Annotated in this window: 51 protein-coding genes and 2 pseudogenes (1 of these 53 only partly in view); 24 read left to right on the forward strand and 29 right to left on the reverse strand. The window is 73.0% G+C overall.

Annotation, left to right across the window (positions count from 1 at the left end; translation table 11 throughout):
- Window positions 1–105: 105 nt before the first annotated feature.
- The 4 genes from ACWD4P_RS21415 to ACWD4P_RS21430 all read right to left on the reverse strand — a co-directional run bounded on the left by ACWD4P_RS21415 (window position 106) and on the right by ACWD4P_RS21430 (window position 6150).
- Entirely contained in the window at window positions 106–1767 is a 1662-nt protein-coding gene (locus ACWD4P_RS21415) for a phospholipase D-like domain-containing protein (protein ID WP_359828775.1), read from the reverse strand.
- A 208-nt stretch (window positions 1768–1975) separates the two neighbouring features.
- Window positions 1976–4423 (reverse strand): DUF4132 domain-containing protein, encoded by a 2448-nt coding sequence (locus ACWD4P_RS21420; RefSeq protein ID WP_449780628.1) that lies wholly within the window; start codon window positions 4421–4423, stop codon window positions 1976–1978.
- A 23-nt stretch (window positions 4424–4446) separates the two neighbouring features.
- The gene (locus ACWD4P_RS21425) at window positions 4447–4839 is read right to left on the reverse strand and encodes a hypothetical protein (protein ID WP_359828779.1); all 393 of its coding nucleotides are present in this window, start codon (window positions 4837–4839) and stop codon (window positions 4447–4449) included.
- Between the two features lie 135 nt (window positions 4840–4974).
- Complete coding sequence (locus tag ACWD4P_RS21430; protein ID WP_449780629.1) at window positions 4975–6150, reverse strand: hypothetical protein; 1176 nt, start codon at window positions 6148–6150, stop codon at window positions 4975–4977.
- A gap of 254 nt (window positions 6151–6404) precedes the next feature.
- Between ACWD4P_RS21430 and ACWD4P_RS21435 the strand changes: the two genes are divergently transcribed.
- From ACWD4P_RS21435 to ACWD4P_RS21455, 5 genes are all read left to right on the forward strand, one after another.
- Window positions 6405–7610: a nucleotide disphospho-sugar-binding domain-containing protein gene (locus ACWD4P_RS21435; RefSeq protein WP_449780630.1), complete on the forward strand. Its 1206-nt coding sequence runs from the start codon at window positions 6405–6407 to the stop codon at window positions 7608–7610.
- The gene (locus tag ACWD4P_RS21440) at window positions 7607–8863 is read left to right on the forward strand and encodes a hypothetical protein (protein WP_449780631.1); all 1257 of its coding nucleotides are present in this window, start codon (window positions 7607–7609) and stop codon (window positions 8861–8863) included. Before ACWD4P_RS21435 ends, ACWD4P_RS21440 begins: the two co-directional genes overlap by 4 nt.
- Window positions 8864–8946: 83 nt before the next feature.
- Window positions 8947–9696, forward strand: a complete 750-nt coding sequence (locus ACWD4P_RS21445; protein WP_359828787.1) for a TylF/MycF family methyltransferase — start codon at window positions 8947–8949, stop codon at window positions 9694–9696.
- 26 nt (window positions 9697–9722) lie between these two features.
- On the forward strand, window positions 9723–10424 hold the full coding sequence (locus ACWD4P_RS21450; RefSeq protein ID WP_449780632.1) for a tRNA-dependent cyclodipeptide synthase: 702 nt from the start codon (window positions 9723–9725) through the stop codon (window positions 10422–10424).
- Window positions 10421–11620, forward strand: coding sequence for a cytochrome P450 (locus ACWD4P_RS21455; protein WP_449780633.1), 1200 nt, complete (start codon window positions 10421–10423; stop codon window positions 11618–11620). Before ACWD4P_RS21450 ends, ACWD4P_RS21455 begins: the two co-directional genes overlap by 4 nt.
- A 32-nt stretch (window positions 11621–11652) precedes the next feature.
- Here the strand turns inward: ACWD4P_RS21455 and ACWD4P_RS21460 are convergent, their stop codons facing one another.
- Window positions 11653–12414, reverse strand: a complete 762-nt coding sequence (locus ACWD4P_RS21460; protein ID WP_449780634.1) for a bestrophin-like domain — start codon at window positions 12412–12414, stop codon at window positions 11653–11655.
- A gap of 361 nt (window positions 12415–12775) precedes the next feature.
- Here ACWD4P_RS21460 and ACWD4P_RS21465 point away from each other — a divergent pair, with 361 nt between their 5' ends.
- A complete protein-coding gene (locus ACWD4P_RS21465; RefSeq protein WP_449780668.1) occupies window positions 12776–13144 on the forward strand; it encodes a hypothetical protein in 369 nt (122 codons plus the stop codon).
- Between the two features lie 337 nt (window positions 13145–13481).
- Here ACWD4P_RS21465 and ACWD4P_RS21470 read toward each other — a convergent pair.
- From ACWD4P_RS21470 to ACWD4P_RS21485, 4 genes and pseudogenes are all read right to left on the reverse strand, one after another.
- Window positions 13482–13820 (reverse strand): annotated as a pseudogene (locus ACWD4P_RS21470) (DUF7507 domain-containing protein); the annotation flags it as partial.
- Between the two features lie 248 nt (window positions 13821–14068).
- Entirely contained in the window at window positions 14069–15634 is a 1566-nt protein-coding gene (locus ACWD4P_RS21475; protein WP_449780635.1) for an alpha/beta fold hydrolase, read from the reverse strand.
- Window positions 15635–16406: 772 nt separating this feature from the next.
- The gene (locus tag ACWD4P_RS21480; protein WP_359821869.1) at window positions 16407–16613 is read right to left on the reverse strand and encodes a cold-shock protein; all 207 of its coding nucleotides are present in this window, start codon (window positions 16611–16613) and stop codon (window positions 16407–16409) included.
- A 250-nt stretch (window positions 16614–16863) separates the two neighbouring features.
- Window positions 16864–17811: a hypothetical protein gene (locus tag ACWD4P_RS21485; RefSeq protein ID WP_449780636.1), complete on the reverse strand. Its 948-nt coding sequence runs from the start codon at window positions 17809–17811 to the stop codon at window positions 16864–16866.
- 534 nt (window positions 17812–18345) lie between these two features.
- On the opposite strand from ACWD4P_RS21485, the gene ACWD4P_RS21490 reads away from it, so the two are divergent.
- On the forward strand, window positions 18346–18852 hold the full coding sequence (locus tag ACWD4P_RS21490; RefSeq protein WP_449780637.1) for a hypothetical protein: 507 nt from the start codon (window positions 18346–18348) through the stop codon (window positions 18850–18852).
- A 232-nt stretch (window positions 18853–19084) separates the two neighbouring features.
- Here the strand turns inward: ACWD4P_RS21490 and ACWD4P_RS21495 are convergent, their stop codons facing one another.
- Window positions 19085–19273 (reverse strand): hypothetical protein, encoded by a 189-nt coding sequence (locus tag ACWD4P_RS21495; protein ID WP_449780638.1) that lies wholly within the window; start codon window positions 19271–19273, stop codon window positions 19085–19087.
- Between ACWD4P_RS21495 and ACWD4P_RS21500 the strand changes: the two genes are divergently transcribed.
- Window positions 19263–19613, forward strand: a complete 351-nt coding sequence (locus ACWD4P_RS21500) for a hypothetical protein (protein WP_449780639.1) — start codon at window positions 19263–19265, stop codon at window positions 19611–19613. The genes ACWD4P_RS21495 and ACWD4P_RS21500 overlap by 11 nt on opposite strands.
- Window positions 19614–19733: 120 nt before the next feature.
- Here ACWD4P_RS21500 and ACWD4P_RS21505 read toward each other — a convergent pair whose 3' ends face one another.
- The 4 genes from ACWD4P_RS21505 to ACWD4P_RS21520 all read right to left on the reverse strand — a co-directional run bounded on the left by ACWD4P_RS21505 (window position 19734) and on the right by ACWD4P_RS21520 (window position 23511).
- Window positions 19734–20144 carry a hypothetical protein gene (locus tag ACWD4P_RS21505; RefSeq protein ID WP_449780640.1) on the reverse strand — a complete coding sequence of 137 codons (411 nt, stop codon included), beginning with the start codon at window positions 20142–20144 and terminating at the stop codon, window positions 19734–19736.
- A 59-nt stretch (window positions 20145–20203) separates the two neighbouring features.
- A complete protein-coding gene (locus tag ACWD4P_RS21510; RefSeq protein ID WP_449780641.1) occupies window positions 20204–21265 on the reverse strand; it encodes a hypothetical protein in 1062 nt (353 codons plus the stop codon).
- A gap of 260 nt (window positions 21266–21525) precedes the next feature.
- Window positions 21526–22047 (reverse strand): hypothetical protein, encoded by a 522-nt coding sequence (locus ACWD4P_RS21515; protein ID WP_449780642.1) that lies wholly within the window; start codon window positions 22045–22047, stop codon window positions 21526–21528.
- Between the two features lie 840 nt (window positions 22048–22887).
- Complete coding sequence (locus tag ACWD4P_RS21520) at window positions 22888–23511, reverse strand: hypothetical protein (RefSeq protein WP_449780643.1); 624 nt, start codon at window positions 23509–23511, stop codon at window positions 22888–22890.
- A 543-nt stretch (window positions 23512–24054) separates the two neighbouring features.
- On the opposite strand from ACWD4P_RS21520, the gene ACWD4P_RS21525 reads away from it, so the two are divergent.
- Window positions 24055–24309, forward strand: a complete 255-nt coding sequence (locus ACWD4P_RS21525) for a hypothetical protein (RefSeq protein WP_449780644.1) — start codon at window positions 24055–24057, stop codon at window positions 24307–24309.
- Window positions 24310–24890: 581 nt separating this feature from the next.
- On the opposite strand, the gene ACWD4P_RS21530 is transcribed toward ACWD4P_RS21525, so the two are convergent.
- Window positions 24891–25589 carry an HAD family hydrolase gene (locus tag ACWD4P_RS21530; RefSeq protein WP_449780645.1) on the reverse strand — a complete coding sequence of 233 codons (699 nt, stop codon included), beginning with the start codon at window positions 25587–25589 and terminating at the stop codon, window positions 24891–24893.
- Between the two features lie 95 nt (window positions 25590–25684).
- Between ACWD4P_RS21530 and ACWD4P_RS21535 the strand changes: the two genes are divergently transcribed.
- A complete protein-coding gene (locus ACWD4P_RS21535; RefSeq protein WP_449780646.1) occupies window positions 25685–26458 on the forward strand; it encodes a helix-turn-helix domain-containing protein in 774 nt (257 codons plus the stop codon).
- On the forward strand, window positions 26442–26915 hold the full coding sequence (locus tag ACWD4P_RS21540) for an NUDIX hydrolase (RefSeq protein WP_449780647.1): 474 nt from the start codon (window positions 26442–26444) through the stop codon (window positions 26913–26915). The genes ACWD4P_RS21535 and ACWD4P_RS21540 overlap by 17 nt, the downstream gene beginning before the upstream one ends.
- On the opposite strand, the gene ACWD4P_RS21545 is transcribed toward ACWD4P_RS21540, so the two are convergent.
- The 5 genes and pseudogenes from ACWD4P_RS21545 to ACWD4P_RS21565 all read right to left on the reverse strand — a co-directional run bounded on the left by ACWD4P_RS21545 (window position 26903) and on the right by ACWD4P_RS21565 (window position 29322).
- The gene (locus ACWD4P_RS21545) at window positions 26903–27472 is read right to left on the reverse strand and encodes an HD domain-containing protein (RefSeq protein ID WP_449780648.1); all 570 of its coding nucleotides are present in this window, start codon (window positions 27470–27472) and stop codon (window positions 26903–26905) included. The two genes, ACWD4P_RS21540 and ACWD4P_RS21545, sit on opposite strands and share 13 nt — an antisense overlap.
- 126 nt (window positions 27473–27598) lie before the next feature.
- On the reverse strand, window positions 27599–27826 hold the full coding sequence (locus ACWD4P_RS21550) for a hypothetical protein (RefSeq protein ID WP_449780649.1): 228 nt from the start codon (window positions 27824–27826) through the stop codon (window positions 27599–27601).
- Window positions 27827–27862: 36 nt separating this feature from the next.
- On the reverse strand, window positions 27863–28234 hold the full coding sequence (locus ACWD4P_RS21555) for an aminoacyl--tRNA ligase-related protein (RefSeq protein ID WP_449780666.1): 372 nt from the start codon (window positions 28232–28234) through the stop codon (window positions 27863–27865).
- Window positions 28235–28391: 157 nt separating this feature from the next.
- Window positions 28392–28556: pseudogene (locus ACWD4P_RS21560) on the reverse strand (pirin family protein); the annotation flags it as partial.
- Window positions 28557–28608: 52 nt separating this feature from the next.
- Window positions 28609–29322 carry a flavodoxin family protein gene (locus ACWD4P_RS21565; protein ID WP_449780650.1) on the reverse strand — a complete coding sequence of 238 codons (714 nt, stop codon included), beginning with the start codon at window positions 29320–29322 and terminating at the stop codon, window positions 28609–28611.
- Between the two features lie 258 nt (window positions 29323–29580).
- Here ACWD4P_RS21565 and ACWD4P_RS21570 point away from each other — a divergent pair, with 258 nt between their 5' ends.
- The 3 genes from ACWD4P_RS21570 to ACWD4P_RS21580 are packed head-to-tail and all read left to right on the forward strand — an operon-like array spanning window position 29581 to window position 32619.
- Window positions 29581–30870 (forward strand): extracellular solute-binding protein, encoded by a 1290-nt coding sequence (locus tag ACWD4P_RS21570; protein WP_449780651.1) that lies wholly within the window; start codon window positions 29581–29583, stop codon window positions 30868–30870.
- Entirely contained in the window at window positions 30860–31798 is a 939-nt protein-coding gene (locus tag ACWD4P_RS21575) for a carbohydrate ABC transporter permease (protein WP_359821804.1), read from the forward strand. The genes ACWD4P_RS21570 and ACWD4P_RS21575 overlap by 11 nt, the downstream gene beginning before the upstream one ends.
- The gene (locus ACWD4P_RS21580; protein WP_359821802.1) at window positions 31795–32619 is read left to right on the forward strand and encodes a carbohydrate ABC transporter permease; all 825 of its coding nucleotides are present in this window, start codon (window positions 31795–31797) and stop codon (window positions 32617–32619) included. Before ACWD4P_RS21575 ends, ACWD4P_RS21580 begins: the two co-directional genes overlap by 4 nt.
- Before the next feature lie 108 nt (window positions 32620–32727).
- Here the strand turns inward: ACWD4P_RS21580 and ACWD4P_RS21585 are convergent, their stop codons facing one another.
- Window positions 32728–33513, reverse strand: coding sequence for a class I SAM-dependent methyltransferase (locus ACWD4P_RS21585; RefSeq protein WP_449780652.1), 786 nt, complete (start codon window positions 33511–33513; stop codon window positions 32728–32730).
- Between the two features lie 194 nt (window positions 33514–33707).
- Between ACWD4P_RS21585 and ACWD4P_RS21590 the strand changes: the two genes are divergently transcribed.
- From ACWD4P_RS21590 to ACWD4P_RS21605, 4 genes are all read left to right on the forward strand, one after another.
- Window positions 33708–35570: an RNA ligase family protein gene (locus ACWD4P_RS21590; protein ID WP_449780653.1), complete on the forward strand. Its 1863-nt coding sequence runs from the start codon at window positions 33708–33710 to the stop codon at window positions 35568–35570.
- Entirely contained in the window at window positions 35570–38632 is a 3063-nt protein-coding gene (locus ACWD4P_RS21595) for an RNA repair domain-containing protein (RefSeq protein ID WP_449780654.1), read from the forward strand. Before ACWD4P_RS21590 ends, ACWD4P_RS21595 begins: the two co-directional genes overlap by 1 nt.
- Before the next feature lie 148 nt (window positions 38633–38780).
- Window positions 38781–39701, forward strand: coding sequence for a transglutaminase-like domain-containing protein (locus tag ACWD4P_RS21600; protein ID WP_449780655.1), 921 nt, complete (start codon window positions 38781–38783; stop codon window positions 39699–39701).
- Window positions 39702–40012: 311 nt separating this feature from the next.
- Window positions 40013–40360, forward strand: coding sequence for a hypothetical protein (locus ACWD4P_RS21605; protein ID WP_359825669.1), 348 nt, complete (start codon window positions 40013–40015; stop codon window positions 40358–40360).
- A gap of 152 nt (window positions 40361–40512) precedes the next feature.
- Here the strand turns inward: ACWD4P_RS21605 and ACWD4P_RS21610 are convergent, their stop codons facing one another.
- On the reverse strand, window positions 40513–41619 hold the full coding sequence (locus ACWD4P_RS21610) for an FAD-dependent oxidoreductase (RefSeq protein WP_449780656.1): 1107 nt from the start codon (window positions 41617–41619) through the stop codon (window positions 40513–40515).
- Between the two features lie 136 nt (window positions 41620–41755).
- Here ACWD4P_RS21610 and ACWD4P_RS21615 point away from each other — a divergent pair, with 136 nt between their 5' ends.
- From ACWD4P_RS21615 to ACWD4P_RS21625, 3 genes are all read left to right on the forward strand, one after another.
- On the forward strand, window positions 41756–42337 hold the full coding sequence (locus tag ACWD4P_RS21615; RefSeq protein ID WP_449780667.1) for a TetR/AcrR family transcriptional regulator: 582 nt from the start codon (window positions 41756–41758) through the stop codon (window positions 42335–42337).
- A 143-nt stretch (window positions 42338–42480) separates the two neighbouring features.
- Window positions 42481–43074 carry an ArsR/SmtB family transcription factor gene (locus ACWD4P_RS21620; protein ID WP_359825673.1) on the forward strand — a complete coding sequence of 198 codons (594 nt, stop codon included), beginning with the start codon at window positions 42481–42483 and terminating at the stop codon, window positions 43072–43074.
- Between the two features lie 37 nt (window positions 43075–43111).
- On the forward strand, window positions 43112–44485 hold the full coding sequence (locus ACWD4P_RS21625; RefSeq protein WP_449780657.1) for an MFS transporter: 1374 nt from the start codon (window positions 43112–43114) through the stop codon (window positions 44483–44485).
- Between the two features lie 4 nt (window positions 44486–44489).
- Here the strand turns inward: ACWD4P_RS21625 and ACWD4P_RS21630 are convergent, their stop codons facing one another.
- The 3 genes from ACWD4P_RS21630 to ACWD4P_RS21640 form a co-directional block, all read right to left on the reverse strand.
- Window positions 44490–45689 (reverse strand): cytochrome P450, encoded by a 1200-nt coding sequence (locus ACWD4P_RS21630; RefSeq protein WP_449780658.1) that lies wholly within the window; start codon window positions 45687–45689, stop codon window positions 44490–44492.
- Window positions 45690–45790: 101 nt separating this feature from the next.
- On the reverse strand, window positions 45791–46780 hold the full coding sequence (locus tag ACWD4P_RS21635; protein ID WP_449780659.1) for a terpene synthase family protein: 990 nt from the start codon (window positions 46778–46780) through the stop codon (window positions 45791–45793).
- Window positions 46781–46910: 130 nt separating this feature from the next.
- Window positions 46911–48278 carry a cytochrome P450 gene (locus ACWD4P_RS21640; RefSeq protein ID WP_449780660.1) on the reverse strand — a complete coding sequence of 456 codons (1368 nt, stop codon included), beginning with the start codon at window positions 48276–48278 and terminating at the stop codon, window positions 46911–46913.
- Window positions 48279–48550: 272 nt separating this feature from the next.
- On the opposite strand from ACWD4P_RS21640, the gene ACWD4P_RS21645 reads away from it, so the two are divergent.
- Entirely contained in the window at window positions 48551–49966 is a 1416-nt protein-coding gene (locus ACWD4P_RS21645) for a pyridoxal phosphate-dependent decarboxylase family protein (RefSeq protein ID WP_449780661.1), read from the forward strand.
- Window positions 49967–50035: 69 nt separating this feature from the next.
- Here ACWD4P_RS21645 and ACWD4P_RS21650 read toward each other — a convergent pair whose 3' ends face one another.
- Window positions 50036–50539: a DinB family protein gene (locus tag ACWD4P_RS21650; RefSeq protein ID WP_359825685.1), complete on the reverse strand. Its 504-nt coding sequence runs from the start codon at window positions 50537–50539 to the stop codon at window positions 50036–50038.
- 119 nt (window positions 50540–50658) lie between these two features.
- Window positions 50659–51105: a hypothetical protein gene (locus ACWD4P_RS21655; RefSeq protein WP_359825688.1), complete on the reverse strand. Its 447-nt coding sequence runs from the start codon at window positions 51103–51105 to the stop codon at window positions 50659–50661.
- 213 nt (window positions 51106–51318) lie between these two features.
- Here ACWD4P_RS21655 and ACWD4P_RS21660 point away from each other — a divergent pair, with 213 nt between their 5' ends.
- Window positions 51319–51747, forward strand: coding sequence for a PPOX class F420-dependent oxidoreductase (locus tag ACWD4P_RS21660; RefSeq protein ID WP_359825690.1), 429 nt, complete (start codon window positions 51319–51321; stop codon window positions 51745–51747).
- 93 nt (window positions 51748–51840) lie between these two features.
- Here the strand turns inward: ACWD4P_RS21660 and ACWD4P_RS21665 are convergent, their stop codons facing one another.
- Window positions 51841–52632 carry a putative protein N(5)-glutamine methyltransferase gene (locus ACWD4P_RS21665; RefSeq protein WP_449780662.1) on the reverse strand — a complete coding sequence of 264 codons (792 nt, stop codon included), beginning with the start codon at window positions 52630–52632 and terminating at the stop codon, window positions 51841–51843.
- Between the two features lie 459 nt (window positions 52633–53091).
- Between ACWD4P_RS21665 and ACWD4P_RS21670 the strand changes: the two genes are divergently transcribed.
- Window positions 53092–56451 carry a DUF7507 domain-containing protein gene (locus ACWD4P_RS21670; RefSeq protein WP_449780663.1) on the forward strand — a complete coding sequence of 1120 codons (3360 nt, stop codon included), beginning with the start codon at window positions 53092–53094 and terminating at the stop codon, window positions 56449–56451.
- Between the two features lie 132 nt (window positions 56452–56583).
- Here the strand turns inward: ACWD4P_RS21670 and ACWD4P_RS21675 are convergent, their stop codons facing one another.
- A protein-coding gene (locus ACWD4P_RS21675) for a ScbR family autoregulator-binding transcription factor (RefSeq protein WP_449780664.1) crosses the window boundary here: on the reverse strand, window positions 56584–56691 show its 3' portion. Its footprint extends 612 nt past the window's final position; only the last 108 of its 720 coding nucleotides appear in the window; the start codon falls outside the window, past its right edge — the gene reads right to left on this strand; the stop codon is at window positions 56584–56586.

Below are 56691 nucleotides of genomic sequence, written 5' to 3' on the forward strand. Positions count from 1 at the left end.
GGGGGCCGGGGCGGGGGGGGCGCCCGCCGCCGGGCCCCCCGGGGCGCCCCCGCCCCCGCACCGGCCGACGGCGGCCCGCGGTGTCCTCACGGTGCCCTCACGCCGTCAGCCCTGGCACAGGCCCCGGCTGTAGTCGTAGGTCGCGGCGGCCTGCGAGTACTGCCACTGCGGGGCGAGCAGTCGGGTGTCCAGCTGGGCGGCGGCGGTGCGGTCCTCCACCACGTAGCCGAAGTCCTGCAGCCAGGCCGGGTAGAGGTTCTTCGAGCCGATGAAGAACGCGGAGCCGTCCACCGACACCAGCTTGTGGTGCAGCGCGTACGGGTGTCCGTCGGCCCAGGTGGGGGCGGATGCCGCGCGGAACGAGGCGAGTTGGAGGTTCCGGCACATCGCGGTCCGGGCCTGGGCCGGGTCGCCGAGGCGGGCGGTGAGCCGGGCCGCGAGGGTGTCGCTGATCTCGTTCAGGGACTTGATCTGCGAGTACCCGCCGCTGCCGACGGCGCCCCGGTTGCCGGGGTCGCTGACCACGATCCGGACCTTCACGCCGTCGGCGAGCTTGCCCGCGAGCGTGTCGAAGAGCCGCGCGTCGTAGCGGGGCATCGGCGGGCAGGTGCCCGTCACGTCCTGCTGGGAGATGTCGATCCGGCTGGTGGCGCCGGCGACCAGCGCGCGCAGCGCGTTCTCCTCCGGGTTGACGGTCTCGTAGGCGCGGTCGCCGTTGGTGCGGTCGCGCAGGTTGACGGGGCCGCACGCGGCCTCGTCGGCGCCGGCCGCCGGCTCGGGACGGTAGTCGGAGGAGGGATCGGTGTCGCGGATCCCGACGCCCAGGCCGCCGATCGCGATCACCGGCACGTTGCCGGTGGCGGGCACCTGCGCGGCCGGCGGGTTGAGCCGCTTCTCCAGGTCAGGGGTGCATCCGGCGCCCTTCGAGGAGGCGAACCAGGCGGCCGAGAAGACCCCGCTGTTGCGGCAGGTCCAGTCCCACAGGGTGTCCAGGTAGGCGCCCGCGGAGGCGGCGGCCGGACCGTTCAGCGCGAGGTCGACGTCCGTCACCGGGTGGGCGGTGTCCAGGTAGTCGCCCTTCCAGTTGTTGATGCCGCCGGTGATGACGCTCTGCCCGTCGACGACCAGCAGCTTGGAGTGGTTCCAGGAGAACGCGGTCTTCGCGGTGGTCATCGAGGCCACCTCGACGGTCACCCGGTCGGCGGCCGGGCCGAGCCGGGCCACCAGGTCGTCCCGGTACTTCGACGGCAGCGCGGTGATGTTGATCAGTGGGGCGGCCCCGGCGAGGACCCGCACGTGGGGCGCGTTCCCGGCGGCCACCGACGCCTTGAGGCCGTCCACGATGGCGTCCTGGAACCCGCCGTCCGGGAACGGGGCGAGGGTGGATATGTCGACGGTGCGGGTGGCCCGCGCGATGTTCTCCCGCATCCGGTCCAGCAGCCGCGCCGTGCCGGTCCGTTCGGCACAGGAGGCGTCCCCCCAGCACCCGGGCGTCTGCAGCAGCCAGCCGCCCGGGTCCCCGGCCGGCGCGTCCAGCCGGTTGCCCGCCGTCCGCTGCCACACCGCGCCCTCCAGACCGGGCGAGACCTGGCGCAAGGTCCGTTCCACCGCGTCCAGGTGGGGGGTTCCGTCGGTCCGGGGAGCCGTCGGCGCGGGCGCCGGGTCGGCGAACGCGGGGGCGACGGGCAGCGCGCCGATGGCGGCGGCGAGGGCCAGCGCGGAGCCGGCCAGACGGCGGCCGGAACGGCGGGGCTGGTGAGAGAGCACGTGCGAGTCCTTCATGCGGGGCCGGGGGCGTTCACCCGGACGACACCGGTAAATTACCTCAAGGTAACCTGATGTGTCGTCATGGTCCCGCCAAGGACGGCCCGCTCGCCCCGAGCGGACCGCCGCCTCCCCCGTTCACCCCCTCCCGTTCGCCCCCTCCCGTTCGCCGTCTCCCGTTCGCCGTCGGCCCCGAGCCGGATCCAGGGCCCTACAACTGGCTCAGGATCGTCGGGTCCGTGATCCTCGCGTCGTCGGCCAGCAGGACGGCCTTGCTGAGGATCACCGCCGTCATGCGGTCGCCCTCGAAGGGCAGGTAGCCGGCCTGCGGGGCGGCCTGGCCGGCCTTGGGGACGATGCAGAGGTACTGGTCGTTCGGCGCCATGAGGATGTTCCCCGAGCCCAGGTGGATCCTGTACGTCCGGCGCGATCCCACCACGCGCAGGAAACGCCCCTCGACGGTGCAGCGGTCGGCGATCGCCAGGCGGGGCACCAGCCGCTCCAGCAGCACCCGGCGGGTCTCCGCACTCTGGCTCAGCTCGCCGAAGCCGTACGAGGCCCAGTACTCGCGGTAGCGGCCCTCGGGCCCGCCGTCCTGCCAGGTCGGGTCGTTGCCGACACTGGCCACCCCCACGAACAGATCGACGTCGCGCAGGACTTCGGACAGGACGAGCGGCGGGACGTCGGCGATCGGCACGGGCTCCACCCGCGCGGCCCGGCGGGACGCGCTCATCCGGTAGTCCCCGCCGTAGCAGGCCGCGAAGTTCTGCGGGGCGTCGATCGGGTAGAAGCGCACCTGGTCGGTGCTCAGCCGCAGGAAGCTGCCGGAGTCGGTGGTGTCGGCACCGAGCGCGTGGGACTCCCCGTGGATCCAGTACTCGGCGCGCAGCCCCCACCGCGGCAGCTCCCGGGTGGCCGGCGGGGCCGAGTCGTCGACCATCAGCCGCAGTCTGTTGTGCCAGCCCCTGACGGCCGCCAGGGAGTGGAACTGGTGCTGGCGCAGGACGTGCCCGGCGAACCGGTTGGAGTAGGTGCCCGTCGCCCGCTCGGCGTCGGTCAGCAGGTACACCTCGCGGTGCGCCTGCTTGAACGGCTGGGTGATCGCGTGCCGCTCCAGCCAGTCGCGCCAGGCCACGACCTCGGCGGGCCCGCGCCCCACCGGGTGCCAGAGCCGGACCTCGCCGCCCTCCCGCACCGGGTCGTCGGTGAGCGTGCGCAGCTCGCCGTCGGCGAACCCGACGGCCGTGCCGTCCACCGTCCACAGCAGCCGCCGCGCCAGCGTCCCCATCAGGGGGTGGTCCAGGAACCGCTCCCGCCAGCCGGCGTACGGCCAGGCGCGGTCGGCGAGGAACTGCCGGTCCAGGCGCTCGCTCTGCGCGGAGAGCATCTTGTCGACGTCCTTGACCGCCGCCTTCAGCTCCTTGACCTCCTCGGCGTGGTCGCGCCTGACGGCGGCCGGCACGCTCTTCACGACCTTGCCGGCCGAACCGCGCCAGCTCAGAACGGCTTTGCCGCCCCGGACCTCCACCACCGCCGTGACGTCGCCCAGTTGCCGCTCCAGGCGCCCGACCTCCGTCAACCCGTAGGCGGGGACGGCGAGTTCCTCCATCTCCTCACGGGAGAGGCCTAGCTCCTCGGCCCGGTGCTCCAGCACGGACTCGATCAGCCTGAGCACGGGCTTGTACGTCACCCGCGTGGCCAGCCGGGCCAGCTCGGCGAGAACCGGCTCCCCGTCGAGCCGGGTGAGCGCGCCCACGGCGGCGTTGGCGGCCTTCGGATTGCGCGGGCCGATCCCGGCGGCCTTCCGGAGCGAACTCTCGACCAGCGCCCCGAGCGCCCGCACGGTGTCCGGGTGCGCGGGCAGCGTCCCGAGCACCCACGTCAGCCCGCGCAGGGCGTTGGCGTTGTACGGATCGAACGCGGCGTTGACGTCCGGCTCCCACTCCCGGCGCTCCAGCGCGAACGTCCGCCGCCCGACCAGCGCGAGCCACGGCACCACCGCGGCCCGCACCCGCTCCGCGCCCAACTGCTCGACCAGCGCACCCGCCCGCCGCTCCCACGCCCGGGTGGGCCTGGCCGCCGTCGCGGTGGTCGCGTGCCGCAGCAGGGCCTCCAGCCCCGGTACGTCCTCGGCCTCCCGCATCGCCCGCTCGGCCCACTCCTCACCGACGTTGAGGACGGGTTCGGTGAGCCGCTTCGCGAGCGCCCGGACCCGGTCGTCGCCGTAGGACTCCAACGCCGAACGCCGCAGGACGGCCACGACCTCGGGCGCGAAGGGCCGGCCGTCCTCCAACTCGGCCTCGGCGAGGGTGAGGTAGCGCCTGCCGAACCACAGGCCGTGCTGCCGTCCGATCTCGCCGAGCACCTTCGCCTGCTCCGCCGACCGGCGGCCGGACCGGTCGGGCAGGGTCCGCTCGATGACGACGACCAGGCCCAGCACGTTGCCGTGGGCCGCGCCCGCCCCCTCCGCGGGGAGCCGCGCCGCCAGGGCGTCGGCGAGCGCGCCCCTGGCCTCCGCCGGCATCCTGCGCACCTCGGCGAGCACGGCGTCCCACACGCCGGACCACATGTCGTCGTCACCGGCCGCCAGCCGCACCAGCCCGTCGGCGATCCCCTCCGTCTGCGCCGGCGTGAGAGCACGCCGCCGGAGCAGCTCCATGATCCCGTGGAACTCCACCGTCCTCAGCCCCCCACCAGCGGCACGAGCTTCAGGAACGTGACCTCGGTGCCGAGCACCAGCTCGACCTCCTCCGCCGGGTCGGTGACCTGCCGGTCCCCCACCAGCACGAGGAAGCCGTTGCCCGCGAACGCCGCGAGCGCCAGCTCCGTCTGCACCTCGGGATCGATCCGCCGGGGCGTGCGCAGCGCGTACCCGTTCAGCACCCGCTCCGCGTCCTGCGGCTGCACCAGGCCCCGGAACACCTCCGGCGTCCGCGCGTTGTACTCCGCGACCTCCTGGAAGACCCTGCGCCGGATCAGCTCACCCACGGTGAGCCGCTCCTCCGCGATCTCCAGACCCCACCCGTCGCTCCGGTGCCCAGCCGTCGTCTCGTCGACGAACCTCACGATTCCCATGCCGTGGACAGTACGGCCCCCCAGTGACACCGCCGCCGGTGCCCCGGGAGGGGCCCTGCCCGGGCCGGTCCGTCCCCCAGCGTCATGGCCGCCCGCCTGGAGGGCCAGCTGACGGCCCGGCTCTCGGGAGGGGCCTCAGGAGTCCGGGGCGTGGCGGATCCAGTCCGGGATCCCGCCATCGGCGTTGCGGCCCTTCTCCAGGAACGCGATGTTGCGGTAGAGGTGCAGGCCGGCCAGGGACGCTCCGACTCCGCCGGTGGGCTTCGCCGGCTGTTCCTCGTAGTGGAGGTCGTCCACGAGCTGCTTGACGAGGCCGAGCGCGGTGCCGCCGCAGGCCTCGGGATCCTCGTTCCCGCCGTAGCCCGGGGCGTAGGACGTCCACAGGTCCTCGATGACGTACAGGCCTCCGGGGCGCACGTGGGGGAACAGGGCCCGGAACGAGGTCCTGATGTGCTCGTTGATGTGACTCCCGTCGTCGATGACGATGTCGAACGGGCCGTGCCGCTCGGCGATTTCGGTCAGCTGGGCCGGGTCGCCCTGGTCCGCCTTCAGCGTGCGGAGGCGCTGCTGGTCGAGACCGCTCTTGTCGAACAGGTCGACACCGAACACGAGGCCGCGCGGAAAGTAGTGCTTCCACATCTTCAGGGACCCACCGCCGAAGGCCGGGTTGTCGTACCCGCCGATCCCGATTTCGAGCACGCGGACGGGCTGGGTGCGCAGGTGGTGCAGGTGGCGTTCGTAGAGCGGGGCGAACCAGTGCAGGCCGCCCCACTTGTCCGAGTCGTGGCGCACCGCCAGCCGGGCGAGCCCGGGGTGGTCGGAGGAGCAGCCGGTGAGGACCGTGCTGGCCGCTGCCATGATCGGGCCGAGCGGGCGGAGGCCGTCCACCGACACGGACTCCGGGACGAATTGCAGGGCGGTCCTCCGGGTCGCCGGCCCACCGGGCCCGGTGGGGCCGGCGGGGCCGAAGAGTTCCCGCACCAGGTCGATGACGTCGAATTCGATGTGGAGTGCGGCGGCACCGTTCGCCTCGTTCCGGCGGAGCGGCCGGCCGACTTGTACCAGAAAGGAGGTACCGTGTCGTTCTTCGCCGCGTGTGACGTCCATGGCGATGACAACCGGTTCGGCGTTTCCGGGCGGGTCGCAGCGGAAGAGGATTTCGTCGACCAATACGGCCGCGATGTCCGCCAGTTCGTACGAGTGGACGACGGAGTGCAGGGCCCGGGTGTCCTCCCCGGCCAGTCTGAGGCCTTCGATCAGTGCGGTCGGATCGGTTTTCCCGACCACCCCCGGGCCCGAGGATGTGCTCATCACATGAAATCCCTTTCTTGAACTCCGTTGGAATGGGCCTCGCCTGACACGTTCTCGCGCCCGTCGTTCCCGGTCAAGCAGCCGCCGGAATGCGTTTCGGTGCGAGCCGGTGAAAGCGCCGTTCGGCGCGATCGACCCCGGAGTCGCACGTCCGGCCCGGCGTGCTTGAAATCGGTCCAGCCGGGCTGGACAATTCCCAACAAATCTTGTCGCATTCGCGATTACCCATGTCTTCAGCCGGTGAGGAGCAGTCTGTGCGCGTCTTGTTCGTGGCAGCGCCCGGGGTCGGCCACCTCATGCCGGCGGTTCCCGCCCTGTGGGCCGCGCAGGAGGCCGGCCACGCGGTCCTGGTGGCCACGACCGGGCCGAGCCTGGAGATGGCCGCGCGCTCGGGCCTGGCCGCCGTGGACGTCTGCGACGGCGACGCCGCGGACACCTACCACCGGCTCGGCGTCCGGCTCGCGAAGAACAGGCCCGACCGGTACGACCTCCCCGGTGCGTGGCGCCGGTTCGCCGGTACGTCGGACCTGCCGGGCCCCGCGACGGCCGACCCACCGCCGGGGCCGGCGCCCGACGACGCCGCCGCCCTGGCCCGTGGAGTGGGAGGCCGACTGGTGGACCGCACCGTCGACCTGATCCGCCGGTGGCACGCGGACCTCGTCGTCTTCACGACCTTCCTGTCCGGCGGCCAGCTCGCCGCCGAGGCCGCCGGCGTCCCCTGCGCGATGCACGGGATCGGGCTGCCCTACCCGACCTTCTCCGCCGTGCTGAGCGCCATGGAGGACGTCTGCGCACGCCACGGTGTCACCGGCGCGCTCACTCCGCCGGCGGCCACCATCGACCCCTGCCCCGAGAGCATGCGCCCACCGGGCAGCGCGACCGGGTGGCCGATGCGCTACGTGCCCTACAACGGCGGTGCCGTGCTGCCCGACTGGCTGTGCGTCCCGCCGCGGCGCCCGCGCATCTGCGTGACCTGGGGGTCGGTGCTCCCCGCCGTCGGCTGCACCTCGATGCTGCGGGACGTGGTCGAGGCGGTGGCCGCCGAGGAGACCGAGGTCGTCCTCACGGCGGACGGCCCGGAGGTGTCCGGCCCGGGGCTGCTCCCCCCGAACGTCCGCGCCGTCGGCTGGGTGCCGCTCAGCGCCCTGCTCCCGAGTTGCGCGGCCGTCGTCCACCACGGCGGGTCGGGCACCACCTTCACAGCACTCGCCCATGGTGTGCCGCAGCTCGTCCTGCCGCAGACGGCGGACCAACCGGTGAACGCGCAGGCGGTGGTGGAGCGCGGGACCGGGATGGCGTTCCCTGACCGGGACATCGACCGCGGGGCACTCGCCGACGGGGTCCGCCGTGTCCTGACCGACCCGCGGATCCGCGAGGCGTGCCGGCAGGTCCGCGACGAGATCAGCGCGATGCCCGGCCCCGGGCAGGTCGTCCGGCGGCTGTCCGAGGCCGTGTCATGACCCACACGGTCCCGGAACCCGCCGACGCGCCCAGCCCACCGCTGGACGGCGACGCCCGTCCGATCACGGCCACCGGCTCCGGCTGGCCCGCGATCGCGCCGCTCCTGCGCGCGGCCTCGGACGAACACCTGCTGGCGCGGGCCGTCGGCGACCTCGGGCTCGACCGGGTCGCGGCACTCGTCGCCGAGGAACTGGCGGTGCGGTGCGATCCCGTACCGGTCGACCGCCCCGCGCGCCTCTCCTTCGAGATCACCGCGGGCCGGGACCGGGCCGCCCGCCTCATCACCGTCGACCGCGACGGGCTGACCTCGCGGCGGGACGGCTGGCAGGACGCACCGGTGCGGATCAGCCACGACGCCGCCGACCTCCTGCGCAGCCTCTACGGCCCCGGCACCGGTACCGGCACCGACCGCCAGACCAGCCGCCGGGTGACCACCTGCGCCGAGCTGAACGCCTCCTGCCCGGACCCGGGCCGACTCACCGCGATCGTCGGCGAGCGCCGGCGACTGGCGGTCGCCGTCCAGGCGGTCGTGGCCGCCTGCCAACGGCACCCGGTCGACCTCGGCCGGCTCTCCACCCGGTTCGGCTCGGACAAGTGGGCCGACCTCCACTGGTACACCCAGCACTACGAACGGCACTTCGCCCGCTTCCGGGACGCACCGATCCGCCTGCTGGAGATCGGGATCGGCGGCTACGACGCGGCGGACCAGGGCGGCGCGTCACTGCGCATGTGGCAGCGCTACTTCCCCGCGGCACTGGTCCTCGGACTCGACATCGTCCCCAAGCCCGGTGTCCGGGGCCCACGCATCGCCACCGCCGTCGGCGACCAGGGCGACCCGGTACTCCTCGACGAACTCGGCCGCCGGTTCGGGCCGTTCGACATCGTCATCGACGACGGCAGCCATCTCAACGCCGACGTCCGCACCTCCTTCGCCGCCCTGTTCCGCCACGTGCGGCCGGGTGGGCTGTACGTGGTCGAGGACCTCCAGACCGCCTACTGGCCCTCCTTCGGCGGCACCGCCGGCCCCGTCGCCGGGCCCGCGACCTCGGCCGGCCTGCTCAAGCAGCTCATCGACGGCCTGCACCACCAGGAGTGGGTCACACCGGCGGTGGCGTCCCGGCCGTCCTACGCCGACCGCCACACCGTGGCCCTGACCGTCTACCACAACCTCGCTTTCATCGAGAAGGGCGTCAACGCCGAGGAAGGCGCACCAGCCTTCCTCGACCGCGGTTGCCCCCCGCCCCCCGAGTGACGTCCCGTCAGGTCACACCGACCCCGGACCTCCGGACCCTGCGGAGCGATCCACACCGAGACCGACCAGCCATGGAGACACCAGTGGACGACAGTGACGGGCACCTCTACCTGGACCTCATGAAGAAGGTCCTGACCAACGTCATCTACCAGGACGGCGCGCTCACCCCGGACGGGCCGACCGCATACCGGGCCGAGAAGCGGCACGGAGGACTGGACTGGCCCGCCGCCGCGCACACGATGATCGGACTGGAGCGGCTGGACAACCTGCACGACTGCCTGGAACGGGTCCTCGCGGACGGCATCGACGGCGACCTCGTCGAGACCGGCGTCTGGCGCGGCGGAGCCTGCATCTTCATGCGCGCGTTCCTCAAGGCGCACGGCGTCGCCGACCGCCGGGTGTGGGTGGCCGACTCCTTCACCGGCATCCCCGACGTGGGCATCGACGGGCACCCCCTGGACCGCGAACTGGCCCTGCACCAGGCCAACGGCGTCCTCGACGTGCCCCAGGAGGAGGTCGCGGAGAACTTCCGCCGCTACGGGCTGCTGGACGAGCAGGTCGTCTTCCTCCCGGGCCGGTTCCGGGACTCCCTGCCCCAGGCGCCGATCGAGAAGCTGGCGCTGCTGCGCCTCGACGGCGACCTCTACGAGTCCACCCGGGACGCCCTGACCCACCTGTACCCGAGGCTGTCCACCGGAGGGTTCGTAATCGTCGACGACTACGTCATCCCGGCGTGCCGGGCCGCGGTGCACGACTTCCGCCACGAACAGCGGATCGACGACCCGATCCAGCCGATCGACGTCTGCGGCGCCTACTGGCGGCGAAGCCTGTGACCGCGGCCCCGGCGGAAACCGTCACGGTGCACCCCCTCAACGAGCAGTCGCGGAGGATCATCGACGCCGGTGAAGCCGCCGTGTTCGGGCTGAGCCCGTTCAACGGCTTCTACCGGCCCTCGACCGTCGGGACACTGCTGGCCTGGGCCGCCGGCCGGTTCCAGCACGTCGAAGCCGTCCTGCCCGGCTACGAGACGGCCTTCGGCCTCATCGCCGGCGGACGGGAACCCCGGGAAGCGGTGCAGACCACGACCCGGGTCGTACGCAGGATGCGCGCCACGGCCCGACGCGCCCTCGACGCTTCCGGGCCGAACCCGCACGCCCGGGTCAACAGCTGGACCCGGCTCGCCACCCGCAGGCGCTACCGCGAGCTGCGCGCCGAGGTCGACGGCGTCTTCCGCTCGGACGGCCGACTGCGGGAACTGTGCCGAGAAGCCTCCCGCGGCTACCTCAGGACCGTCCTCGGCACAGAGCCGACCCCGGCCCAGACCGAGCTCAACCTGGGCTACGTCCTCGCCGAACTCCCACTGATCCTCGACATGCCCGGCATCGTGGGAACCAGGACCGCCGTCCTCCTCTACAACCGTCCCTGGCCCCTGCAACTCGCCCTGTGGAACGGCGAGGTCCCCGCACTGGCACCGGCAAAGGGCCACGGCTTCGCCACCGTCGCGCTGACCGCCGAACCGGACGAGCCGGCGAACGTCGACAGAAGTGGAGCCCAGCAGTGACCCTGCCGGATACCGACGTCCTCCAATGGCCGCTGCCCGCAGGAGAACACGGGACCCCGCCCCCGCTGTACGCCACCCTGCGGCGGGAACGACCGGTCTGCCCGCTGCGCATGCCCAGCGGGCACACCACCTGGCTGCTGACCCGCTACGACGACATCACCGACGTCCTCACCGACCCGCGCTTCTCCAGGAACCTGGTCTACCCGGGCGCGCCGAGACTGATCGGCGAGGACTTCAACTCCGTGCCCGGGGGCATCTTCAACCTCGACCCGCCCCGGCACACCCGGGTGCGCCAGATCCTCAACCCCCTGTTCAACCGGGGGGCCGCCGAACGGTGTTCCGGCGACATCGCGGCGCACGCCGACGACCTGCTGGCCGCCATGGCCGCCGGAAGCAACCCCACCGACCTGGTCGGCGCCTACACCGCGCCCCTCGCCCTGCGCGTCAGCTGCGGCCTGCTGCGCATCGCGGCGGACCGGCGCCAGGCACTGCACGGATTCTTCCGCGAGCAGACCAGCCAGAACGCGGACCGGACGGACGTTGCGACCGCCACCGAAAGAATCGGCACGCTGGCCGCCGAGATCATCGCGGACAAGTGGTCCGACCCCGATCCGGCCGAACCGGTCGGGGCGCTGGTCACGGCCCACCAGGCCGGTGAGATCACCTCCGACGAACTGCACGGCACCGTCAGCTACCTGCTCGTCACCGGCGTCGAACCGCTGGTCTCCTCGATGTCCACCGGCATCGTCACCCTGCTCAGGCACCCCGACGAACTGCGAGCCGTCCGCGACGACCCGCGGTTGTGGCCGGCGGTCGTGGAAGAACTCCTGCGGCTGCACCACAACGGCTACCTGTCCAACCCGCGGGTCGCGTTGGAGAACACCGAGATCCGCGGCGTGCCGATCCGCGCGGGAGAGACGGTCGTCACGCCGATGATCGCGGCGACCTGGGACCCCGACCACTACAAGAACCCCCACCGGTTCGACATCCACCGCCGTACGGACGGCTCCAGGACCTTCGGCGCCGGGCCCCACTTCTGCCTGGGCGCCTCCCTGGCCCGAACGCATCTGCGGATCGCCTTCGAGACACTCTTCACCCGGTTCCCGACCCTCATCCTCGGGATCAACGCGGACGAACTCCCCTGGGACGAGGACAACCTGTTCACCCGCCCGCTCGTCCTGCCCGTCGCGTGGTGAGGGGTCGACGAACCTGCGAAGGGCGACCCCGGTCAAACTCCGACGGCGACCCCGGCGAACGGCGCGGACGACAGACCGAGCAGGCCGCCGAACGGCGAGTTCAGTTCGTAGATCAGGACGACCATGAAGACGATCAGGCAGGTGAAGCCCGTAGCCAGCACCAGATGGGTGCCCGTGCGCTCGACCCCGAAGAGGAACATCAGGCCCAGGGTGAGCGCACCACCGGCGAGCAGGCCGAACCACATGACACCCGACATGCCCTGGCCCGCGGCCTCCTCCCGGCCGTGGCGCGCCTGATAGGCGGCGGAGAGCTGCGCGAACGCCACCTGGTCCACCTGCTGCTGCACGTTGGTGGCGGGCTCGAAGGACGTCCACGCGTTCTGCACGTCGCGCAGCAGAGCCCAGCCGCGCGGGCCCAGCGGTTTGCCCTGCTCCATCAGGGGCCACTCCTCGTTCCGGACGTAGGCGGCGTACGCCTCCGTCGCCGAGCGGGCCTGCTGGGCGGTGTCGGGGGGCAGCGCGTCGGCGAGCAGGTACATCTGGTGCAGCGCCCCGGCCTCGGCGCTGATGTTGGTACTGGCGTCGTCCTTGGACTCCCACACCGTCACCAGCGCGACGCCCAGCACCAGGGCGTACAGCACGCCGACCATCATCGTGAGGTAGTCGGCGGTGCCGTCGCGGGCTTCCTCCCCCGACGCCGATCGCCTCCTCCTGCGGCCGTTCAGCAGGAGGGCGCCGACGGCGACGACGACGAGTCCGACGACGATGCCGGTCATCGCGAGTACGTGTTCCATGGCACCCCTCAGGTTCAGTCGGTCCGGCGGCTCGGCTTGAAGCGACGCCACGCGACGGCCGCGGCGACGGTCGCGGGAACGAACAGGAGCAGGAAGAACAGCAGAACGCCGTGCGACAGCGGGGGCTTGCTCTGGCCGAAGCGACCGGTGTGCAGCAGAGGCGACCCGTGGTTCCCCCCGGCGTGCGGCCCCGGGGATCCGGAGGGTGTCGCGGACGCACTGGCGGAGGCGCTCGACGAGCCCTTCGCGGGCTCGCCCCCCGCACCCGGCGCACCTGCCGCAGCCGGCGCACCCGGCGCACCCGGGACGGGCCCACCGGACGCGGCTCCGGCTCCGGTTCCGGGCGCGGCAGGTGCGGCAGGTGCGGCAGGACCGGCAGGCGCTCCAGGCGCAGCAGGTGCAGCAGGCGCGGCACCAGCGGCACCACCCCCGGGAGCAGCAGCCGCAGCGCCGCCACCGGCACCACCACCACCGGCCGCACCCGCTCCGGGAGCAGCAACCGCACCACCACCAGCGGCACCGACTCCGGCAGCAGCAGCCGCAGCACCGACTCCGGGCCCACCGACGGCACCGGCTCCGGGCCCACCGACGCCGGTCGCTGGAACCCCCGGCCCGCCGGGTGCGGGGACGCGCGCACCACCCGCGGGCGCCCCGGGCACTCCGCCTCCAGGCGCAGGCGTTCCCGGCGCCCCGCCCCCGGGTGCCCCGGGCACAGGACCACCAGGCGTAGGTCCGCCTGGCGAGGGAACCCCGGGCACTCCGCCTCCGGGCGCCCCGGGCGACGGGGCACCAGGCGGCCCGGACGGCCCGGACGGCCCCGGCGGTCCGGGCGACGGCACACCGGGTGGCCCGGGCGAGGGGGAGCCGGGCGCGGGCACTCCGCACACGGGGCCGTCGAGCGTCACGGGGGCTCCGCCCGCCGCAGCCGCCGTCGTCGCCGCCACCACCGCCGCTGTCGGCGCGAACGCCTCCACGCCGGTGTAGCCCGAATCCGTCGTGCGGGTGACGGTGCCTCGGCCGTACGTCATGGCCGCCCGGGCGGTGGCCTGGCCCCTGTGCTCACCGGGCTGGACCCGCAGGGTCGCCGTGCAGACGACAGTGGTTCCCGGGCCGAGCCGAGGGAGGTTCTCGGCTCCGCCCGGGCAGCGCGGTTCGACGCCGGGGGCGAGGGTGTCGGTGATCCGCACGTCGGCCACCGGGGTTTCGCCGTCGTTGCGCAGCGCGTAACTCACCCTGACCTCGTCACCGGTTCCCACCGCCGGGGCACCGGGTCGGCCGTCGACCGTCACCGACAGCGCCAACCCGCCGGTGCCCGGTCCGCCACGCGGGTGTGCGGCGACGGAGCCCGCAGCGGCCACTGCCAGGACGCCGGCCGCCGCACAGAAGGACAATTTCCATCCAGGCATACAAGCTACTTATTGTCTGCGAGCGGCCCGGCCCCAGCCGACACGCCTTCCATCGGGCTCCGATCCACGCCGATCACCCGACCAGGCCAACGAGAGCGGAGCCGCCACGGGACTGCCGGCAGAAGGGGCGACGGCCCGCACCACGCGGTGCAGGCCGTCGCCCACCCGCACAACCCCGCCCGAACGATGTGAACCAGCAGGTCAGAGCACGCGTTGACCTGCCCGGCCACAGACATCCGGAACAGGATTCAGGGCCGGGCGGCCGGGCAGTCGGTGTCCTGAACGGGGAGAACACCGTCCAGGAGGTAGCGGTCGACGGCGGTGTCCACGCAGGCGTCGCGCGGCGCGAACAGGCCCGCGTAGACGGTGTGCCGGAAGGCGCCGCGCAGGGTCACCAGGCGGGAGCCGGTCAGGGCGCGGTGGGCGGAGAGTTGGCCGGGGTAGGTGGCGGCCGGGTCGCCGTCGGCGCCGACCAGCAGGACCGGCACGGCGTTGCGCACCAGGGCGGGCGGTTCGGCGGGCTCCGCGGGCCAGAAGGTGCAGGGCGTGAGGTTGCGGGTGAGCGGGCCGAACAGCGGCTCGTCGGCGCGGTGGGCCTGGATGTCGCGGTAGTAGGCGAGCGGATCGCGCGAGGCGGCGCGGTCGGCGCACATGATCGCGGTCTGCACGGCGGCGTAGCCGCCCGCGTCGGGGGCCGTCAGACCGCTCAGCACCGCTTCCAGCAGTGCGGTCGGCTCCACCGGACGGCCCTCGGCGGCGTCGGCCAGGACGCGCACCAGCGCGGAGAACTCCTCGTAGGCGGCGGCGTCGTCCCCGGCCGCCACCGTCCACAGCACCTGCGGCAGGGCCCGGGCGTCGACCCGGTGGGTGCCGACCGCCAGCGGCGCGCGCCCGGCGGCCAGGCGCACCCGCTCGACCGCGGCCAGCACCTCGGTGGTGGTCCCGCCCAGGTGGTGGCGGTCGTCGTGGCGGGCCGCCCAGGCGGCCCACGCGGTGAGCGCGGCCGCCATCGCGGGGCCCTGGGTGGCGGTCAGGTCGGGGCCGAAGCGGTCCGGGTCCATGGCCGCGTCGAAGACCGCCCGCCCCACGCGCCCGGGGAACAGCTGGAGGTAGACCTCGCCGAGGTAACTGCCGTAGGAGGAGCCGAGGTAGGCGATCGTCTCCTCGCCGAGGACGGCGCGCACCAGGTCCATGTCCCGGGCGGTGTTGCGGGTGGAGATGTGCGGCAGCAGCTCGCGGTACGGCGCGCAGCGGGCCGCGAGGCCCTTGGCGACCTCGGCGGACCGGTCGAAGGTCAGCCGGTCGGGGCCGGCCGAGCCGGGGCCGGCCGTGGGCCAGCCGCAGTCGAGGGGCGTACTGGCGCCGACGAAGCGCGGGTCCATGCCGATGATGTCGTAGCGGGCGGCCAGGCCGGGCGCGGCCCGGCGCAGGGCGAGGGCGAGGTCGCGGGCGGGGACGCCGGGGCCGCCGGGGTTGTAGAACAGGGTGCCCAGGCGGCGGGCCCGGTCGGTGGCGGGCAGCCGGGCCAGGGCGACCCCGGTGGTCCGCCCGTCGGGGCGACGGTAGTCGAGGGGGACGGCGAGCTCGGTGCAGCCGGCACCGGCGGCGTCGAGCTCGGCGCCGGCGGTGTCCTCCGGGCTGGTCGCGCAGGGGTGCCAGCGCGGCTGTTGGCCGCGCAGCGCGGCGAGCGGATCGGCGGCGGCCACCGCCGCGGGCGGGGGCGCGGTGACACCGGCCGCCGGTACGGCGGACGCGGTGAGGATGGTCAGGGCCAGCGACGCCAGAGCGGCGGCCGGCTTGGCGGCGCGGATCACGGTGTTTCCCCTCGGGTGCCTGGGCGGGCCGTCGGGGCGACCGTAGGCGGCGCGGCGGCCGGGCGCTTCCACCACCGGTACCGGGCTCCCCCGCCGAACTACCCCTACGCGTCTGCTACTTCAGGACCACCCCGACCGGGACCGACACACGGCGTACCGCCAGGCGAAGCTGGTTTCCAGACGAACGGCCCAGAGGTCGTCGCCGGCCACGCTCCGGCGACCGCCAGCGCTTGCTCGCTGCCGATCGGATGTCGGCTTGCGGCATGTGGATCCTGGTGAAGCGGAGAGGCTCCGCGAACACCTCGACAACGACCCCCTCACCGGATCGGCCGATGACGTTCCACCACGTACCACACGTTCCACGGTTCTTCCCGGATCGGAGGCCTGATCGACCATCCGGGGCCAGCAAAAGGTCAGCAAGACGCCCGGGAGTCGACAACCATGGCCACCCTCAACCTCGTCCGCGGCATGGGCAGCTTCGTCAAGGAGTGCGGGCACCCCGAGAGCCGATGGCCGAGGTACCCGCACGAGTACAAGATCCGCTACCGCAACGCCGCCGGGAGGCAGACGGAGGAGTCGGGCTTCGCCACCCAGGACAAGGCGAAGGCCCCCCAGCTCCAGGGGCAGCCGCGGAAACACCCCCCGGCACCTTCATGCTCATCCGGTACGAGGCGTCCGCCACCGAGCTCCTCGGCGTCGTCGTACGCCTCGTGGGCCAGCAGCGCCAGGGCCACGAGCGGGCCGACTGCCCACCCCTGACGGGGAATCGGCTTCAGAGTCCGATGACGTTCACGGCCTGGGGGCCCTTCGGCCCGTCCTCCAGCTGGTACTCGACCCGCTCGCCCTCCTCCAGGGTTCGGAAGCCGCCGCCGATGATGTTCGAGTAGTGGACGAAGACGTCGGGGCCGGGGATGTCGGGCACGATGAAGCCGTAGCCCTTCTCGCTGTTGAACCACTTGACGGTGCCGAAGTTGACCAGGACACGGCGGCCGGTGGCCGACGGCCCGGCGACGGCCGGTCCGGTGTCCGCCCAGGCGGGGACGCAGGCTCCCAGCAGGGCGGCGAAGACGAGGAGCGGCGCACAGGTCATCGCCGCGGCGCGGTGGCGGGTGAGGGCGGGGCGGAACATGGGCGGACCTCCTGTTACCGATTGATCACTCATGGTGTTCACCGGTGGGTGGCCCCGCAAACTCGGACGGCTGTCCGAGGACGCGGGAGCCAGGTGCGTGTCACGGAGTGGTGCCGGCCTGGGCGAGGCAGCGCTGGAGGCCCTGGAGGAGACGGGCGACGGTGTGTTCGGCGACGTGGGTGGCGGGGTGACGGGAGCGCAGGAACAGACCGTGGCGGGTGCGGGAGAACCAGAGCTGGAGCGTGTCGGTGACGGTGGCGCGGCTGATGTGGTGGGGATTGCGTGCGCGCGGCGGCTCCCCGGTGGTGGCGACGGTGCGATGGTCGAGGTAGGAGAGCATGAAGACGTCGCCACCGGTGGGCCGGGACCGGCTGGCGAGGGCGGTGGCCACGGCGTCCAGCGGCAGTCCGGCCGTGGTCCGGGCGTGGCGGAACGCCGTCCGAGCGACGGGGACCGCGTCGGTGAGGGTGACGGCGGCGCCGAGGTCGAGGGTCAGCGGTGCGACGGTCGTGAACCAGCCGATCGAGCGGGCCGGGCACGGGTCGTGCCGGGTGTGCAGGGGCACCAGCAGCCGCAGTGGCGACGGTGCGCCCAGCCGACGGACGGTCAGCGCGGTCGCCGCGAGCAGTGCCCCGAAGAGCGTTCCGCCGGAATGGTGGCAGTGGTGCTCGAGCGATGCCGTCCCGGCGGCGTCGAGGAGGCGCCGGCAGTCGCCGCCGGACGCAACGGCGAAGCCCGATGCCGTTCCGAGGGGCAGCGGGAATCTCGGTAGCGCGTCGTCGCCGTCGCTGAGGAACCGTTCCCACACGCGTAGGGCACCGGCTCGGACGAAGCCGTCGGCGCCCGGGGGCCGGGGTACGCGGGGGTTCGGGCCGTTGTCGAGGCAGGGAAGACGCGGGGTGCGGTGCCGGGCCAGTGCGCCGAGGATCTCGGTGAGTTCCTCGGCGGCGATCGCCAGGGAGTGGGCGTCGCTGTGGCAGTGGTCGAATCCGCAGACCACGGTGGTGCGCGCGTCGCGCAGGACGGCTGCGAAGGCGTAGGAGGGCAAGGCCAGTGGTCGGCCCGGTCGAACAGGCCGGTGAGCCACTCCTGGGCCGAGCGGTGGTCCGTCGCCTGGCCCGCGTCGACGGCGGTGAACCCCAGGGCGTGTGCGGGGACGGCGAACCGCTCCACCCCGCCGCTGGGGCCGGTGCGCAGCCCGGTGCGCAGGGTCGGGTGACGGCGGGTCCAGCGGGTCAGTCCGTCGGCCAGGACGGCAGGGTCGATCCGGCCCGGCAGATCGACCGCACAGGCGAGCCAGCTCGACGCCCGGGGCCGGCTTCGCGCGGAGGCCAGGTGCAGGTGCTCGTTGGTGCTCAGCGGGGTGCCGCAGGCTCCGGCTCGCGCGGCGGCGGACAGCATCGCGGCGGTCGGGGCGAAGGCGATGAGGTCTCCCGGAGCCGGTCGTAGACGTCGGCGTCGATGACGTGCACGTTCGGGCCTCCAAGGTCCCCGGCCGGTCGCACCGGGCCCAGGGCGGGGAGCGGTGCCAACTCCCCAGGCCCAATGGGTTCGCCGGGGCCGGTCGTGCGGAAACGGTACGGTGGCCAGCGGCCAGGCCGCCGCGCCGGAGACCCTCAACTACCTGACCAACGCGGCCGTCCACTTCAGCCCGCCGCTGTCCACCACCGCCCAGGCCACCACCGTCGCCATCACCGGCACCGTCAGCAGCTGCACGGACTCACAGAGCGGCGCCACAGCCGTCACGGGCGGCACGGTCACAACGACCCTCCACTTCAGCGCCCTCAGCTGCAACCCCCTGCTCCCCGCCACACTGACGCCCGGTGCCTCGGCCGCCTTCACCTGGAACCTGGCCAACGGCACCCACAGCAGCAGCACCGTCACCGGCCTCGCCCTCACCGAGATCGACGGCGCCGGCACCCTGACCGGCACCGTCACCAGCACCTCCCCCCGCCTCGCCGGGGAAACCCTGACCTCGCTCCTGAACATCGACAGCGACCAGCCGATCCTCGACAACTGCGTCGACGTCCTCCTCGGAGCCCCGCCCATCGCCAACTCCACCCTCACCGCTGACATCGCCCTCAGCTGAGAACCCTGCACCCAGAACCGTTCATGTCCCTGCCCCGAACCATCGGCCGCAGGGACTCGAGACTGGGAACCGGGCCAGCCCGGTAGGCGCGACCGGGACCCCGGAGGGGCCGTGAATCGGTCAAGGGTCCCCTTCCTCGCTCACTGTGCCGGTCGGAGGGGGTCCGCACCGACGCGCCCCGTCCGCCCCCGAGACACGCTCGGTAGCCGACGGGGCCGTACGGTACATGCCGTCACAGAGAGGTCAGAGTCAGCGTGGTGAGACCGCTCGACCCCGTGATGGTGCCTTCTCCGATCGGGCACAGTTCCGGGTTGCTCCCGGAGATGTCGACGACTTCGACGGTCTTCACGGCGGAATCGCCCGTGTAGCGCCCGCCGGTCACCGTGCCGGTGAAGGTGGCAGCACCGCCGGTGTCCGCCACGGAGGACCAGTACACCGTGCTCGTGCTGTCGCCGCTCCAGGTGATGGCCTCGGCGAACGGGGTGAGCTCGTGGAGCACGTTGAGACAGGTCTCGCTGCTCGTGGACCCAGCCCAGACGCCACGCCTCCAGGCGATCCACGCCAACCTCGTCGACCGCCGCCAGGAGGCCGAGGACCCGGGCCGGCTCGGAGAGGTAGCCGCCATCGAGACCACCATGGCCGCCGCCGCTCAGAAGCTGGAGGCGATGCGCGAGCGTGCAGCACAACCGTCCGCCGTCCACCTCGGCATGCCCGACATCCGCCGGGACGCCGGACGAAGCAGCACCGATTCTAGGGACTGAGCGCCGGCATGTTCCCGATCAACATCCGGCGACATGCCGGTCCGCTCATCGAGCTGGCCCGGCAGGGCACCCGGATGGAGATTCGAGCACCTGGGCGCTCACGACAGTGTCCGCCGAGCGCTACACGGGGCGAAGAACAGGGTCGATCTCGGCCAGGATTTCGTGCAGCTGACGAGCCCCAAGAGCCACGCGGTCGTCAGTGTCCCGCAACATCTCCTCGCACGACTGCATCGCGTTGTCCCGGTCCTCGGAGAAGACGCTGAACACATCGAGGACTGCGGTGTGGATCCAATCGCTGTGATTCGAGTCGGCGACTGCCAGCGCTGAGGCGACTACCGCCAACCCGATCCTGTCCTTTCGCCGAAGCACGGCTTCCGCGGTCACCCGGGTGACGAAGGTGTCACCCGGGTCGAGCATCAGCTCCAGCAGTGGGCCGAGGGCCTCCTGCATCTCGGCGAAGCCTGCCAGGCCATGACCGGCATTCGCCCGGTCACGGTAATCGTGGCTTCGCCCGAGCTCGCGGAGCGCCACGACGGCTTCATACCGCCGGTCTCTGTCCACTGCTTACCCACTCCTCCCGCGATTTCCGGTCAAGCCCAGGCACGGACCGCGACGCCGGCGAGCCGCAAGAACTGCCGGGCACCCGGGTGGTAGTGCGTGGGAGAGAAGCCGGGGACGGTGCCCAGAAGCTTCCCCTCGGCCGGATCCCATATGGACAGATCTGTGTGACCACAACTGAACAGGTGGGTGCCATCGCTGAAGAAGCGTCCGGTCGGGCCCTCGATTGCACGGAGCTCTACGGCCGTCGGCATCCGCCACAAACCAGTATGACCGATCCTACTCGTATCGAAGATCCGTGCCCCCGGCTGCATGACATCGTCGTCATCGCCGAGGCCCTCGACGGCGACCCGGCTGGAGTCGATCCAGGTCATGGCGTGATCCCAGTAGTACTCTCGGCCGCAGACATCGACCCGGCTAGGACCGTCCTCGGGCTCCCAGACGTTGCCGTCGATCCATTGGTCGAGATCCCACACCGCAGGGATCCCGACGGGATGCCACATCCAGCAGTCGTCCAGGATCCGCTTCCCATCAGGGCTCACATACAGGGAGCCGTGGAAGTAGTCGAGGTGGTGTTCCGGCATGGCATCCGCGTTTGCATGAGCGAGACGCGAGCGATCAGTCAGCAACGCCCCCGTCTGTGCGTCCGACGCATCCAGCCGGTTCCAGGCCGTGCGGTGGACCACCACGCAACGCCCACGACTCTGCGCGAACTCCAGTGAGAACGGCACTGTCTCTTCGTGACCACCCTGGTTGTCCAGGGCCAGAGTTACCTCGCCAGTCCGGAGGTCGAGCACCTCGCCGAAGCGGCCGTAGTCGTTGACCACTGCGGCGAACATACCGTCGTGGGAGGCGTGCAGGCGCCTGCGGAGCCGGCGGCCGTTCCATGGCTCGCGATCGGATTCCGCCGGAACGGTGGTGGCCCCGACGATCTCGTGATGACCGGCTGCCACGTCCCACCGGCTGATCGTGCCATCCGCGCTCAGCGCCAGCCACACAGGGCGATCGCGATCACGCACCGGCGCCAGATCGGCGACAGCATCCAAACGCGGTGGCACCGAGATCTCGCAGACGGCGTCGCTGCTACCGATCATCGCTGCCCCCACTCCCCAAACCGAGCCGACAGCATATCCGGGTGTGACTCAGGGCTGGCCGTGGCCAGATCGGCTGATCTCGGCGAGATCCCACTACGGCGCGCGTCACGCCAAGCATGCCCCCGCCACACGACCGTGCAACCACTACTCGCAGTGAATGGAGACCAGCCTCACCAGCGCCACGCAGCAAATCGTGCGCAAAGCCCAGGTGCTGCGCTACGAGATGACCGCCGCCCGCCTCCGCACCGAGCAAGCCGACGTCAAAGTCCTGCGGCGGCGTCCACGGAGGCGACAGTGGCGTCCGTGGACGCCAGGGTGGCGTCCCCCTCGGCACTGGCTGCGTGCATCCGCGCCGCTGCCGTGTCCGCGGTCGCCTGGGCGGGGTCGGCTTCGGACTGGGCGGCCTCGATGTCGTCGATGACGATCACCACTTGCGACGCAGTGGCCGATGCGGCTGCAGCAGCAGAGGAAGCCGCGCCTGCCGTCAGCGGGTAGCCCGCCGACGAGGCGGCCGCCGCAGCGGCGCCATAGGGGGAAGAGCCGCCCCAGGCGGCGTAACGGGCCGCTGCGGCGACCGCACGGGAACTGGCCCCGGCCCCGGAGGCAGCCGCAGCCGCCGCGGAGGCTGCGGAGGCCGCGCGGGCGACCGGGACACCGGCAGACTGCACGACCGGCTGGACGGTCGTACGGACGACGACAGCGGGCACGCCCTCGTCGAGGTGGCCTACGGACACCGCGCGGGCCGGTGTGGCCATGCCGTACGGGAGCACGACCGCACCCATCAGAGCCGTGACGGCGGTACGAGCCAACCGGGAACGGAGAAGGCCCGGACGACGACCCGCGTTCGACACGCGGTGCTTGCCAGTTACGGACCCGCCGTGCCGCGGTGTCCGAACCGGCGTCAAGGAACGGCCCGTACCAGCAGGCCGGGAGACCACGAATCGGGATAGGGCGTCCATCGGACCTCCGGTCGAGAGAACCGAACCACACTTCGTCACTGAATGTATCCACTTGGAAACTGTCCGACAATGGCGTGGCAAGGTGCGACCTGTGCGGCCGCCCCGTCTCCGCCCCGGCGGACACGCCCGTCACTCCGGCTCACCAAGTTCCGAGCGCGCTACCCGGAAGCGGTTCGACGGCGATGCGGCGCGACCGACGGCCTGTGCCCTGCCATCGGCGGGGCCCTGGCAAGCCGGCCGACCAGCCGCGACCCCGACTTCGCACGAACCCCCGCAGTCGTCCCGGGCCCGTTCGCCGAAGCACTCTGCCAGCACCGCACCGACCCCTGCTGCCGTCCCACGACGCCGTAGACGACCCGCAGCACGGTACGGTCCGCGGTAACGGTGAAGGGTCCGGCCTCCTGGACCTCCACGTCGTACCGCGGGGCCTTCTTCATCGTGATCCGGAAGGAGTGCTCGGCCGAATCGCCCCAGTGGTTGACCTCCAGCCCGGCCGGGGCGACCGCGGTGGGATCACGAAAGCGGCCCGGGAACGGCAGGTGGCATGGCCGTGCCCGGCAGTCCCGGCCTCTCGCCGGCCGTCCGCTGTCCGCTGTCCCCAGTCCGACAGGCCTCCGCGCCGACCGGCTACCGGAGTCCGGAACACGCAGGGGCGTTGCCCCGTCAGCAGTCCCGTTCCGGGAGCACGCGCAGGGCAAGGACGGATCCGTCCGGGTGGATGGAGACGGGGCCGTCCCAGTCGTCGTCCCAGGTGGCGGTCGGCCACGAGGAACGGCGGGCGTGGGCCTCGTCGCGGTAGCGGGTGAGGCGGCGCTCGGCGAGGTGCTCGAAGAGATCCTCCGCCACGCCCGAGAACGCCTCCACCCGGGTGCGGTTGAGGCGCAGGACGTGGTCGGTGCCGACGAACGGGATGCCGAGCAGTTCGTGGTCCGCGTCCTGGACGCTGCCGATCGCGGCGTGCGAGATGCCCTCGTACCGCTTGCGGCCCTGCCGGGCGGTGAGGTACGGAACCGTGGCCGCCGCGTCGCCGGCGAAGGCCGTCAGGCCCGCCGCTCCAGTGCGCGCGAGGGCGTGCTGGAACCAGGCGAAGTGGTCCGCTCCGATGTGGAAGCCCGGCTCGGCACCTTCGCCGGGAAGTGTCTCGACGCCAAGGCGCGAAGCAAGGCGAACAGCGCCCCCATCGTCCAGTTCACCTGCCGTAACCAGGCCAACCAGTGGTTCACCATCTGACCGGGCCCGGGCCCGCGGGATCCGCGTCGCGGCGAACTTCTCCAAGTCCGCGATCAAGCCGTGCAGTCGCTGCTCGGCCGTCCGGCGGCACGCCGCTCCCGCGAGCACGGGCGTGCGGCCGACGGTGCGCGGAGCGCTCCACCGCGCCGGTCGGCACGGCAGGCCCCCGCCGAGCACTCGGACGGAACAGGTCGGAGACCGGGCCTGCGGCGCAGCGCGGCGGGCTCGTTCGCCGGCCCGAGGACTCACTTGGCCCCGAGGAGGTCAACCGCGCAGGCGGCTGACCGCCCTTGAGCGGCGGATTCATCGCCGGCCGCGAGATCGGGCACCCGTGCGTCCCGGGCCCGTGACAAGGGCGGTCCCCCGCCACGAAACCGGGGAGTCGGGCGGGCCCGGCCGGCCTCTGGCCGTCCGGGCCGCAGGAGACGGGTCTGCCGGTGGGGTTCCCGGGTGTCTGCTGCGGCTGTCGGAGGGAACCGGGCATTGCCGTGGAAGTCCATGGGGAAGTTCTTTCGCTGCCGAGTGCCGGATGACGGCGTCCGGTGATTGCCGCACTGAGCGCCCGTCCGCGCGGGTGCCACTTACGCGAGGAGAGCGGATATGGCAGACGATGTCGAGCTGTGGACCACCCCCAACCAGCTGGGTGAGACCTTCTCGGTGAAGACACCGGGCGGGGACGGAACGGTGACGCTGAACGAGCCGCTCACGGCCTACGGCGCGACCAACAACTCCAACCGGGATGTCGACCTTTACGCGACCAACGACCAGACGGGTGATCCGGTGCAGTCCATCGGTGGCGGGCAGAGCGCGCCGTTCTTCCAGCCGCAGTCCGTCCAGTCGGTGAAGTTCGTGTAGGGCTGAGCGCCGTTCGGTCGGCGCCGATGACCCCGCCGACCACGCCCGCACACGGCCCTGCCGAAATCCGTGTCCAGCCGTCCTGGGCCGAGGCGAGGCCACCGGCGCCAATCACGAGCGGGGACGGTGAGGGCGCCGGCGGCCAGGCAAACTCGTCGAAGCGAGGACCACGTACAGCGCCGGGCCCGCTCCAACGACCTGGAACGCGGCGGCACACGACATCGATCCCTGAGCGATGAGGTTCACCAGTTCGGAAGTCATCAGGCTCGGCAGCTCGCCTCCGCGCAGTGAGGCGGACCCGAAGGTGATAAGTCCGACATCACGCGCGTGGATCAGCGGCCCGTCACCGTCGAGGGACAGAGCGAGAGGCCCGGCCATGACGAGGCTGACCGACATCTACACACCGGCGAGGTGGTGGTCCGTCGATCCCGCGGCGTCCCAGGCCAATCCGGTCAACTCGGGTGCCACGGTGTTCCCTTGTGCAGCCTGCCGTTCAGGTACGCTCGCACCGGTCCGAGCAACCCATGCGACACGAACTCGGGGACCGGGTGCCGGGTCGTGGGTGACCCACACTCCCCAGTTCAGTTCCGTTCGGCGGCAACTCGCGCAAGGTGCGCCAGCAAGGCAGCTGTGTCGGTCAGGTCCGACAACACCACCTCGGCGCCGGCCACACGAAGGTCAGAGGCGGAATGGACCCCTGTGGCGACGGCCACGATATGAGCCCCGCTGGTCAGCGCGGCCTCGACGTCCCGAGGAGTGTCACCGACCAACACCACAGGAGCACCTGCCGGGAGAGCATGGGCGACGTGGACGCGGTCTCGGGCCACCGCAACGAGTGCCGCCCGGTCCCGGTGGTCGGCACCATAGGCACCGATCTCCAGGTCCATCAGACCGTCGAGCCCGAAGGCTGCCAGCTTCACCCGGGCGTTCGCCGCGATGTTCCCGGTCAGCACCGACGAGACGACCCCGGGCTCCTGCGCGACAGCGGTAAGGGCCTGTGGGACGCCGGGCAGCGCGCAGCCGCGCAGCCGCAGCACCTCGGACCGCGCCCGACCGGCCGCTTCGAGAGCGGCCTGGACGACGTTCCACCCCGGCTGGGCCAGACCGTCACGGTCGAACATCTCTCGCATGATCAGTCGATCGGTGCGCCCTTCTGTCACCGCAGGGCCAGACGGCCGACGCTGCGCCACGGCCTCGAAGGCCTCCGCATAGATTTCCTTGCTCACTCCCGCGTTGTCGATGAGCGTGTGGTCGATGTCCCACAAGACGATGAGCGCCATCGGGCCAGCGTAGGCAACCCGTCTGGTACGCGTCGGCTGCTACGCCTCCTAGGACGTCCTTGCGAGTCCTACCGTCGTCCGGTTGGATATCCGCTGTGAACGAGCGATTGCGCTCCGCACTCGCCCAGCGCGGCGTCTCCCCTGTGGAACTCGCGGCGGCCTGCGAGGTGGACCCCAAGACGGTGAATCGCTGGCTAGGCGGCCGCCTGCCGCATGCACGCCACCGGTGGAATGTTGCACGCCACCTGACGGTGGACGAGGACTTCCTCTGGCCCCAGACCCGGCCCCAGACCGGACAGACGTCCGGTCCCGGCACCGGCCTCGTGGCTACGTATCCCGACCGTGCCAGCGTCCCGCGGGAGATGTGGCTCTCTCTCCTGCTGGAAGCAGAGCAGGGCATCGACGTACTGGTGTTCTCGGGGACGTTCTTCGCCCAATCGAACCCGCGCATCGCCGCCATGCTGGCGCAGCGCGCGGCGGCCGGGGTGAAGGTCCGGTTGTGCTTCGGTGACCCGCAGGGCCACGCGGTAGCGATCCGCGGGCGGGAGGAGGGTATCGGCGACGCGCTCGCGGCGAAGATCGGCGCCTCGCTGACCTACTACCGGCCGCTGTTGGGCACGCCCGGTTGTGAAATCCGTCTGCATGACACCACGCTCTACACCTCGTTGTTCCGCTACGACGACGATCTGCTGGTCAATCCGCACGTGTGGGGTCAGCCGGCGTCCGCCAACCCGCTGTTGCACCTCCAGAAGGGTGGCGACCTCGGTTGGTTCGGCGGCTACGCTTCGAGCTTCGACGCGGTCTGGGACTTGGCCCGGCCGTGGACCGACGACGCGCAGGGAGGCCAGTCTCGTGGCCGGCAGGACTGAGTACTACGGCGATCCGGACGCACCGGCCGCGAACTCGCTGGTGCCCGCGAGCAATCTGCTCGTGCAGAACGAGGCCGGCGAGATCCTGTTGCAGCGCCGACGCGACACCGGGCAGTGGGCCCTGCCCGGCGGAAAGCAGGACATCGGCGAGTCCGCCGCCGACTGCGCGGTGCGCGAGTGCGAGGAGGAGACCGGGATCAAGGCGGAGATCACCGGACTCCTCGGCGTCTACTCCAACCCGGAGCACATCGTCGTGTACAGCAGCAACGGCGAAGCCCGCCAGCAGTTCGAGGTGGCGTACATCGGCCGCCCTATCGGCGGCACCCCGACGGTCAACGACGAGGCCGACGGTGTGCGCTGGGTGAGGCCGGGCGACCTGGACGAGTACGACATCCACCCGAGCATGCGCCAGCAGATCGGCCACTACCTCAGTGGCAAGTACCCCTACCTCGGCTGAGCCGCGGCGGCGAGCCGGTGCTCGGTGCGGGCCACCGCTGCCTCGATCTCCGGCTGCGCGCGGTGGATGAACCGTCCCACCAGCGTGTCGACTCCGTAGCGGGCGAGGATCTCCGCGACCCGCTCGCCGGCGCTGGTGGGCACGCCGTCGGGAGTGGTGGTCATGTCGCAGAAGATCAGGGCGTCCACCAGCACCTGGTCGTCGAGCAGCGGGAACTCCCGTTCCAGGGTCTCGCGCAGCCCGCGTTCCTCAGCCTCCAGCAGGGCGAGCGAGTGGTTGGCCACCAGCCGCACGAGCCGCGTGTCCGCACCGTGCCGATCCCCCAGGAACCGCGCGCCGTCCAGGGGATGGAAGCCGGTCGCGGCCAGCCGAGGTGCGTAGCCGACGTCATGGAGCACGGCGGCGGCTACCAGCAGGCCGCCGTCCGGCCCGGCGATCGGGGCCAGTTGCGCGGCCTGGCGTGCCACCCCCTGGGAGTGTGCCCACCGCCTCGGCAGGGCGGCCGACAGCTCTTCTTCGGCGATCCGCCACGCCCACTGGGGCAAAGTCTCCGTCATGCTGTCGGCCTTCCCGCCGGCGGGCGCTCCATACGCTGTGTGCAAGGGCTGTCCGGGCCACTGCGGCCGTGGTGACCCGGACAGGACGTCGCCGGACCGGACGTGGTGCGTCGGCGTCCGGTTCGGCTATCCGGCTGTTGCCGGGGCCAAGGACTCGCGGCCGAGCCAGCGCCGCAGCACCTCCGGTACCGTGACGGTGCCGTCCGGCTGCTGGTGCTGTTCCAGCAGGGCCGGCACCAGGCGGCTGGTGGCCAGCCCGGAGCCGTTGAGGGTGTGCACGTAGGCGGCCTTGCCCGCTGCGGGGCGGTAGCGGATGTTGCCGCGCCGGGCCTGGTAGTCCCGGGCGTTGGACACCGAGCTCACTTCGACGTAGCCGTCGATGCTGGGCAGTCAGACCTCGACGTCGAAGGTCTTGGCCATCGAGGCGCTGGTGTCCTCGGCGGCGAGGTGGGTGATGCGGTGGTGCAGGCCGAGTGCCTCGACCAAGTCGGCTGCCTTGGCCAGGAGTTCCTGGTGGGCGGTGTCGGAGTGGTCGGGGTGTGCAAACTGGAACATCTCGACCTTGTTGAACTGGTGGCCGCGAAGGGTCCCGCGGTCGGCGGCGCGGTAGCTGCCGGCCTCGCGCCGGTAGCACGGCGAGTAGGCAACGTACTTGCGCGGCAGTTCGGACTCTGCCAGAACCTCGTCGCGGTGCAGGTTGACCAGGGCTGTCTCCGAGGTCGGCAGCAGGAACCGCTGTGGTCCGGCCGGACCCTGTTCGATCGAACCCTGTCACACTCGTCCGAACGTGAGACTCGGCGGCCCCTCCCCGAGCACGACAAGCCCCGGAGCCGCGAGCACCGGCCAGGCAACGGCTCGGACGTCCGGTCCGGCGCCCGCCAGCAGTGGAGCGGCCGGCCCAGCAACACGTTTCCGCAGGTCAGCGGACTCGTCCGCGCGACTTCAACGGGATCGACGGCAGCTCCGGGGCGGACAGGCGGGCGCCGTCGTAGCCGTGCACTTCTCCGAAGCGAACTCCCTTCTCCCAGTCGTTTCGTGCCTGTACGATCCCGTCACCGGATCGGCCGATGACGTTCCGCCACACGGCGATCCGCCACAACCAGTTTCCAGCCCCTCTCACACAGACGACCGGCGGCTCAGCGGTGTTCGGGGTTCTCGAAGTCGAAGCGGCAGCCGGCGTCCCATTCGGAGCGCTGGTTGCCGTGGGCCGGGATACCGCCGGCGTCCTTGAGCAGGCGGGCGAGGTGGAGCTGGTTCCAGGTCATGAAGGTGGTGTTGCGGTTGGTGAAGTCGTTCTGCGGGCCGCCGGATCCGGGGTCGAGGTAGGAGGGGCCGGGGCCGGCTTCGCCGACCCAGCCGGCGTCGGCCTGGGGCGGGATGGTGTAGCCAAGGTGCTGGAGGCTGTAGAGGACGTTCATCGCGCAGTGTTTGGCGCCGTCCTCGTTGCCGGTGATCAGGCAGCCGCCGACTCGCCCGTAGTAGGCGTACTGGCCTTCGGAGTTGAGGATCGACGAGCAGGCGTAGAGCCGCTCGATCACCTTCTTCATGACGGAGGAGTTGTCGCCCAGCCAGACCGGTCCGGCGAGGGTGAGGATGTCCGCGGCCATGACCTGGGAGTAGATGACCGGCCACTCGTCGGTCTCCCAGCCGTGTTCGGTCATGTCGGGCCAGACGCCGGTGGCGATGTCGAGGTCGACCGCGCGCAGGACGTCGACGGCGACGCCCTGGCGTTCCAGGATGCCGGTGCTGACGTCGATCAGGCCCTGGGTGTGGCTGCGTTCCGGGGAGCGCTTGAGGGTGCAGTTGATCACCAGGGCGCGCAGGTCGGTGTACGTCGTCGGGTCCGGCACCGGTTCCTCCTCCGTGTGGTCCGGGAGGCCGGTCCGTCGGCGGACTCCCCCGGCCCAGCCCATCAGGTCGGCGGTGGCGGCGCGCGTCGGGCTGGGCCGTCGGCCTGACCCGGTTCGGCCGAACGGGCGGTCGTGGGCGGGCCGCGCTCCCGGTGGGGTGACGGACGTCTTCTTCCGGTCGAATGTCTAGACCTCTGATCGGAGCACGTATCCGATGGGTAGTCAGAACAGTACCCCCACAGTGAACTTGGAGATCTCATGGCCATTCGTATGCGCTTTCGTCCCCCTGTCCTCGCATTGCTCCTGTCCCTGGCCGTGGCCGGGTGCGGCTCCGGCGCGGGGAAGGGCGTGGAGGGCGGCGGCAAGCTGACGGTGTGGCTGGCCGTGGACGCCCAGGAGAGTTGGCCGGAATTGGTCCAGTCCACCAATGACCGTTTCGCCAAATCCCACCCCGGGGTCAAGGTCGAGGTCCAGTACCAGCAGTGGACGACGAAGAACCAGAAGCTGGACGCCGTCCTCGCCGGCAAGAACGTGCCCGACGTGGTGGAGATGGGCAACAGCGAGACCACCAACTACATCGTCAACGGCGCCTTCTCCACCGTCGACCCGGCCCGCTTCGACCAGTCGGACGCCTGGCTGCCGGCGCTCGCCGACGCCTGTCGCGCCAACGGCAAGACCTACTGCGTGCCCTACTACGTCGGGGCCCGGGTCGGCGTCTACCGCACCGACTACTTCGCCCGCGCCGGCGTGCCGGACTCACCGAAGACGTACCCCGAACTCCTCTCCGCCTTGGACCGCCTCAAGGCGACCTACGGCCCCGAGGACCCGAACTTCTCGGCCCTCTACATGCCCGGCCGCTACTGGAACGCGGCCATGGCCTTCGTGAAGGACGCGGGCGGCGAGATCGCGGTGAAGGACGGCGACCGCTGGAAGGCCTCGCTGTCCTCGCCGCAGTCCGTCGCCGGGCTCACCGAGTGGAAGCGGCTGATCGACACCTACTACGTCGGCGACCGGGCGAAGGACAACGGCGACCAGCCGGGCGTCGTCGGGCAGGGCCACGTGGGCGTGTTCTACGGCAACACCTGGGAGGCCGACTCGGCCACCGACGAACGCTCCGGCGGGGACCCGAAGTTGAAGGGCAAGTTCGCCACCTTCGCCTTCCCCGGCCCGTCCGGCAAGCTCCTGCCGCCGTTCCTCGGCGGCTCCACCCTCGCCGTGCCGGCCAAGTCGACGCGCAAGGAGCTGGCCGCCGACTGGATCAGGACGTTCACCGACCGGGAGTCGCAGAAGGGGCTGATCGCCGCGAACACCCTGCCCAACAACACCACCCAGCTGGCCGAGGTCGCCGCCGGCGGCATCAACGGGCCGTCCGCCCAGGCCGCGGCGACCGGGGGCTGGATGACCCCGTTCGCACCGGGCTGGACGTCGGCGGAGAAGTCCAACGTCCTGCCCGAGATGCTCGAACGGATCGCCAACGGCAAGGCGTCGGTGCAGGACGCCGCGCGCGAGGCGGACCGGCGGATCGACGAAGTAATCAATGAGCGCTGACCCGGTCCGGCGGCGCCGTCCGCTCCTGGCGTCGCTCCTGCCGCCGCGCCTGCTGCCCTACCTGCTGATCGGCCCGACCGTCCTCGCGCTCGTCCTGGTGCTCGGCTACCCGCTCGTGGACATGGTCGTCCTCGCCTTCCAGGACATGACCCGCGAGCAGCTGTTCAGCGGCGCGGCACCGCCCTGGGCCGGTCTGGACCAGTTCCGCCGGATCCTCGGCGACGGCTTCTTCTGGACGGTGGTGCTGCGCACCGTGCTCTTCACCGCCGCGTCCGTCGCCCTCACCGTGTTCTGCGGAACGGCGATCGCGCTGCTGATGCACCGCGTCTCCCCGTGGGTGCGGGCCGTCATCTCCGGGGTGCTGGTCACGGTGTGGGCGATGCCGGTCATGGTGTCCGGGGCGGTCTTCCGCTGGCTCTTCGACGCCGACTACGGGGTCGTGAACTGGCTGCTCTCCCGGCTGCCCGGGGTCGACCTGGCCCGGCACAACTGGTTCACCGACCCGTGGCAGGGCTTCGCCGTCATCGTCGCGGTCGTGGTGTGGGGCTCGCTGCCGTTCGCCGCCATCACCCTGCGGGCCGCGCTGGCGCAGGTGCCGCCCGAACTGGAGGAGTCCGCGGTGCTCGACGGCGCCCGGCCGTTGCAGGTCTTCCGGCACATCACCCTCCCGGTGATCAGGCCGGTGCTGCTCATGGTCACCACGCTGATGGCGATCTGGAACTTCGGCACCTTCAACCAGATCTGGATCATGCGCGGCGGGCAGCCCGAGCGGGAGTACTACCTGCTGGGCGTCTACTCGTTCATCGAGTCGTTCGCCGTGAACCGGTACAGCGCCGGGGCCGCGATCGCGCTCGTGACGGTCGTGCTGCTGCTCGCCGGATCGGTCGTGTACCTGCGTCAGATGCTCAGGACGGGAGAGGTCGAATGAGACGGAAGCGGTCGTGGGGCCGCGACCTGCTCGGGCTGCTCGTCGCCGCGGTGATCGGGTTCCCGGTCTACTGGATGGCGCTCACGGCGTTCCGGCCCGCCACCGAAGTCCTCAGCCTGCCACCGAAGTTCTGGCCGGGCCGACCCACGCTGGACAACTTCGCCAGGGCGCTGGGGTCCGAGACCTTCTGGGCCAACGTCCGCTCCAGCGTCGTCATCGGCCTCGGCACCGTCCTGGTGTCCCTGGTCGTCGGCGCCCTCGCCGCCTTCGCCCTCGCCCGCTTCCGCTTCGCGGGGCGCAAGGCGTTCGTCGTGGTGATCCTCATCGTCCAGATGGTCCCGCTGACGGCCCTGATCATCCCGGTCTACCTGCTGCTGAACGACGTCGGGATGACCGACAGCCTCGGCGGCGTGATCCTCACCTACCTGGTGTTCACCCTGCCGTTCACGGTGTGGATGCTGCGCGGCTTCATCGCCGGGATCCCGGTGGAGCTGGAGGAGGCGGCCATGGTCGACGGCTGCGGCCGCCTCGGGGCGTTCCGCCGGGTGGTGCTCCCCCTGCTCGCACCGGGCATCGTCGCCACGTCCGTCTTCGCGCTGGTCCAGGCGTGGAACGAGTACGTCCTCGTCTACGTCCTGCTGTCCAGTCCGGACAAGCAGACGGTCAGCATCTGGCTGGTCTCCTTCCAGACCAGCTTCGGGACGGACTACGGCGGTCTCATGGCGGGCGCCACGCTGACCGCCCTGCCCGTCGTGGTGTTCTTCCTCGTCGTCCAGCGCCGGATCACCTCCGGCCTCGCCGTCGGCGCGGTCAAGGGCTGAGCCGCGTCCGGCGGACGCCTGCCCGAGGGACTGCCGGCCGGGGTCCGCGCGACCCCGGCCGGGCCTCCCCGGAACGCGGGCTCAGGAACGCCGGCCCGGGTCGACGGCTCAGGAACCCCCGGCCCGGCGGACGGTGAGCATGTCCTGGGTGTGGCCGATGGCGTAGCCGCCGGCGGGCAGGGCGAAGTGCTCCTGGACGTAGGCGGTCAGGGCCGTACGCGAGGGGCGGGGGTCGAGGGCGGCCAGGTCGGCGACGTTGACCATGAACTCGGCGACGTCCACCGCCTCGGCCAACCGGGGCGTGCGGTAGTGGAGGTCGAGGGTCTCGAGGGCGTAGCCCTGCTCCGGGTGGCGCTCGCGCAGGCGGTCGGCGAGCGGGCCGAGGTCGTAGCGCACGCCGGTGAAGTGCGCGGCCATCCGCATGCAGGGGCTCTCCGGGTTCTGGAGCACGACCAGGAGGGTGCCGCCGGGGGCCGTCCACTCCAGGGCGCGGGTGACGGTGCCGAGCCAGTCCGCCTCGGGCACGTAGTAGAGCACGTGGGAGAGGTGGGCGAGGTCGGCCCGCTCGGGCGGGTGCGCCAGGTCGAGCGGCTCCGGGAGGATCAGGGCGTCGGGGCAGGCCGCACGGAGCTTCTCGCGCATCGCGGCGCTGGGTTCCACCGCGGTCGTGCGCTCGAAGGAGCGGCCGAGGTAGGCGGTGGTGCGGCCGTCTCCCGCGCCGAGGTCCAGCAGGACCCGGCGGTGCGGCAGCGCGGCCACGACCTCGCCCAGCCGGGCGTGGGTGACCGGCTTCTCGTCCGTCCCGGCAAGGAACAGTTCGAACACCCGGCGGTACTCGGCGCTCGCCACGTCCAGCACCCGGACCGGATCCGCGTCCTTCGTGCTCGTCTCCACCTGTCGGCCTCCCCTGTTGACGGCGTGTCGGGTCGCGCCATTGCACCGCGTGGGCGCGGCGCGGGCCTGCAGGGACGTTCCTGCCCGCGTGTCGTCCACGCCCCCGGCAGGCCGGGGCCCCGATTAATCGGTGGCCCAGGCTTCGCGGCCGCTCCTACAGTGTCCGCGGATCAAGAACGCCCAGGGAGCCGGACATGCGAGTGCACTACCCCCGGACGCCGCATCTGCCCTGGTCACCGGGCGCATCGGCGGACGACGTACGGACCGGGGACCTGTCCGGCCTGGCCGGCGCCGAGGTCGTCGTCACCGAGAAGCTGGACGGCGAGAACACCACGCTCTACCGCGACGGACTGCACGCCCGCTCGCTGGACTCCGCCCACCACCCGTCGCGCGCCTGGGTGAAGGGCCTCCAGGGCCGGATCGCCCCGCGCATCCCCGCCGGCCTGCGGATCTGCGGCGAGAACCTGTTCGCCCGGCACTCGATCCCGTACACCGACCTGGAGAGCTGGTTCTACGGCTTCTCGGTCTGGACGGGCGCGACCCGCGCGACCGGCGGGAGCAGCGGACCAGCCGGGCCCGGTGGAACGGGCGGGCCCGACGGCCGGGACTGCTGCCTGGACTGGGACGACACCGTCCGCTTCCTGCGCCGCCTCGGCATCCCCACCCCCCGGGTGCTGTGGCGCGGCCGCTACGACGAGCGCTCCCTGCGCGCCCTGCGGTTGGACCTCGACCGGCAGGAGGGCTATGTGGTGCGGACGGTCCGGGGCTTCCCCCGGGCCGAGTTCGGCGAGCGGGTCGCCAAGTGGGTCCGCCCCCGGCACGTGCGCACCGACACCCACTGGATGCACGCCGCGGTGGTGGAGAACGGGCTCGCTCCGAGCTCCGCGCTCTGGGCCGCGCGCTCCGGTGCGCTGCCCGACCTCCCCGCCCTCGCGGCCGCCCTAGGCCTCCCCGAACTCTCGTGCCCGCCGGAGGAGTTGGCCGAGGTGTCGGCCCGGCTGGACGAACTGGGCCGGGGCGGCGACGCCCGGCTCGCCGGCCTGCTCGCCACCGCGCTGCGCACCGAGCGCCGCCAGTCGCTGGCACCGCGGCTGGCCGGGCCGCTCGGCCTGCGGCTCGCCCGGCGGGTCGCCGACCTGGTCGGGCTGCACCCCGCGCTCCACCGGCCGTACCCGGACGAGGACCGCCGTGCCGGGCTGGTCCGGCTCTCGGCCGCCGCCGACCTCGGGGTGCTGCACGCCGTCGCGGCGACCGCCGCCCCCGGGCGGGCGGAACGCGAGCTGGTCGACTGGTCGGCGCTGTTCGCCGAGGACGCCGGGCTGATCGACGGGGCACCGCTCGCCCGGCTGCGGGCCGGTCTGCGCGAGGCGCTGGCCGGCCTGGACGGCGACATCGCCGACCGCTGCTGGGCGCAGGCCCGCGAGGCGTACGCCCTCGGCCGGATCACCACCGCCGAGGAGGCGGTGGCGGCCACCTGGCGCCGGCGCGACGGCCGCTTCCCCCGGCTGCTCCACCTGTGCGGGCCCTCCGGCAGCGGCAAGAGCGGATTCGCCGCCGGGCTCACCGGCGTCACCGCCCGGATCAGCCTGGACGACCTGCGCGCCGCCCGGGGCTCGCGCGCCGACCAGCGCGACAACGCCGAGGTGCTGCGCGTCGGGCTGGCCCGGCTGGACGCCGCCCTGGCCACCGGCGGCACGGGCGCCATCGGCGGCACGGGCACCACCGGTGGCACGGGCGCCGACGAAGGCACCACCGGCGCCGCCGGTCCCACCGCCGTCTGGGACGCCACCTCGCTCAACCAGCAGCAGCGCTCCCTCGTCCACGCCGTCGCGCAGCGCCGCGACGCCCTGGTCACCCACGTGGTGCTGGTGGTCGGCGAGGAGGAGCTGCGGCGCCGCAACGCCGTCCGGCCGCACCCGGTGCCCCCGGACGTGCTCACCGCCCAGCTGCACCGCTTCGGCCCGCCGTACCCCGGCCAGGCGCACCGCACCTGGTACGTCGGCCCCGGTGGCGCCGTGGAGGACACCGCGGGCACGCTCGACGAGCAGGAGGACTGATGCGCCCCATCGAACAGATCTGCCAGCGCATCCGCTGGGACGCCCGCTTCGACCCGGCGCGGTTCACCCTCGGTGTGCGCCAGCGCGACGACCGCACCGAGCGCGTCCCGCTGGAGGCCTTCGCCGCCTCCGGCGAGATCCCCTGGCACCGGGTGCACTGGGTCGAGGCGGACGGGCTGCGGGTCTGGGACCGCGCCTCGGGCGTGGACCTGCTCGACAGCACCGAGGCCGGGCGCCGCACCGACCCGCCCCGGCTGCCCGCTCCCTTCTTCACCCCGACCACCCCGTACACCTGGCACCCGGACGGCGGCTGGCGGCCCACCGAGCCCGTTCCGGCCACCGAGCCCACCCGGGACGCCCCGACGGCCGCCGCCCTGCGCGTGGTCACCTGGAACGCCCTGTGGGACCGCTACGACGCCGACCGGATCGACACCGCCCGGCGCCGACCGCTGCTGCTCGCCGAGCTGGCGGCGGCCGGTGCCGACGTCATCGCCCTGCAGGAGGTCGAGCCCGCGCTGGTCGCCCTGCTGCTGGCGGCGCCCTGGGTCCGCGCCGGGTACACCCTGGGCGCCGACCCGCTGGGGCCGGAGATCGACGACCACGGTCTGCTGCTGCTCAGCCGGCTGCCGGTACTGGCGGCCGGACGCCACACGCTGGGCCCCCACAAGGCCGTCACCGCCCTCGCGCTGCGGACCGCCGGTCCCCCGGTGACCGTCGCCGCCGTCCACCTCAGCAGCGACCACTCCCCGGACGGAGCCGGCCGCCGCCGGGCCGAACTCGCCCGACTGGCCGAGGGGTTGGCGGGCGTCGAGGGCGAGCTGCTGCTGCTCGGGGACTTCAACGACGGCCGCTCCGGCCCGGCCGGCCCGGCCGCCGCGCTCGGCCTGCGGGACACCTGGACCGAGGTGCACGGGCCGGCCGACGACACGCCGACCTTCGACCCGACGGCCAACCCGCTCGCCGCGGTCTCCTCGCTGAGCGGCCGCCCGGGCCGGCTGGACCGCGTCCTGCACCGCGGCGACGGCACCCGCGCCACCGCGGCCGCCCTGCTCGGCGACCGCCCGGCCGAGGACGGGATCCTCCCCTCCGACCACTACGGCGTGGCCGTGGACCTCGCCCTCCTCCCCGACCACGACGGTCCCGGGACCGAGACCGGGACCGGGACCGAGACCGGGACCGGAAGCGGCCACGCCCACGGCCACGGCCACCAGGACGGCGACGGCGCACCCGGAGTCCTCGACGCCGCGCCGACCACTCGCACCGCCGTCGCCTGGCTGCCGCCCGAGGAGCACCGGCCGCCGATCCAGCGGCTGCGCGAGGCGTACGACCCCCAGCTGCGCCGCTGGCCCCCGCACGTCAACCTGCTGTTCGGCTTCGTCCCGGAGGCCGAGTTCGACCGCGCCCTGCCGCTGCTGGGCGCGGCCGCCGCCGAGGTGGCGCCGTTCACCGCGCGGCTGGAGGGCGTGCACACCTTCGGCCATCGTGAGGACGCCACCGTCTGGCTGGACCCGGCCGCCGCCTCCCCCGCGCCCTGGGCGGCACTGCGGCACGCGCTGGAGCGGCGCTTCCCCCGCTGCCGCGGCCGGGCGAGCGGCTTCACCCCGCACCTGACCCTCGGACGCGCCGACGACCCGCAGCGCGTGGCCGCCGACTGCGCGGCCCGGCTCGACACGGCCCGGCTCAGTGCCGCCCCGGCCCGGGTCGGCGAGCTGGTGGTGCTCTCCCGCCGGGGCGCCGAGCCGATGCGGGTGCGCGCGGTGGTCGCCCTGGGGACGGGCGAGGTGCGGCAGGTGCCCGAGCCGCCGATCGCCTCGCCGGCCCCGGAGCCCGCCCGACGCACCGCCGCGGCGACGGCCCTGGCGCGGCGCGTCGCGGCCGCCCTGCCCGAGGGGGTGGTGCACACGGTCGGCTCCCGTCGGCTCGGCTGCCAGCTGGACGGAAGCGACCTGGACCTCGTGGTGGCGCTGCCCGGCGCCGCCGATCTGCCCGCCGTGCGCGCCCGGGTGGCGGCCGCGCTGCCCGGAGCCCGAGGGCTGCGCGAGGTCCGCGGCGCCCGGGTGCCGGGGCTGCGGCTGACGGCCGACGGCCTGTCGGTCGACCTCGTCGTGGTCTTCACCGGCGCGCTCGACCCGGCGCGGGCCGTCGAGTGCCGCGCGGAACTGGGCGAGGCGGAGGCCGTCGCGCTGAGCGCCGTCACGGACGCCGAGGCGATCCTGACGGCGCTCGGCGACCGCCACGCCCGCTTCGTCCGGCTCGCGCGCCAGGTCAAGGCGTGGGCGCGGGCGCGCGGCCTGGATTCCGCGCCCTTCGGTCAACTTCCTTCGCTCGCCTGGTCGGTGCTGGCCGCCAGGACCGTCCTGGAGGCGACCGACGGCACCGAGGAGGACCTCTTCGAGCGCTTCACCGAGACCTGGGCGAGCCGGGACTGGCGCCTGCCCGTCGCCCTCGCCGACGGCCCGACGCCTCCCGCCGAGGGCGCGCTCACCGTGTTCACCCCCTCCGCGCCGGTCCGCAGCTGCACCACCCAGGTCGGCGCCGACACCCGCGACCTGCTCACCGAGGAGCTCTACCGCGCCTGGGAGCTCACCGTCGAGGCGGCCGAGGGCACGAAGGCCACCGGAGCCGCCGAGGCCACCGGAGCCGTCGAGGTCACGGAGGCAGCCGAGGCCACCGGAGCCGTCGAGGTCACGGAGGCCGCGGAGGCCACCGGAGCCGTCGAGGCCACCGAGGACCCGTGGCCCGCCCTGCTCGCCGCTCCCCCGCTGCACCGCCGCCACGCCGCCTGGGCCGTGGTCAGCACCGACGAGGAGTCACTCGGCCTCGTCCGGGGCCGCGTCCGCGCCCTGCTGACCGCGCTGGAGGACGCCGGGGCCGCCCGGTTGCACGCCTGGCCCCACCCGTACCGGACCTCCGACGGCCGGGTCCACCTGCCGATCGGCCTCGGCCCCTCCCCGCTCTCCGCCGACCGGCTCGCCCCGCCCGCGAAGGCCTGGTCCCGCGGTCTGCCCGGGGTGAGGGTCGACCACGTGGAAGGCGGTGGCGTCCCCACCCCGGCCCGATGAACCGATGGAAAGCCGAAATGCCGATAGGCCGATACGTCGAGCCGCCGGATCACCCCCGACCGCCCGAACCGCCCCTTCCCGCAGGACTCTTCTGGACAATCGCCCCCGAAATTTGCCACGGTGAGCCGCAGCGGCCCAGTCATCGATCATGCGGCCGAAGCCCCATGGGAGTTCCCCCGTGCCCTCCGCCGACTTCCCGTCCTTCTACCTCGGCCAGAGCGTCTTCTCCGACCCCGGCGCCCACCTCTCCCGGTACGCCGATCTCCCCAGGGATCCGACCCGACTCGCCCGGATCGCCCGGAACCTGATCATCCATCGGCTGGAAGGGCGACTGTTCCACCACCCCATCCCGGCGGCCCGGCTCCACCACGACGCCGAGACGCGCTACCTCGACGACATCCTGCACCTGATCACCGACCGCGACCCGGCCCCGCTCAGCCACCCCCGCGCACCGGCGGACCGCTTCGTCGGCGTCTGCCGGGACCTGGCGCTGCTGCACTGCTCCTTCCTGCGCCACGTCGGCATCCCGGCCCGGCTGCGCTGCGGCTTCGCCGACTACCTCGGCCCGGACGGCTTCCACTGCGACCACGTCGCCACCGAGTACTGGGACGAGCGGCGCGGCTGGCTGCTCGCCGACCCGCAGCTGGCCGACCCGAAGGTCGCCGCCGCCTGGCGGGTGGACTTCGACCCGATGGACGTCCCGCGCGACCGCTTCCTGGTCGCCGGCCGCGCCTGGCGCACTATCCGCTCCGACCGGGCCGCCGCCGGCTCGTTCGGCGTCCACCCGCCCGAGGAGGGCCCGCTCAACGGCGAATGGTTCGTCGCCCACTCCACCCGGCTCGACCTCGCCGCCCTCAACAAGGTCGAGACCCTGCTCTGGGACACCTGGGGATCCGGCTCCACCAACACCCCCCACGCCCCCTACGACGAGGTCGCCCACCTGACCGTCGGCCCCGTCCACCTCCCCTCCGTCCGCCGCCTCTTCGCCGAGCACGACGCGCTGCGCACCCCGAAGACCGTCCTGTCCCTGGCCCCCTTCAACGGCCCCCGCGAGGTCACCCTGCGCTGACCCCGGAGAGCGTTCCCGCGGGCGGCCGGTACCGGACCTGGCGCGTCCGACGAGCGGGCCACGACCGCGGGCGCGGGCACCCGGGCCCCCGCCCGCGGTCGCCGACGGCGCCGTGTGGTGTGCCGGGTGTCGCGGGGCACCGCGCTGCCGCTGCCGGCGCGACGGCAGCGGCAGGACGTGGTGTCAATACGCACAACTGCCACTGGGGCAGTGACCCCCGGGCCCGGCAGGCTTGTCCGCAGACGCACGACAGGTGCACACCATTCACTGGACTCGCGCGGAACCCCGCGCCACTCGAGGAGGATCCGAGAATGAAGTCGAACACCCGACGCCTGGGCCGGGTCGCCGCGCTGACCGCCGCTGTCGGAACCGCCGTCGTCTTCACCGCCGGGCCGGCCTCCGCCGCCGGCGGGTACTGGAGCGTTCAGTGTGACTACGGCAGGGCGTGCATCGCCCTCGCCAAGGGCGGGCCGACCCCGGTCTGGAACCTGGACGGCTGCGGCGTACACCCGATCCACGACTACTACCGGCTGGGCCAGGCCCACGGCAACACGTTCGTCGTTCACTACGAGAACCTCCTGACGGACACCGTCTTCGCGTGGCAGACCCGGGGGCTGGACCGGAACACCCTGGTCACGTCCGTGGACGTGCAGTGCTGAGGTAGGACGGTCTCCAACCGCCGGGCGGCGGGTCGGCACACGGCGGGGCGCCTGCCGGCGCCCTCGACCCGCTGCCCGTCCTCGGCTGTTCGGCCCGGCGGCCCGCCCCGTCACGGACGGCTTCGGCACTACCGGGGGCCGGTGAAGTCGGCTCAGCGGGCAGCGGGAACGAGGTGGTCGAGGCCCTGTGCACTGCCCGTCGCGGCCTCGATCGAGCGCGGCAGCATGACGCGCTCGTAGGCGCGGACGGCGTCGCCGACGCCGGATTCGGCGACGAGGGCGTGGGCGAGGTCGGCGCCGTCGAGCATCGCGAGGTTGGCGCCCAGCCCGACCGGGGGCATCAGGTGCGCGGCATCGCCGAGCAGCGTCACGCCGGGCACGTGCGCCCAGGTGTGCGGGGCGGGCAGCACGTGCAGGGGCCGGTTGACGAAGCCGTGGTCGCTGTCGCACAGGATCCGCAGCAGGTTCTCGTCCCAGCCGTCGAACATCTTCAACACGTGCTCCCGCACGGCCCATCGGTCGCCGAGGTCGAGTCCGGCGGCCCTGTGCCAGTCCTGCGGCTCGCGCAGCGCGAGGTAGCCGCGGATGTGACCGTTGCTGTTGCGCTGGGCGACCAGGGTCCGGCCGACGCCCTTCGCCAGCAGCGATCCGTCGCCGACCAGCCGGGCGAGTTCGGGGTGGCGGGTGTCGCACCGGTCGAAGCCGGTCTCCACGAAGGTGACACCGGTGTAGCGGGGTACGGCGGGCGACAGGGCCGGGCGGACCCGTGACCAGGCACCGTCGGCACCGACCACCAGGTCGAACTCCTCGGCCGTACCGTCACCCAGGAGCAGCCGGCAGGTGCCGTCCGCCAGCGGGGTGACCCCGGTGACGGCACGGCCCCACCGCACCGTTCCCGGGGCGAGCGACTCCAGCAGCAGGCCGCGCAGTTGGCCGCGGTCGATCTCCGGACGGCCGCCGCCCGCGGTCGGCCCTCGCCGCGTGAGGAGCGCACCGGTGGCGTGGTCGAGCACCCGCCATTCGTCGCCCTCGGGGCGGGCGAGGGCATGGAACCGGTCGAGCAGGCCCGCCGACCGCAGGGCGGCCTGACCGGTGTCGGCGTGCAGGTCGAGGGAGCCGCCCTGCGGGCGGGCGTCGGCGCCGGCTTCGCGTTCGAACACCGTGACGGCTCGGCCGTGTTGCCGCAGGACCCGGGCGCAGGTCAAGCCGCCGAGGCCGGCGCCGACGATCGCGATGCGAGGGGCACGGGCAGAGGGCATGGCTGTGTCCTTCCGGTGGCGGATGGGGCGCCGGGCGGCCCGGCACCACCAAGAAAGCACACTCACTACATAAGTGCAATGACTACACTTTCACAGTCGATGCACTTCGGGCTATGGTGGTCGAGTGACCGAAGCGATGGGGCGCCGCGAGCGCAAGAAGGCCCAGACCCGCCAGTCCCTGGCCGACGCCGCACTCGAACTCTTCCTCGAACGCGGCTACGACCAGGTCGGCGTCAAGGACGTCGCCGATGCCGCGGACGTCTCGGTGACGACCCTGTTCAAGCACTTCACCGGCAAGGAGGCACTGGTCTTCGACCAGGACGACGACCTGGAGGCGGCCCTCGTCGCGGCCGTGCGCGAGCGGCCCCCGGGCCGATCGATCCCGCAGGCGCTGCGCGAGCACCTGCTGCTGCACCAGACCCGCTTCGCCGTCCACGCCGCCGACCCGCGGTTCGCCGACTTCACCCGCATGGTGCAGGAGACCCCCGCACTGCGCGACTACTCCCAACGGATGTGGACCCGCCATGAAGCGGCCCTCGCACGGGCCATCGCGGAGGCCGTGGGCGCGCCCGGGGACGACGTCGGCTGCGCCGCCCTGGCCCGGTTCGCGCTGGCTGCCCGCGGCCTGATCCTGCAGCACCCCGATCCGCGCCGGGCCGCCGACGAGGCCTTCGGCCTGCTCGAACACGGCTGGGCGGCCTCCCACCCGGGCGACTGACCCGATCCGCGTCGACGGTCACTGCGCACTCGCCGCCGGGCACTCGCCGCCGGGCGGACGACGAGCTCGTCGACGCCGACCTGACCGGGAGCAGATCTGAAATTTTTATTGCGCAACTCTTCTTTCAGATCTATCGTCGACGCATGCCCGAGAAGCCCCGGTCCGACCGGATCACCGATCTGTCCCGTCTGAAGGCGTTCACCAACCCGCTGCGGATGCAGCTCTACCGGCTGCTCTACGTCGCCGGCAGCGCGACCGCCTCCCAGCTCGCCGAACAGGTCGACCAGGCGCCGTCCCTGGTCAGCTACCACCTGCGCAAGCTCGCCGAGCAGGGCTTCGTGACCGAGGCACGCGCCGGGAGCAGCGACGGCCGGGAGCGCTGGTGGCAGGTCGCGTCCGAGGAGGGCTGGGGCTTCCGCGAGTCCGACCTCGCCGGCACGCCCGAGGGCGCGGCCACCGTCAACGCGGTGACCAAGGGCCTGGTCGACTTCCGCGCCGCCCAGTACCGCGCCTACCTCGACCAGAGCGCCGCCTGGGGCAAGGAGTGGACCGACGCGGCGTTCAGCTCCGAGTGGCTGCTCGACCTCACGGCGGCCGAACTCGCCGAGATGGAGGAGGAGTTGCAGGCCCTTGCCCGGCGCTGGCGGGAACGCGGCAAAGCCGCGGGCGCGGCCGGGGACACCGCCGGCCGCGAGCACGTGTCCGTCCACCTGTACGGGTTCCCCTTCCGCCCCTGACACCGGCACCGCCGTGTCCCGATCACCGGAGACCCCGATGGCCCTCGCGGAACCGACCCACCGCCCCGCCGACGCCGCACCACCCGCCCACCGCGACGGCAACGTGCTGCGCTGGCTCACCGCGTACACCGCCTCGCTGATCGGCGACAGCGTCTACTTCGCCGCACTCGGGTGGTCCGCCCAGCGGTCGGCCGGCCCCGCCGAGCTCGGCCTGGTCATGGCCGCCGGCGCCGCCCCGCGCGCCCTGCTCATGCTCGGCGGCGGCGTCCTGGCCGACCGCATCGACCCGCGCCGGGTGATCCTGGGCAGCGACGCCGTGCGCTGTCTGCTCATCCTCTCGGTGGCCGCCGCCATCGCGCTCACCACGCCCGCGCTCTGGCTGCTGCTCGCGGTGGCGCTCGTCTTCGGCGCCGTGGACGCCCTGTTCGTCCCCGCCGTCGGCGCCCTCCCGCCCCGGATCACCGCCGCCGACCAGTTGGCCCGGGTCACCGGACTGCGCTCACTGGCGATGCGGCTCGGCCAGATCGCCGGGCCCCCGCTCGGCGGCCTGGCCATGGGCCTGGGCGGCCCGGCCGCCGCCTTCGCCGTCGCGGGCCTGCTCTTCGCGCTCTCCCTGCCGCTCCTGCTCTCCGTCCGGATCCGCCCGCTCGACGCCCGCTCCGACGGCACGCTCACGGACGGCACCGCCATGGACGGCACCGCCGCGCACGGCATACCCACGCACGGCATACCCGCGGACGGCACACCCGCGGACGGCGCCGAGCCCCGGCGCGGCACACCGCGGACCGAACTCCTCGACGGGCTGCGCTACATCCGCCGCCACCCGCTGATCGGCCCGCTGGTCGCGGCCGGAGCCGTCTGCGAGCTCGGCCTCACCGGCACCCTCAACGTCGGCATGGTGCTGCTCAACGCCGAACGCGGCTGGGGCCCGTCCGGCTACGGCTGGATCGTCGGCTGCTTCGGCGCCGGGGCGGCCGCGAGCGCCGCGCTGCTCGCCGTCGCCGGGCGGCTGCCCCGGGCCGGCCTGACCATGGCGGGCACCCTGCTGGTGGGCAGTGTCGGCGCGGCGGCCCTGGCGCTGGTCCCGCAGCTGTGGACCGCCGCCGTCATCGCCGCCCTGGTCGGCCTGAGCGCGGGGGTCTTCGGCAGCCTGGACAGCGCGCTGATCCAGACCGCCGCCGACCCCGCCTACCTGGGCCGGGTCACCTCCGTCACGATGCTCACCATGGTCGGCCTCGCCCCGCTCAGCTACCCGCTGGTCGGCGCCGCCGTCGGCTTCTGGGGCGTCGCCCCGGTCTTCGTCGGCTGCGGCGTCCTCTCCTGCCTGGGCGCCGCCCTCGCCCTCGCCTCCCCCGCCGTCCGCCGCGCGGAACTCCCCCGCGCCGCGTCCCGCCGACCGTCCGCCCGGTAACCGGCTACCAGGTGACGGGGAGCGCCTCGACTCCGTAGACCGTCGAACCCTCGCGGAAGCGCAGCTCCGACCCGGGGACGGCGAGCCGCAGGCCGGGGAAGCGCCGCAGCAGGGCCGGCAGCGCCACCTTCAGCTCCAGCCGGGCCAGTTGCTGCCCGAGGCACTGGTGGACACCGAAACCGAAGGACAGCTGGGCGACCGGACGGCGGCGCACGTCGAGGTCGTCCGGACGCTCGGGGACGAGCTCGGGGTCGCGGTTCGCCGTCAGCGGGGAGAGCAGGACGTGCTCGCCCTCGGCGATCCGGTGGCCGTTGACCTCGACGTCGGCCACGGCCGTGCGCAACAGCGGTGCGGGGATGGCGAGATGGCGCAGCAACTCCTCCACGGCGGTACCGGTGACCTCGGGGTCGTCGCGCAGGGCGGCCAGTTGCTCCGGGTGGCGGAGCAGGGCCAGCACGCTCAGGGCGAGCATGGTCGCGGTGGTCTCGTGTCCCCCGACCAGGAGGGTGGTGCCGAAGCCGACGAGCTCCTCGTCGGTGAGCTCCGCACCGTGCCGCCGCACCACCTCGCCCAGGACACCGTTCCCGGGAGCGGCCCGATTGCGGGCGACGATGTCCGCCATCGCCGCGTTCAACTCCTGTGAGGCGGCGACCAGTTGCCCGGCGTCCGCGGTCCCGTCCATGATCACCTGGGAGCAGCGCTGGAACATCGCCCGGGTCCCGTACGGGACGTCGAGCAGTTCGCAGATCGCCAGCGAGGGGATGGGCAGGGCGAAGTCCTCGACCAGGTCGACGACCGGCCCCCGCTCCGCCATGGCGTCGAGGTGCTCGGCGACGATGGTCTCGATCGCGGGCCGCAGCCGCTCGACCTGACGGACGGTGAAGCTGCCGGTGAGCATCCGGCGCAGGCGGGTGTGCTCCGGGCCGCTGTAGGCGGGCAGGAAGCCCGGGTGGTTGAACAGGGTGCGCGGCAGCGACGGGTCGATGCCGTCGCCCGTCACCAGGCGTTCCTCCGCGAAGGCGGCCCGGACGTCGCCGTACCGGGTGATGACGACGGCTTCGATGGCGCCGCGCACCGGGTGGTGCACGGGCAGCCTCGGCAGTCCGTCCTCCTCGCGCATCAGGCGGAGGTCCGGCGACGGGTCGAACGGACAGCGCCCGTCACGTTCGGAGGCGACGAAGGACGCCGAGCGGCGGTCGGGCATGGTGCGGTCTCCTCAACACATCACATCAGGGAAGGCGCGGGCCGGGCAGAGCGCGGGCAGGGAAGGCGCGGGCCGGGCAGGGCTCGGGACGGCGGGCGGGCCTACCCGTGGTACCGGGTGGAGGCGTGGTGCCAGTCGTAGGCGCCGCGGATGGTGGTCTGCAGCGCCTCCGTGCAGTAGCGCCGGAGCAGGTCACGCTCGGCCGGGTCGAGGTGGGCCGTCGCCGTGCCGTCGAGCAGGGCCCGCTGGGCGCCGGTGAACAGCTCCAGGGCCTCGCCGCGGCGGCGCACGGCCCGGTCGACGGCTTCCGCGCGGGTGAGCCCGTGTTCCCGTTCCAGGCAGAGCACCAGGTTGTTCTGCTCGCCCTGGGCGGCGTCCTTCTCCAGGGAGACGATGTCGTTGTCGCAGATGATGAACGTCTTCGTCATCTCGCGCAGGACGGACAGGTGCGGCAGTGAGTACAGGTGGTCCGGCAGGACGCACGAGGAGAGCCGCTCGGCGAGGTCGACGACCGGGGCCACCCCGATCGTGTGGCGCCGCACCCGCAGGTAGCTGCTCAGCGGCAGGGGCGCGCCGGACTGCCGGCTGCGCGCCTCGTGGACGTGGTGGTCGAGGTAGGAGGACCAGTGGGCCGCCGACCGCCGGATCCAGTCCGCGGGCATGCCGTGGCAGCTGCGCCGCCGCATGTCGGCGAAGGCGGCGGCCAGCGGCAGCGGGGAGGCCTCGCCGGTGACGCCCTCCCGGACGAGTCCGACGAGGTGGCGGACCCGCTCGGGCGAGCCGCCCCACTGCTCGTCGAGCGCGTCGTCGAACAGGAAGTACCAGCTCTGCTGGTCGACGCCGAGGTCCAGTTCGCTCCCGGTCGCGTTCGGGTAGAACATGGCGGCGATCAGCGGGAACTGGCCCTTGAGGTGGTGGGCCCGCTCCGCGTCCGTGGCGAGGAAGCCGAAGGACTCCGGCCAGGCGAGGTGGCGGTCGTGGGCGGCCCGGAAGTCCGGGCTGATCCGGCGCGGGAAGGGGACGCCCTCGTGGTCCGGGGCCCGGGCCGGCGCCCCCTGCTCCAGGGTCGGGGACTCTGCCGTGACTGTCATGGTGTGGCGCACCTCCGGGAACGGGGTCGGTTCGGTCGGCCTCCGGGGCCGGGGCCGTCGGGTCGGGTCCGGAAGGAAGCCGGTCCGGCCGGCCTCCGGGGCCGCCGACCGGGCCGCGGCCGGGGCCGGTTCAGGCGGCCGGCCAGGGGGAGACGCGCATGGGCAGCGCGTTGGGCCGGATCAGGGCGTGGACCACCGGCCGGACCCGGTGCCCGGCGGCGGGCCGCGGCCGCCACCGGGAGACGATCGAGCGCAGGACGACCAGCATCTCGGTCATCGCGAAGTGGTCCCCGATGCACCTGCGGTTGCCCAGGGCGAACGGGACGTAGGCGCCCGGTGGCAGGTCCCGCTCGGTGCGGTCGAGCCAGCGGTCCGGGTCGAACCGCATCGGGTCCGGGTAGTACGCCGGGTCCCGGTGCATCGTCAGCGCGCTGTAGATCAGTTCGGCCCCCTTCGGGAGGTCGACCCCGCGGACCCTCACCGGCTCCAGGGCCCGCCGCATCAGCAGCCAGCTGGGCTGGTGCAGGCGGAGCACCTCCCGCAGGAACCGGTCGGTGAAGGGAAGCGTCGCCGCGCCGGGCAGGGCGCCGGCGGGCAGGGCGTCGCACTCGGTCCTCATCCGCGCGGTGAGCTCCGGGCGCCGGCCGAGTTCGTGGAGCGCCCAGGCCAGGGTGGTGGACGTGGTCTCGGCGCCGGCCATGAGCAGGGACAGCAGTTCGTCGCGGGCTTCCAGGTCGGTCATCCCCTCGGGCTTGCCCGGGGTGCCGGCGAACATGATCGACAGCAGGTCGCCGCCGTTCCGCCCCTCGCTCCCGGCCTCCCGGGCCTGGCGCACCGCGGTGTCCGCGAGGTCACGCAGCGCCTCGGCCGCGGCCAGGTACCCGCGGTGCCCCAGCGCGGGCGAGGAGGCGATCGGGGCGGGCAGCAGGGTGCCCACGAAGACCCCGCGCATCACCGTGGCCAGGTGTTCGGCGACGCGCTCCCCCAGCTCGGCGACGGCTGCGGCGCCGTCCGGGCGTTCGGTGCTGAACAGCGTCGCCACGAGCATGGCGGTCATCATCCGGCGCAGCACGAGGTCCATGGCGATCGTCTCGCCGGGGCGCCAGGAGGCCACCTGTTCCTCGGCGATGCCGGTCATCGTGCCGACGCACGCGGCGATGCTGTCCCGGTGGAAAGCCGGTTGGAGAGCGCGCCGTTGGCGGATGTGGAATTCCCGCTCGGAGGTGATGATGCCGTTGCCGATGAAAGGCCGTGCGACGTCGAACAGCAGTCCTTTGCCGAACTTCCGGCTCTGTGTCAGGAGAACGTCGTGGACGGCCTCCGGCGAGTTCAGGACGAACACCGGGCGATTCCCGAGGAATATCCTCACGATGTCGCCCCGCGTCCTGATCGACTGCAGGAACTCGACCCGCCTGACGGCCAGCTGCGGCAGGTGGCCGAGCAGTGGAACGCGCCCCGGCGCGACGGGTGCCGCCGCGGGAGCGGTGGTGGAACGCACGGCCCCGCACCTCCCTGAAGTCTCGGATCGCAGATCCGTCCGGCGTTGGAACGCTCACTCGCTCGCGGTGCACGGTGATCATTGTCCGAGGCGTCCGGAGAGGTCAAGAGAGCGGCCGAAAATGCGCCGCCGGGGCACTTTTGAGCCGAACGACGCGAATTCCCCCACCTCCCGGCGCGTTCCAGGCCACCCGTACCGGATTGGACCGGGACTCCGCACCGCCGGGCGGTTAGCCTCGGGCGCACCGCACAGTCGATCGACGGAGAAACCCCATGCACCCCGAACTCGCCGCAGATCTGGGCCAGTTGCCCGAAATCCTGGCGGAGGCCCGAGAGCACGCGCTCGGCTTTCTGGACACCCTCGACGAGCGGCCGGTGTTCGAACCGACGGAGCCGCCCGCGAGCGCGCCGCTGACCGAGGAGGGCGGAGGGACCCGGGCCGCGTTGGCCGAGTTCGCGCGGCGCTGGGAGCCGCGGCTGTCCGCGAGCGCCGGACCGCGTTACTTCGGGTTCGTGACCGGCGGGGCGACTCCGGCGGCGCTCGCGGGCGACTGGCTGACCTCGGCCGTGGACCAGAACTCCAACTCCTCGCTGGACCCGGCCGGCCAGCAGCTGGAGCGGGAGACGGTCGGCTGGCTGCGCGAGCTGTTCGGCCTCTCGGCGGCGCACCACGGCACCTTCGTGAGCGGCGCGACGATGTCGAACACGGTGGGGCTGGCGATCGCCCGCGAGTGGCTGGGCGAGCGGCTCGGCGTGGACGTCGCCGAGGACGGGGTCGGCGCGCTGGGGCCGGTCCGGGTGCTGTCGGGCAGTGCCCACTCCAGCACCGCCAAGGCACTGTCCGTGCTGGGCCTGGGCCGCACCGCGCTGCGGTCCGTGCCCGTCCTGCCGGGGCGGGAGGCGGTGGACGTGGCCGCGCTGGAGCGGGCGCTGGCCGGGGCCCCGGGCCCGTGCGTGGTGGTGGCCAACGCCGGGACGGTCAACACCGTCGACTTCGACGACCTGCGCGCGATCGCCGCGCTGCGCGAGCGGTACGGCTTCTGGCTGCACGTGGACGCCGCGTTCGGCGCCTTCGCCGCGCTGTCACCGGAGCACGCGGAGCTGGTCGCGGGGCTGGACCTCGCCGACTCGGTCTGCGTCGACCTGCACAAGTGGCTCAACGTGCCGTACGACAGCGCCGTGCAGTTCACCCGCCGCCCGGACCTCCAGACCCGGGTCTTCCGGAACGCCGCCGCCTACCTCGGGCGTCCCCCGACCGGCGGCCAGGGGCACCCCCAGGGCGGGCAGCCGGACCTGGTCCACCTCACGCCCGAGAACTCCCACCGGCTGCGCGCCCTCGCCGCCTGGTTCACCCTGCGGGCGTACGGCCGCTCCGGACACCGGGAGATCGTGGAGCGCTGCGTCGCCGGAGCCCGGGCGCTGGGCGCGGAGGTGGCCCGGATCGACGGCCTGGAGCTGCTCGCGCCGGTGCGGCTGAACGTCGTCTGCTTCTCGCTGGCGGCGGATCCGACCACGGAGCGGCTGGCCGCGCTCGCCGCCGAGCTGGCCGGCGAGGCCTTCCTCACCCCCACCCGGTACGCCGGAAAGCCCGCCCTGCGCGCGGCGTTCAGCAACTGGCGCACGACCGGGGAGGACGTCCGGCGCACGGCCCGGGCACTGGACCGGGCCGTGCGGAAGCTGACGGCCTGATCACCGGGCCCGGCCGCACGGGCCCGGCGACCAGTGGCCCGATGGTCCGGACGGGGGGCGGGAGCGGCCTCAGCCCCGCTTGCTGTGCCCCGTCCCGCCGTCGATCAGCTCGCGCAGGATGTCCATGTGCCCGGTGTGCCGGGCCGTCTCGGTGGCCATGTGGACCAGCACCCAGCGCAGCGAGACGGAGTTGCCCGACCAGGAGGTGCCGACGTCCTCCAGCGCGAGCTCCCGGATCGCCTCGTCGGCACCGGCCCGGGCCCGCGCGTAGAACGCCAGGATGTCCGCCGTCGACTCGTGCGGCTCCACCCGCATGTCGGACTCGGCGTCGGCGTCGATGTCGAACGGCAGCGGACCCGTCTCCCGGCCGAACGCCTCCCGGAACCAGCCGAGTTCGGCACCGCCGAGGTGCTTCACCATGCCCAGCAGGTTCGTCCCGGAGGGTGTCATCGGACGGCGCAGCTGCTCGTCGTCCAGCCCCTCCAGCTTCCACAGCACGACGTCGCGGTGCCGGTCCAGCGCCGCATGAAGGATTTCCTTCTCCCCACCCGTGAAGGGCGCACGATTGCTCATGCGCGGGACCGTACCAGCCGCCACCGACAGTTCGGCGCCCGACCGCCACCGCCCCCAGGCCCCGGGAGGGCCACGCGCTCACGGGGTCGAGGAGCTCACGGGACGAGGAGCTCACGGGGTCACGGGTGCGCCCCGTCCCCGTACACGCCGCCCGCCCGGTCCGTCAGCCCGGCCATGAACTCCGCGTGCGCGAGGTTCATGAAGGACAGCGGGCGCCAGCGGGCGCGGTGGTCGGGGTGGTCCCGGAAGTTGCCCGCCGTCTCGCACAGCCGCTCCCACCAGATCATGGCGTCCTGGCGCATCCGCTGCGTCCAGCCGGGCTCGTCGTTGCGGCCCTCCAGCACCACCTCCTCCCAGGCGACCAGGATGTCGGAGAGGAAGACGCAGTCGTAGGCGGTGACCTGGGCGAGCCGCTCGGCGGCGAACCGGGCGCTGGTGCCCTCGGGTTGGGCCTCGACCAGCTCGCGCATCCGGGCGGCCAGGAAGGCCTGCAGCGGGGTGACGTCGTCGGTGTGGAGGTCGTCGGAGAACTCCAGCAGTTCCACCTGCTTGCGTCGGCGTGCCATCGGGCGGCGTCCTCTCGGTTCGGACGGTACCCGCACGCTGACGGACCGTCACGGTTCTCGCGACCGACTCTAACGGCTCGGACCGGACATCACGGCGGTTTTCCCGACCTCCCACCCCGGTCCACCGCCCCTGCCGCCCCCCGGGGACCGCCACGCCCGACCCGTGCGCCGGACCTCGCCCCCGACAGCGACCCGAAGGATGATGATGTCCCCATGACCGCAACTCCTTTCGACCCGTACGCGCTGCTCGCGCAGAGCCGCCTCGGCGTCCTCGCCACCATCAAGGCGGACGGACGGCCGCAGCTCTCCCCCGTCATGCCGTTCTACGACCGGACGGCGAACGCCATCCTGATCTCCACCCGGGACGGGCTCGCCAAGACCGCCAACCTGCGCCGGGACCCCAGGGTCAGCCTGGAAGTGACCGGGCCCGACGGCCGCTCCTGGGCGACCGCCGAGGGCGTGGCCACCCTGACCGGGCCGTCCACCGACCCCGAGGGGCCGGAGGTCGAGGCACTGGTGGACTACTACCGCCGCGCCGCCGGCGAGCACCCGGACTGGGCGGAGTACCGCGAGGTGATGGTCTCCGACCGCCGGGTGCTCCTCACCATTCCGGTCGACCACGTGTACGGCACCCACCTCTGACCGAACCGGCACCCGGCCGCCGCCCGCGGGGGCGGCGGCCGGGCCCTTCGCCCCCTGGGGGCCGTGGCGAACCACCCTCCGCCACCGGGCGGTTCAGCGCCGCGTCGCCGTGACCACGGTGGCGTCCAGGTCCTCCTCGCGGCTCTCCACCGCCGCCAGCCCGGCCGCCCCGGTCACCGCGAGGGCCGCCGGCACCTGCCGCTCACTGGTCTCGAACAGCAGCGATCCGCCGGGCGCCAGCCACCGCGGCACCTCCGCGACCACCCGCCGCAGGACGTCCAGCCCGTCCGCCCCGCCGTCCAGCGCGGGCCTGGCCTCGTGGAGCCGTGCCTCGGGCGGCAGCAGTCCGAGGTCCCCGGTCGGCACGTACGGCACGTTGGCGATCAGCACGTCCACCCGGCCGGCCAACTCCGGCGGCACGGCGGTGAACAGATCGCCCTCGAAGACCCCCGCCGCGACGCCGGCCAGGTTGCGGCGGGCGCAGCGGACGGCGTCCGGATCGATGTCGGCCGCGTACAGCCGGACCGGGTGCGCGGCCGCGGCCGCCACCGCGGCGCCCAGCGCGCCGCTGCCGCAGCACAGGTCGAGCACCACCGCGCCCGGGGCGGTCAGCTCGGTGGCGGTGGCGACCAGGAACTCGCTGCGGCGGCGCGGGACGAAGACGCCCGGGTCGACGGCTATCCGCAGTCCGGCGAACTCGGCCCAGCCGACGACGTGTTCGAGCGGCCGCCCGTCGGCACGCGAGCGGACCATGGCGGCCAGGTCGGCGGGCGAGGCGGCGGCGGAGAGCAGGATCCGCGCCTCGTCCTCGGCGAACACGCACCCGGCGGCGCGCAGCCGGGAGACCACCGAGGAACGGAGGGAGGCGGAAGGGAAGACCGGCAAGAGAACCCCTTCGGGGGAGGACGGGAGGGCTGACGATTCCGTCAGGGCTCCCGCGAGGGCCGACGCCGCGTCGGCGCGCCCTCCACGCTAAGCGCGCGGGGCGCCCGCACGGCCGCGCTCCGGGAGCACCCGATCGGACGTTCCGGTCACGGGTCTCACCTCCCTGAGTCACGGTCATACTCGGCGTCGGCCACCCTACCGCACCCGAGCGGCGGGAATGATCGGAATGATTCCGAAGAGCCCTTCGGCCACACCCGGCCAGCCCCACCACGTCCGGCCAGCCCCGCCACGTCCGCCATGTCCGTCACGTCCGTCACGCCCGCCACGCCCGCGGCAGGTTGTGGCGAGCCGCGAGCCAGCGGGACACGCCGCCTCCCGCTCGCTCATCCGAGCGATTCGACAGGTCCACTGACAGTACTTCAGTGATAACGGACCGTAGCGAACGAGCATATTAACGCCATGACGAGACTCTCCCGCGGGCCGTCACGGCTTCGCGCCCGAACGGCCCGCTTCATCGGCGCCGCGGCCACCCTGGGTCTGCTCGGCGCCGGCCTCACCGCCCCGCTCGCCCAGGCCGTCGCTCCCGCCCACCACCCCTCCGCACCGCTGCCGGAGCGGGTCCGGGCCACCGGCACACCCCTGCTCCAGGAGACCTTCACCGGTGCCACCGCCGACCCGCGCTTCATCGGCGTCGGCTCCGCCTGCCTCACCGGCGCGGCCCCCGCGACGCCCGGGCCCGGCGACCACCCGCTCGGCGGCTGCCCCGCCGCCGAGACCGGCCCGGTGCCGCCGCTGAACAGCGCCCCGCTCGGCTACCTCCGGGTCACCGACGCGAGCAACGACCAGAGCGGCGCGGTGCTCTTCGACCAGGCACTGCCGGCCGGCAACGGCCTGGACGTGACCTTCGACCAGTGGCAGTACGGCAGCACCACGCCGAACACCCCGGCCGACGGCATCTCCTTCTTCCTGGTGAACGGCGACGTCTCGCTCACCCACCCCGGCGCCTTCGGCGGCAGCCTCGGCTACGCCCAGAAGCTGCCCGACGACAACCCGAACCTCGCCTTCCTTCCCGGCGTCGACCGCGGCTACCTCGGCGTCGGCCTCGACGTCCTCGGCAACTACTTCGGCGACTGGGAGCAGCGCGGCAACGGCTGCACCCAGCGCTCCCCCGCCGGCACGTCCTTCCGCATCCCCGCGCCCGGCTCCAACATGGTCACCGTCCGCGGCCCCGGTGACGGCACCACCGGCTACTGCTTCCTGACCGCCACCACCAGCAACTTCACCACCAACGGCCCGTGGCCCTCCACCCTGCCCGGCAAGCTCCAGGGCCCGCTCACCTCGCTGCCGCCCGAGGTCACCCCGGATCAGGCGCAGACCCTGCTGGAGCCCTCACGCCGCCGGGTCAACGTCCACCTCACCCCCGCGCCCTCCCCGGTGCTGACGGTCTCCGTCGACTTCAACGACGGCACCGGTTCGCACCAGGTGCTGCAGACCCCCGCGCCGACTCCGGTGCCCTCGACCTACAAGTTCGGCTTCGCCGGGTCCACCGGCCTGTTCACCGACGTGCACCTGATCCGCAACGTGGTGATCTACACCGACCAGCCGCTGCCCGAGCTGAACCTCGTCAAGCAGGCGCACGAGCCGCTGCCCGGCCTGATCACGGTGGGCACCCCGATCCCGTACGACTTCGTCGTCACCAACTCCGGGAACGTGCCGATCAGCAACCTGGCCGTCAACGACCCCAAGGTCGGGCCGGTCAGCTGCCCCGTGGCCACCCTGGCTCCCGGTGAGACGGTGACGTGTACGGCGACGTACCTGGTCACCGCCGAGGACGCCGCCCAGGGGCACGTCGCCAACACCGCCCAGGCCACCGGGACGACCGACGGGGGCCCGGTCACCTCACCGCCGTCCTCGGAGAACGTGCCGGTGATCGCGCCCCCGGGGATCGCCATCGTCAAGCACGTCGACGCGGCCGAGCCGTTCCACGTCGGGGACACCGTGCCGTACACCTACAAGGTCACCAACACCGGCGGGACGGAGGTGACCAACCTCGCGGTGACGGACGACAAGGTCACCGGGATCACCTGCGACTCCACCACGCTGGCGCCGGCCGGCAGCCCCGGGGACAGCACCCAGTGCCACGGCAGCTACGTCGTCACGGCGGCCGACGCCCAGGCCGGGCAGGTCACCAACCACGCCCACGCCACCGGGGACTCGAACGGCCGGCCGGTCACCTCGCCGGAGGCCGACGCCACCGTCACGGTGGTCGGCCCGTCGTCGCTCGGCCTGACCAAGCAGGCCGACACCGCCGGGCCGGTGCACGTCGGGGACACCGTGCACTACACCTACACCGTCACCAACACCGGGTCGACGACGCTGCACGACCTGTTCGTCACCGACGACCACGCCCCCCAGGTGACCTGCGACCGGACCACCCTCGACCCCGGCCAGAGCGCCACCTGCCACGGCACCTACACCGTCACCGACGCCGACCTCCAGCTCGGCCACCTCACCAACACGGCCCAGGCGGCGGCCACCGGCCCGCAGGGGCAGGAGGTGGTGAGCCCGATCGCCCAGGTGACGCTGCCGGTGGCGGGCGTCGCGCGGCTGAGCCTCCAGAAGAAGGCGGACAGCGCCGGCCCCTTCCACGTCGGCGACACCGTCCACTACACCTACACCGTCACCAACACCGGGACGGCGGTCGTCGACAACCTCACCGTCAGCGACGACCACGTCCGGAACGTGACCTGCGACCGGACCACCCTCGACCCGGGGCAGAGCGCCACCTGCCACGGCACCTACACCGTGACGGCGGCCGACGGGCAGGCGGGGCACGTCACCAACACCGCCCACGCCAACGGCACGGACCCGCAGGGGCAGCCCGTCCAGAGCCCGCCCGGCCAGGCCACCGTCGACGTGGTCACCCCCGTGTCCTCGCTGTCCATCACCAAGCGGGCCGACAGCGCCGGACCGTTCCACGCCGGTGACACCGTCCACTACACCTACACCGTCACCAACACCGGCAACACCACCCTGACCGACCTCACCGTCAGCGACGACCGCGTCCACGGCGTCACCTGCGACCAGAGCACCCTCGACCCGGGGCAGAGCGCCACCTGCCACGGCACCTACACCGTGACCACCGCCGACGCCCAGGCCGGACACGTCACCAACACCGCCCACGCCAACGCCGACGACCCCCAGGGACAACCCGTCCAGAGCCCGCCGGCCCAGGTCACCGTCGTTGTGGTCCCCGCCGGCGAGTCCTCGCTGTCCATCACCAAGCGGGCCGACGCCGAGGGCACCGTGTACCCGGGCGACACCGTCACCTACACGTACACGGTGACCAACACCGGCTCCACCACGCTGACCGACGTCGCCGTCAACGACGACCGGGTCCAGAACGTGACCTGCGAGCAGACCACCCTCGAACCGGGCGAGAGCACCACCTGCCAGGGCACCTACACGGTGACCGAGGAGGACGCCCAGGCGGGCAGCATCACCAACACCGCCCGGGCCACCGCGGTCGACCCGGAGGGCGGGACCGTGGAGAGCCCGCCGGTCGAGCTCTGCGTCGTCGTCGCGCCCTGCCCGCCGAAGGGGCACGACCACAAGGGCGGCGGGGGCCACGGCTGCCCCGGCCACCCGGGCCACCACCCGGCTCCACCGCAGGACGGCGCGAAGGGCGGGCTGCCGGAGGCCGGTGCGCCGGCCGCCGCCGTGGGCGCGAGCCTGGCCGGGGGCGGTCTGATGACCGTCGGCGGCCTGATGCTCCACCGGGCCCGCCGCCGGGCCGGCGCCGGGCGGCCCGTGGGGTAGCGGCCTCCGCGACTCCGCCGCGGGACGGCGTTCGGGCCGCCCCCGGTGCCTTCGGGTACCGGGGGCGGCCCGCCGTACGGGCGGGGTTTCGTCCGACCGGCCGGACGGGCGACCAGCCGACCGGTCGGGGTGTCAGGCGGGGTGCGGGGCCAGGGGCCTGGTGCGGTAGCCGCCGGCTGTGCCCGGGGGCACCAGGCAGGGCAGCAGCCAGTCCCAGAGGGCGCCGACCCGGCGGGCCCG

The organism is Kitasatospora sp. NPDC002543, from assembly GCF_053594915.1.

Coding starts and splice junctions, on each gene's coding strand:
- ACWD4P_RS21655 (WP_359825688.1), bottom strand. CDS start 51,105: ATGGCACGCCGACGCAAGCAGGTGGAACTGCTGGAGTTCTCCGACGAC.
- ACWD4P_RS21580 (WP_359821802.1), top strand. CDS start 31,795: ATGAGACGGAAGCGGTCGTGGGGCCGCGACCTGCTCGGGCTGCTCGTC.
- ACWD4P_RS21530 (WP_449780645.1), bottom strand. CDS start 25,589: ATGGCGCTCATCGTCTTGTGGGACATCGACCACACGCTCATCGACAAC.
- ACWD4P_RS21620 (WP_359825673.1), top strand. CDS start 42,481: ATGCCCGAGAAGCCCCGGTCCGACCGGATCACCGATCTGTCCCGTCTG.
- ACWD4P_RS21460 (WP_449780634.1), bottom strand. CDS start 12,414: ATGGAACACGTACTCGCGATGACCGGCATCGTCGTCGGACTCGTCGTC.
- ACWD4P_RS21575 (WP_359821804.1), top strand. CDS start 30,860: ATGAGCGCTGACCCGGTCCGGCGGCGCCGTCCGCTCCTGGCGTCGCTC.
- ACWD4P_RS21630 (WP_449780658.1), bottom strand. CDS start 45,689: ATGCCCGACCGCCGCTCGGCGTCCTTCGTCGCCTCCGAACGTGACGGG.
- ACWD4P_RS21525 (WP_449780644.1), top strand. CDS start 24,055: ATGGCAGACGATGTCGAGCTGTGGACCACCCCCAACCAGCTGGGTGAG.
- ACWD4P_RS21440 (WP_449780631.1), top strand. CDS start 7,607: ATGACCCACACGGTCCCGGAACCCGCCGACGCGCCCAGCCCACCGCTG.
- ACWD4P_RS21600 (WP_449780655.1), top strand. CDS start 38,781: ATGCGGCCGAAGCCCCATGGGAGTTCCCCCGTGCCCTCCGCCGACTTC.
- ACWD4P_RS21570 (WP_449780651.1), top strand. CDS start 29,581: ATGGCCATTCGTATGCGCTTTCGTCCCCCTGTCCTCGCATTGCTCCTG.
- ACWD4P_RS21430 (WP_449780629.1), bottom strand. CDS start 6,150: ATGAGCACATCCTCGGGCCCGGGGGTGGTCGGGAAAACCGATCCGACC.
- ACWD4P_RS21610 (WP_449780656.1), bottom strand. CDS start 41,619: ATGCCCTCTGCCCGTGCCCCTCGCATCGCGATCGTCGGCGCCGGCCTC.
- ACWD4P_RS21660 (WP_359825690.1), top strand. CDS start 51,319: ATGACCGCAACTCCTTTCGACCCGTACGCGCTGCTCGCGCAGAGCCGC.
- ACWD4P_RS21615 (WP_449780667.1), top strand. CDS start 41,756: ATGGGGCGCCGCGAGCGCAAGAAGGCCCAGACCCGCCAGTCCCTGGCC.
- ACWD4P_RS21670 (WP_449780663.1), top strand. CDS start 53,092: ATGACGAGACTCTCCCGCGGGCCGTCACGGCTTCGCGCCCGAACGGCC.
- ACWD4P_RS21635 (WP_449780659.1), bottom strand. CDS start 46,780: ATGACAGTCACGGCAGAGTCCCCGACCCTGGAGCAGGGGGCGCCGGCC.
- ACWD4P_RS21590 (WP_449780653.1), top strand. CDS start 33,708: ATGCGAGTGCACTACCCCCGGACGCCGCATCTGCCCTGGTCACCGGGC.
- ACWD4P_RS21545 (WP_449780648.1), bottom strand. CDS start 27,472: ATGACGGAGACTTTGCCCCAGTGGGCGTGGCGGATCGCCGAAGAAGAG.
- ACWD4P_RS21650 (WP_359825685.1), bottom strand. CDS start 50,539: ATGAGCAATCGTGCGCCCTTCACGGGTGGGGAGAAGGAAATCCTTCAT.
- ACWD4P_RS21425 (WP_359828779.1), bottom strand. CDS start 4,839: ATGGGAATCGTGAGGTTCGTCGACGAGACGACGGCTGGGCACCGGAGC.
- ACWD4P_RS21605 (WP_359825669.1), top strand. CDS start 40,013: ATGAAGTCGAACACCCGACGCCTGGGCCGGGTCGCCGCGCTGACCGCC.
- ACWD4P_RS21645 (WP_449780661.1), top strand. CDS start 48,551: ATGCACCCCGAACTCGCCGCAGATCTGGGCCAGTTGCCCGAAATCCTG.
- ACWD4P_RS21625 (WP_449780657.1), top strand. CDS start 43,112: ATGGCCCTCGCGGAACCGACCCACCGCCCCGCCGACGCCGCACCACCC.
- ACWD4P_RS21595 (WP_449780654.1), top strand. CDS start 35,570: ATGCGCCCCATCGAACAGATCTGCCAGCGCATCCGCTGGGACGCCCGC.
- ACWD4P_RS21420 (WP_449780628.1), bottom strand. CDS start 4,423: ATGGAGCTGCTCCGGCGGCGTGCTCTCACGCCGGCGCAGACGGAGGGG.
- ACWD4P_RS21510 (WP_449780641.1), bottom strand. CDS start 21,265: ATGATCGGTAGCAGCGACGCCGTCTGCGAGATCTCGGTGCCACCGCGT.
- ACWD4P_RS21515 (WP_449780642.1), bottom strand. CDS start 22,047: ATGGGTGCGGTCGTGCTCCCGTACGGCATGGCCACACCGGCCCGCGCG.